Here is a 55751-nt window from a genome sequence, read left to right on the forward strand (position 1 = left end):
TTCCGCCCGCTGATTTCACAGGCAATCCTCGCGCCTCTCAGTTCTCGACGTATTTAGCGCGTTTTCACACAGCCTGGGTCGATTTCTGCCCTTCACGAACGGCAGAAATCGGCTGTGGGTTCAACCGGTCGATGCAACAGATTGGCTAAATCGTTCAGCGGGCGTTTCGTAGTTCAGTGTTTTCCGAGGACGGCTGTTCAGCTGCCTTGCCACTTCATTGAGCGTGGCTTGTGAGTGCTCCGCCAGGTCGGTCCCTTTCGGGAAGTACTGCCTTAACAACCCGTTGGTGTTCTCATTCGATCCCCGTTGCCAGGGACGATGAGGGTCGCAGAAGTAGACCTTGATGTCGGTAGCCACCGTAAAACGCTTATGGTCAGCCATCTCTTTGTCGCGATCCCACGTCAGCGATTGGTAGAGTTCCTCGGGGAGTTCGCGGGCGTTTTCGATCAGGGCGCTGATGACCGTCTCGGTATCCTTACCGGCCAACTTCACCAGCATTACGTAACGGGTATGACGCTCCACAAGAGTGGCAATCTGGCTGTTCCTGCTACCGCACAGCAGGTCACCTTCCCAGTGACCAGGCACCGCCCGATCCTGAGCCGCGGCCGGGCGTTCGCGGATCGATACTGCGTCTGTGATTCGACCGTGATTTTCTTTCTTCTGCGTGTGATGGCGCGAACGACGCATGGCTCGCGTTCGCCGTAAATGCTCAAGCAACTCTTTCTTCAGAGCCCCGCGAGCCTGTATGAAGAGGGTGCGATAGATCGTCTCGTGTGACACCTGATAGCTCGTATCGTCCGGGTAGGTGCGCTTCAGCCAGCCGGCAATTTGTTCCGGTGACCACTGCACTTGAAGCTTGTCTGCAACAATTTGCGCCACCGCTCGGTTCTCAACAAGCTTGCAGATCTTGGGTCGATGGGCGCGATCCCAGGCAGCCTGATCAGCTCGATTAGCCCGGTAACCTCCTTGGCCACCGTTGCGTCTGATCTCACGACTGATCGTAGAGGCTGCTCGCCCTAGCAGCGCGGCTATGGAACGGATCGAGTTACCTGCCACCACTGCACGCGAAATCTCTTCGCGTTCAGCCAACGTCAGCGCCAATCTGGACCTGCGACGTAGAGCGGGTCTGATACCGCCTGTTTCCGCCAGGATGTGCTGTATCGATGAGTGGTTTCGATCAAATAGTTGGGCGATGTGCTGGAGAGAGTCGCCTTTTTGCCAGTGATCCCACATCAGTTTTTTCTGGCTTTCGGTGTAATAGATCCGAGGTCTCTGCTTCATCTGCAACACTCCTTCTGCTTACACAGAATTTAGTTGTGTTGCATCGACCGGTTGAATCCACAGCTGAAAGCGGTCCTTCGATGAACGTCCGGTCTTGGCCAGTTCCCTTCGATACCGGCCATTTATCGCTGCCGACCGGATCTCTGGCGAAGTATAAGAAGCCGCCCCCGGCAGCCCAATCCTCAGAGCGACCTGCCTAAGCGCCATACCTCTAACTTCGCAACCCCCTCAAAGCAACCGTTCAATGGCAGAATCTCCTCAACTTGATCGTTTTGGAGAACACCATGCTTCGTGCGTTTGAACGAAGGCTCGACCCTTTTCCTCCTGACGAGGTACCACCGCCACCCGACGGTCTGGCTCGCTTCCTGTGGGCCTGTACGCGGGGTGCTCGCGGTTACATTCTGGTGTTTGCGCTGCTCAGTGCCGGTGTGTCGATTTACGAAGCCTGGTTGTTTTCCTTCCTCGGGCAGGTCGTGGACCTGCTCTCGACCTGGCAGGCAGGCGGTGAAGCGGCTGCGCAGGAAAGTCGCGTGTTGTGGGGCATGGGCATCATCATGGTGGCCAGTGTCGGGCTGGTGGCGTTGCGCACCATGGTGCAGCATCAGATATTGGCGATTAACTTGCCGTTGCGGCTGCGCTGGGACTTCCATCGCTTGATGCTGCGGCAAAGCCTTTCGTTTTTTTCCGATGAGTTTTCCGGCCGGGTCACTACCAAGGTGATGCAGACGGCGCTAGCGGTGCGCGACATGCTATTCACCCTTATCGAGATCGCGCCCGGGATCGGGGTGTATTTCATCGCGATCATCGCACTGGCCGGCGGCTTCGCCCTGAAACTGATGCTGCCTTTCATTGCCTGGGTCGTGTTGTTCGGGCTGGCCATGTGGTACTTCGTGCCCCGCCTGGGGAAAGTCGGGCAGGAACAGGCCAATGCGCGGTCGATGATGACCGGGCGTATCTCAGACGCCTACACGAACATCACGACGGTGAAGCTGTTCTCCCACTCCAATCGTGAAGCGCATTTCGCGCGTGCAGCGATGGAGGATTTCAAACAAACCGGCTTTCGTCAGATGCGCCTGGTAAGCCAGTTCGAGATCGTCAACCAGGCATTGGTGGTGGCGTTGATCATGGCGGCGGGGGGGTATGCCCTGTGGCTATGGCACCAGGGTGAGGTCGGCGCAGGAGCCGTGGCGGCAATCACCGCCATGGCGTTGCGTATCAATGGCATGTCGCACTGGATCATGTGGCAAATGACCTCGCTGTTCGAGAGCATCGGCACCGTGCAGGATGGCATGGCAACCTTTACCCGGGGCCCAAAGGTGCAGGATGCGCCGGACGCGGGCGTGCTCGTGACCTCCGGCGGCGCGGTCACCTTCGATAAGGTGAGCTTCAACTACAATGGCGAACGTCAGGTGCTCGATGGCCTGAGCCTGCACATCCGTCCGGGCGAAAAGATCGGTCTGGTTGGCCGCTCTGGCGCCGGCAAATCCACGCTTATCAACTTGCTGCTGCGCTTTTATGACGTCGACAGCGGGGAGATTCGCATCGACGGCCAGAACATCGCAAAAGTGACGCAAGACAGCCTGCGCGGCTCCATCGGTATGGTCACGCAGGATACCTCCCTGCTGCACCGTTCCATTCGTGACAACATCGCCTACGGCCGCCCCGATGCGACCGACGCGCAAATCCGCAGCGCCGCGGCCAATGCCCAGGCCGACGAGTTCATCAGCCAACTGAGCGACCGGCAAGGCCATACCGGTTACGACACCCTTGTGGGTGAGCGCGGCATCAAGCTGTCGGGCGGCCAGCGCCAACGCGTCGCGATTGCCCGGGTGATGCTCAAGAATGCCCCGATCCTGCTTCTTGACGAGGCCACCAGCGCGCTGGACTCGGAAGTCGAAGTGGCCATACAGGAAAGCCTCGATGAAATGATGCAGGGTAAGACGGTGATCGCCATCGCTCATCGACTGTCCACCATTGCGGCCATGGACCGGCTCATCGTCATGGACAACGGACGCATCATCGAGCAGGGCACCCACACCGAATTGCTCGGGAAGAACGGGATTTATGCGCGGCTGTGGCAGCATCAAAGCGGCGGGTTTCTGGGTGAGGATCAGGGAGTGGTCGAGGCTATGGATCAGGTGTGAGCGTGAAGAGGGCGCAGCCGGGGGCGATAGGGGCGGGCTACGACCATTGCCACTCGGCGACGGCTGCTGTCGGCCCAAAGTGGGCAGATCGGTCCTGACTCGGACCGGTCTGTCGATGGCGGTTAGAAACACCAGTCCTCAGCATATACGACGCGACAGAATGGTCCCGCCAGAGTCGCATTGTGATGAGCAACAATCTCTTCAGCCTTCAGCGCAGGGGTGCTGTTGCAGGTGTGGCCATCGGCGATCAGCACTGCATCGAATCCAAAATCCCGTGCAGCGCGGCAGGTGCTATCGACGCAGTATTGGGTCTTCATTCCGGTAATGACCACGCCCTGAGCGCCACAAGCTCGTAGCTGATCGGCCAGAGCAGTCTTGGTGAAGGCGTTGGGTCGGCTTTTCTCGAAGATCACTTCGTCACCCTGTAGCTCCAGTTCCTGCACCAGTTGCGTCAACGGACTTCCGGACTCGATAGGCGAACCAGGTGGACCAATATGGCGTGCGAGAAAAATCGGCGCACCTGCACGCCGGGCTTTACTCAACAGGTTATTCAACGTGTCTAGCAGAGCTTCGCCAGCCCATGGTTTTTCCGGACCATGAAACAACCCAACCTGCATATCGAGAATCAACAGTGCATACATAGTGCTTTTCCTTGCGTTTGGACCAGCGACACAAGGGCAAAAGAAAAGGCCCTATCCATCACTGGCGGGCCTTTGAAGTTCGTGTGTTATTGGCTCACGTCACCTCTCACGACCCGCCTCTGGCGGTCGTGGTAGTCGTGGTCAAGGCAATTCGTGGCTGATTCATAACGCTGACAGTAGCTGCACGGCACCGGGTTGGCAAATGAGCGCATGAAGGTGAGGACTGATTCACCATCGTTAAGGTTCGCTTTTGGCCGATAGCCGTCCGTTACGAAGCGCAGCTATCGGCCCTGGATCGAAAACGCGGTCAGCACAACGACTTCTGGTAATAGAGCCGGGTATGTCCTGGTGGATAGTCTGCCAGGCGTCCGAATTCGGAGTAACCCAGTTTTCGATAAAAACCGGGAGCCTGAAAGCTGAAGGTCTCCAGCCAGATACCAATGCAGTGTTTTTTCTGCGCGACTTCTTCAGCCATGCGCATTAGCCGTTCTCCGATACCCTGACCGCGCATTGACTCGGGAACGCTGACAAGATCGATGAGCAGCCATCGATAAGAGATCTTGCCGTACAGCCCACCCATAACTTCGTTACTGTCAGCGTCTCGTAGCAACAGAGCAAAAGTTTCATAGGCGTCGTCGCCACCGTTGGCCAGGTTATGGGCCAGCAATGGGGTCAAAATGCCTAGTCGCTCTGCTTCAGTCGCATTTTCCGAAAGCTGGATTTCTACAGACATGGCGCTCTCCCTGAGCAGTGAGTAACGGGGTCAACAAGGTATGATTCTTAGGTCCTGCGCGTAGAGCAATACTCCACAATGAGTTGAGTGACCGCGGCCACAATCGCCTGATCCGCTTCAGGAGCGCTGAACAACCGAAACTGCGCATCCGGCAAATCTGGCAATCCTTGTTCCGTACCAAGAACCGCCAGTCCTTGCCCCAACTGGCTGACTGGCATGGGCGCTACCGCGAAGCCAGCAAGCGCTGCGGCTCGCAATCCGGCCGTGCTGCTGCACAACATCGCCGTTCGTTGGGCGATCCCCGCCCGAGCCAGTTGTGTCAGGGCCACCTCGCGATAAGGGCACGGCTCGGGGAACAGGGCCAGCGGCAACGGCGTCGGTAACTCGGTGACGGGCTGCGCCGACCAGGCCCACACCAGCGGTTCTTGCCATAGCAGCAGCCCCGTGTCGCTGGTTTCGCACAGAGAGCCGATGACCAGTTCCAGATGCCCTTGTTTCATCGAGGCCAGCAACGTGCCCGGAATGCCCACCTGCACGTCGATCTCCATCCCCGGGTACTGCGCCGCGAAATCCTGAAAAGTCCGCATTAGTCGCGATTCGACAAAGTCTTCGGATACCCCGATCCGCAGCCTCCCGTGAAACGGCGTGCGTGTCAGTTCTGCCCAGGCATCACGGTTCAGCGCGAGGATCGTGCGTGCATAAGCCACCAGGCGTTCGCCATCGGGCGTCAGTCGCTGGGAACGGGTGGTACGCCTCAACAGGGGTTTACCAATCTGTTCTTCCAGTCGTCGCACGTGCCCACTGACCGCGGACTGGGTCAGGTGCAGCTTCTCGGCTGCACGGCTGAAGCCTTCTTCATCGACGACTGTGACAAAAGTCTTGAGTAGCAGAGCATCGAACATAGTTTGATATGTGATTAATGGCTTGTTTATTTACGATTTATATTCCAAATAAAACTATGTTGCAATGTTTGCCGCCCCCCATCTCCCATTACCCGAGGCGTGCCATGACTACTCTTCTGCATATCGAATGTTCCCCGCGCAAACAGCGCTCGGCCTCCCTTGAAGTCGCCCGCAGCTTCATTGCGCGCTATCAGGAAAACATCCCGGACACCGAAATCATCACCCTCGACCTTTGGAGCATGGCGTTGCCGGAGTTCAATGATCAGGCCATGGAGGCCAAATACGCCGGACTCAATGGCACGCCCTTGACCCCGGTACAACAAGACGCCTGGAACACCTTGAAAGATCTGGCCGCGCATCTGCACAGCGCGGATGTGCTGGTGATGTCCGTACCACTGTGGAATTTCAGCATCCCGTACAAACTCAAGCACTTCATCGACCTGGTGTCGCAGAAAGACATCCTGTTCAGCTTCGACCCGGAGCGCGGTCTGGAAGGCATGCTGCACAACAAGACCGCTGTGGTGATGTATGCCCGCGGCCTGGATTTTTCGGCGCAGTCGATCACCCCGGCAGAGCGCTTCGACTTCCAGAAGCCCTACGTGGAAGCCTGGCTGAAATTTATCGGCGTGACGGATGTGCACTCGGTAATTGTAGAGAAAACCATCCTGGGGGAAGACGTTGACCTCGGCGCGCGTGAGGTCGCGACTCAGCAGGCCAGGAGATTGGCGGATCGTCTTGGTCGCTGAGGTTACAGAATCTTTCGCACGAAGAGGCCTGTTGGTCCCCCCAGTCACGGGGGCCAAGAGCAGTCATTGGACAGGGTGATGGCCCTGTACTAGCATCACCCAGAATGATGCCTATTTGAATTGAGTTGCCACGAACGCCTTTAGATGGATCGTTAGAAGTAGTAGGAGTAGTCCATGGACGAAAAAACTTTCTACGATAGTGGTAAATTAAAAGTCACTGGCGTGAGATCTGTCGTCAATGATCATATCTATACTTTATCGCCTGTAAACTCAACCTGATTGACCCCAGTAGCCATTGGCGCTTATTTGCTTGTCTACTCAAAAGCGGGGGGGCGGCGGTTCCCTCCTGCTCATCTCAGTCTCAGTAGTTCAGTTAATGATTGCTTTAATCAGGATGGGGTCACATGATGCTACTCATAATTACCTGCTCAATTGTTATTTCAATGATGTTTGGGGCGCTATTTTACATCGTAAGGCAACCATTAAACCCAAGAAAAACTTTGCAAAATAGTATTTATAGTGGTGTCGCATTTACTGCGCTGGTAAGGCTTGTTGCAACAACTAATAAAGTTAACTCATCTATTCTCGTGCTTGTTGCGGCGGCGATAGGGGTTGTTGTCTGTTTTTTTCTTGGTTGGTCTTTGATTGGTATAAGAAAAGAGAAAAAAGAAAGCGCTTGAGAAAAGCAGGAAAGGATTTATTTGGTGAGACTGGTGAGGAGGTTTTTGCTGGACAAACGAGCGCTGTTTCTGGATCGGCTGGATGTCCGTGGTGATGAACATGAAAATGGTTTTTTTGGTTTCTAAATTTTTAGCTGGGACTTCTGGTGTCTTACTGTTTTTTTATCGAAATAGCTTGTTTGTTCAATATGCGGGGGAGGGCACGAAAAATCAAGATGCGACACATCAAGTCCTGATCAATAATCACGGGGCTTATTCATATATAACCTCGACGCAATCTGACCATCTTCGTATGTTGATTTTGGCAGCGGCTGCTTTATTTGCAGTAGCGATCGCCATCGATCTTTTACAAAAGAAATACCGTCGTTAAATTACAGAGGAAATGGGGCGCAGCCCCCCACCAGCGCTATAGTTGCGTATCCTGCACCGTAGGCTATTCAACGCCCAACGGGATATTCAAACCCAGCTTCACGGTGCTCATCGAAACAAGGGTTTTGAAGCGTTTGACGTTATTGTTCTCAAAGAGCAACTCGCGGGTCAGGTCGTTGTACTGCTGCATGCTCCTGACCGCGAGGATCAGCACGAAGTCCCACTCGCCCGCGACGTAGTAACACTGCTGCACTTGCGGACGCGCGGCAAAGCTTTTGCACAGTACTTTGATCGACGGCACGCTGCGTCCGGATTCGATCTGCGCCAGCATCGCCCGACTCACGCCGCATTGCCGGGCCAGAGCGTCGAGGGACAAATGGCGCTTGCCCCGCAGCCGTTGCAGGTTCTGCGCGACCCGCTCGCAGATCGGGTCTTCTGAATGGCTGTGTCAAAGCCCTCGACTGCTCCTGATCAACTCATAGGCCCGACGCACCAGCGGGTTCACGGTGTTGGGCCGAATCCACAAGTGGTAGGTCACGTCCGGCAGCCTTGGCAGGCCATCGTTTTCGCCGAGCACGCGCATGTCCGGGCCGAGCATTTCCATGCTTCTGGGCGTGACGCCCAGCCCGGCACGCGTTGCGGCCTTGATGCCGATCAGGTTCGACGCCAGGTACGCCTGGCGCCATGGAATGTTGGCGCGCTCCAGCGCCTCCAGGGCGTAGCGACGATAGATACTCGGTTCATCCACCAGAATCAGCGGCAAGGGTTCTTCGGGCGTATGAATGTACTGTGCCGAGCAGATCCACCACACCGGCGAAGTGCGCAAGGCGAAGCCTTCGAGCGTCGGGTCTTCACGGGTGGAGATCACCATGTCGACCTTGCCTCGGTGCAGGTCGTCCATCAGAAACGGGCTGCGGCCGACATCGATCTCCAGGCGCAAGCGCGGGGCCGAGCGGGCGATGTGGCTGAGGATCGGCGGCAGGATGGTGTCGGCGATGTCATGGGGCGAGCCAATCCGCAGCACACCGCTCAAGTTGCTTTCGCGCAGGGAGTTCAGCGCATCATCGTTGAGCGAGAGCATCTGCCGCGCATGACGCAACAACTGCAAACCGGCTTCAGTCAGTTGCTTCTGACGCCCGCGCTTCTCGAACAGACTCACCCCCACTTGTTGTTCCAGGCGTTGCATGTGCTGGGTGACCGACGATTGTGTGCGGGCCAGTTGCGCGCCGGCCTCGGCAAAACTGTGGTGATCGACCACGGCAATGAAGGTGCGCAGTAATTCGAGATCGAGGGTGGGTGAGGTCGGCATGGCCATTTCCGGGGCTGTTTTTATATCAAGGCTGTAAACATAAACATTACATTTGTTTATGTGTTTTTGGCGATATTTTAGTGTTCAGGTCTGGAGTGTCAGTAATTGCTGGCGTCTTGAAGGTTGTTACTTGGAGTAAACACAGCAAGTTATAACGATATTAGATATTTGAATTTCCGTTACTTCAGGACTGTACCTAGGATGCCGCCTCATCAGGTCGGGGAACGCCGATCATCCATGAGGGGAAATCCATGTTGCTTGAGCGCTCACCTGTAAAACGATGGTTGCCTGTGATGCTGGGCGCCTTGATCTCATTGGCTACCAGTGCCGGGGCTCAGGCTGATGCCACGCTGGACAAGATCCAGCAACGCCATGTGCTGACGGTGGGAGTCGTACTGTCCGGCGGCCCCTTCGGCGGTATCGATCCGGGTACTCAGAAACCTCGGGGCTTGAACGTCGACCTCGCTCAGGAACTGGGTCGGCAGTTGGGCGCCGAGGTGCAATTGGTGCCGGTATTGCCCGCCAACCGCGTGCAGTTTTTGCAGCAGGGCAAAGTGGATTTGTTGATCGCCAACATGGAATGGACCGCCGAGCGCGGTGAGATCCTCGGTTTTGTGCCGACGCCGTTCTACCGTGTCGGCGGTACCGCGGCGCTACTCAAGGACAGCAAGATCAGCCGTTGGGAAGACCTCAAGGGCCAGTCCGTCTGCACCTCCCAGGGCAGCAGCTACATCAAGCCGCTCACCGAGTTGGGCGTGGAGATCAAGGCGTTCAAGAGCTCGTCGGAATCCTTGCTCGCGCTGCGTGGCAACAACTGCGTCGCGGCAGTGCATGACGCCACGCTGATCAACCCGTTGATCGCCGACAACGCCGAATGGCAGGGCTATCGCGCGCTCAGCCCGGAGCTCAACCCGGCCCCTTCAGTGATCTGGACCCGACCTGGCGAACGCGATACCCAGGCCCGGCTCGACCCCATCGTCAAGGAACTGCACCGCAGCGGCTGGCTGATCGACGCCCAGACCCGTAACCGCATCACGCCCGCGTCACCGGCCTTGGTGGAGTTGCAGAAACAGTTCCAGGCCAACGGCGCCTGAGCGGTTCACCTTATCGTTTTCAACAGGCAGTCGAAGAACTCGGCGGTCGCTCAAGGAATCACCGGATGGAACTGTTCGTCCACTGGGCCGCCGGATTCGGCCTGAACTACGGCTTTCTGCTGGACGCTTATCAGCGCGGAACCCTGGAGAAGGGCGCGCTGACCACGGTGCTGCTGTGCCTGTTCACCATCGTCGGCAGCCTGCTCGCGGGGGGCGGTTTGGCGGCGATGCTGACCTCGGGCAAACCCTGGCTGGCAAAACCTGCGCGGGTGTTTGTCGAAGTCACCCGCAACACGCCGACGCTGGTGCAGCTGTATTGCGCATTTCTGGTGCTGAACATGCTGCTGACCCAGGCCGTTGGCGCGGCCAACCCGCTGACGCCGTTCGCCTGGGTGGTGATCGTGATTTCGCTGCACAAGGGCGCGTTTCATGCCGAAGCCCTGCGTGCCGGGATCGAAGCGGTGCCGGCGGTGACGATGGAGGCAGCCAGTTCGCTGGCGTTCAGCCGCCGCCAGTTGTTGTGGAATGTGCAACTGCCACTGGCCTTGCGTTTCGCCTTGCCGTCGCTGATCAACAACCTGATCGACCTGGTAAAAATGACCGCTGTCGCCTCGGCCATTGCCGTCGGCGACATCACCTACGCGGCGATCATGATCTGGACCCAGAGCGATAACGTGCTGGAGCTGATGATTCTGATCCTGACGTTTTTCGGCCTGTTGAGTTTTACCGTCAATTGTGTGGGGCGCCTGCTCGAAGCGCGCTTGAGGATGCCCGGCTATGGTCATTGAATCGTCCGTCACTGCGCCGCTGGCCTGGCCGCGTCGGCATGTCGGCAAATTGCTGCTGTTGGCGGGGGCCGTGTTCTGGCTGGTGTATTTCGCGCCGCACAGCCCGGTACTCAAGGCTTTGCTGCAATGGTCGCCGGCCTTGGTCGTCGGGTTTGGCCAGAACATTCTGATCAGTCTGGTGGCGATCGGGCTGGGCTCGTTGCTGGGGTTGTTGGTCGGTGCCCTGACGTTGTCGCCGTTGTGGCTGTTGCGCTTGCCGGCGCGGATCTGGGTGCAGATTTTTCGCAACGCGCCGTGGCTGGTGCTGATCTATTTCACCACCTATGTGTTCCCGTTCGAGATCCGCATCGGCAGCACTTATGTCTCGTTCCCGGACTGGGTCAAGGTCACGATTGGCCTGGCGTTGCCGGCGAGCGCCAACGTAGCGGAGATCTTCCGGGGTGCGGTCGCCTCGATCCCCAGTACCCAGTGGGAAGCGGCGCGATCCCTGGCCTTCACTCGCGGGCAGATTTTTAGTTCGATCATTCTGCCGCAGTGCTTCAAGCGCATGTTGCCGCCGTGGATGAATCTCTACGCGGTGATCACCATGGGCACCGCACTGGCGTCTTTGGTGGGCGTGCATGACGTGATCGACACCGCGCAAATCGCCAGCAACACGGTGAACCTCACCGGCTTCACCGTGGTGATTTACCTGAGCCTGCTGGTGCTGTTCTTTGCTTACTGCTACCCGATTTCCCGATTCACCCAACGCCTGGAGCGACGTTATGCCTTCTACTGAAACCGTCGCCGAACCCTTGGTCAGCCTGCGCGACCTGCACCTGTCATTTGGCAGCAACCCGGTGCTCAAGGGCATAGACCTCGACGTGCACCGCGGCCAGGCCGTCTCGATCATCGGCCCGTCCGGCTCCGGCAAGTCGACGATCCTGCGCTGCATCACCGGTTTGTTGCAGCCCCAGCGCGGGAGCATCCGCGTCGGCGCCACCGAGGTTCACACCCTGGCCCAGGAAACCCAGCGCATCGAGTTGCGCAAGCGTGTGGGGTTTGTATTCCAGCAGTACAACCTGTTTCCGCATTTGTCGGTGCTGGAGAACCTGGTAATCGCCCCGCGCAAAGTGCTCGGGCGCAACCGCGCCGAGGCCGAGAAAGATGCCCGCACCTTGCTGGCCAAGGTGTGCATGGAGCACAAGGCCGATGCTTATCCGGGGCAACTCTCCGGCGGTCAGCAACAGCGGGTGGCAATTGCCCGGGCGTTGGCGATGCGCCCGGAGCTGATTCTGTTCGATGAGGTGACTTCTGCCCTCGACCCGGAAACCGTTGGTGAGGTGCTGACGGTGATTCGCGAACTCACGGAAGAGGGCATGACCTGCGTGCTGGTGACCCACGAAATGCGTTTTGCCGAAGAGATCAGCGACATCGTCTACTTCACCGAAAACGGCGTGATCGTCGAACGCGGCAGTGCCGAGCAGATCTTCCAGAACCCCACCAGCGAGCGGACCCGGGAGTTTCTGCGTCACGCCCTGGGCGATCCGGGACGCCGTCCCCGTGTCGCCAACGATCCGTATCTGTTGAGTAACCTGAGCCGCTACAGCCTGTCCGTCTAATACCGAGGAGTCTGTTCATGAGTACCGATAGCCGTGCCGCCGTCATCGAGGATTTCCTCAAGAAAATCCGCGTCATCCATCAGCGTGGCGTCGACCGCGCCGCGTTGACGGAGATCGTCGCCTTGCTCGAAACCCTGGCCGAGCGCCGTGATCTGTTCAATTTCGACGCGTTCCCGGCGCCCGTGCCGGGGCAGGGCAGCACCGCGTTCCGCTACCGCCTCAACGACGATGGCGACACGCCGACGCTGTACCTCAACTCATTGCTGCCGGGTAAAAGTACGATCCCGCACAACCACGAAACCTGGGCGATCATCAGCGCCATCGAAGGTCAGGAAATCAATTACGTCTACACCCGTGATGACGAGGGCCGCGAACCTGGGTTCACCACGTTGCACCTGGAAAAGGAAGTGATCGTGCAACCCGGCACGTCGATCTCGTTTCTCGGTGAAGACCTGCATGGCATCCGTGTCGAAGGTGGGCAGCCGACCCTGCATTTCCACCTGTATGGTTTGCCGCTGGAATCGCTCAACGGCCGTTACGGGGTCGAGGCCGACGGGCGCATTCTCAATTACAACGCCTCGCAAATGGCGCCGTCGATCAAGGCCTACGCATGATTGATCTTGCCGGGAAATCGCGGCCAACGAGTGCTCGGGCCCTGATACCAGGCATTTAAGCGATAGGCCGAGCAATGAATAACCTGTGGCGAGGGAGCTTGCTCCCGCTGGGCCGCGAAGCGGCCCCAAACAAAGGACTGCTACGCAGTCCGACGGGAGCAAGCTCCCTCGCCACAGGTTCAGTGCCACGCATAGCTGACCGGATTTGGTCGCAGGCCCTTCAACAATATTCATTTTTTATCTTTCAAAGCGGGACTCTCATGAGCCAGACCGTAACCCCAGGGCAACTGCAGCAATGGCTGTTCGACGGGCAGGAAATTGCCCTGTTTGATGTGCGTGAGCATGGCCAATATGGCGAGGCCCACCTGTTTCACGGGGTGAACCTGCCCTACAGTCGCCTGGAGCTGGAGGTCCGACGCCTGGCGCCGAATCCTCAGGTGCGGCTGGTGATCTATGACCAGAACGGCGGGGACATCGCGGTGCGTTCTGCTCGGCGTTTGCAGGCGCTGGGGTACAGCCGCGTGCATATTCTCGACGGCGGTGCCGATGCCTGGCAGGCGGCAGGCCTGCAACTGTTCGCGGGTGTGCATGTGCCGTCCAAAGCCTTTGGCGAGTTGGTGGAAGAGGCCAGTGATACGCCGCATGTCACCGCCAGGCAGCTGGCTGAATGGCAAGCCCGGGGCGAACCGCTGGTGGTGCTGGACGGTCGGCCGTTCGACGAATACCGCAAGATGACCATCCCCGGTTCTGTCTGCTGCCCGAACGGCGAGCTGGGCTATCGCGTACAGGATCTGGTGCCGGACGACAGCACGCCGATTGTGGTCAATTGTGCCGGTCGAACCCGCAGCATTATTGGCGCCCAGACCCTGATCAATCTGGGATTGAAGAACCCGGTCTACGCCTTGGAAAACGGTACGCAGGGCTGGTACCTGGAAGATTTCCGGCTGGAACATGGCAGCACCCGCCGCTATGCCGATGAGGTGTCATCGAAGACCTTGCCGCAACAACGCCTCGCCGCGGCACAACTGGCCGCACGGGCCGGGGTAAACACCGTTACGGCGGCGCAGGTCGATCAGTGGGCCGGGGAGGCCGCACGCAGTTTGTTTCTGTGCGATGTGCGCACTGCCGAGGAGTTTGTCGCCGGCAGTTTGCCCGGTGCGCAACACACGCCGGGCGGGCAGTTGATTCAGTCTACCGACCTGTATATCGGCGTACGTCAGGCGCGGTTGGTGCTGTTCGACAGCGATGGCATACGGGCGCCGATCGTTGCCAGTTGGCTTCGGCAGTTGGGGCATGAAGCTTATGTGCTGGAGGGTGGGGCGAGTAGCGGTCTGGCATTGCCCGCGCTTGAAGTATCCGTTCACGAAACATTGCCCGTGACCACCGCGCAGGCCCTGGCCGATGAGTTGAAGGATGACGCGGTGGCATTGATTGACCTGCGCCCGAGCATGACCTTCCGCAAAGGTCATATCGCCGGCTCACGTTGGTCGATCCGTTCGTTGCTGGCAAGTGAAGTGGCCGGTGAACCGCGACCCCTGGTGTTGCTGGCCGATGACCCGCAGCTGGCGGCGTTCGCGGCGCTGGAATTGCCCGATGTTCAGCGTGCACAAACCCGGCTGTTGAGCGGCGGTGTTGACGCCTGGCGCGAGGCGGGTTTTGCGTTGCAAGAGGATGCCAACACGCCGCCCGATCACCAGTGCATCGATTTTCTGTTCTTTACCCATGATCGCCACGCCGGTAACAAGGACGCGGCGCGTCAGTACCTGGCCTGGGAAATCGGTCTGTTGGCGCAAATGAGCGCAGACGAAATCGCCAGCCTGAAACCGCTGCGTGCGCCCTCTCAAGCGACTCGTGATGCGCGGGTGCGTACCCGTCTGGTGCAGGCGGCGCGTACCGAAAAGGGCAGTGGCAGTCGAGGTGTCAACGTGCCCGTCACTCGTTTGAGCACGGTGCTGTTCGACAACCTGGCGCAGATGCGCGATGCCCGTGCTCGCCGTGACCGGGAGCGGGTGCTGAGCTATGGCGCTCGGGGCAATCCGACCGCTTTTGCCTTGGAAGACCTGGTGACGGAGCTGGAAGGCGGTTATCGCACCCGCTTGTTTGGCACCGGGCTGGCGGCGGTGGCGCAGACGTTCCTGGCCTACCTGCGGCCCGGCGATCATGTGCTGATCACCGACGCGGTGTATGCGCCCGTGCGGCGTCTGGCCCGCGAACTGCTTGAGCCGTTCGGCATTCAGGTCAGCTACTTCGCGCCTGACGGCAGCGGGCTACAAACTCAACTGCAAGCGCAACTGCAAGCCAACACCAAAATGGTCTACACCGAAGTACCCGGTTCGCTGCTGTATGAACTCTGCGACCTGCCGGCCATCGCCGCACTGTGCAAATCGCGGGGCATTCTGTTGGCCGTCGATAACACCTGGGGCTCGGGCTACCTGTACCGACCGCTGACTCTGGGCGCGGACATCTCGATCATGGCGTTGACCAAGTACCTGTGCGGCCACAGCGATGTGGTCATGGGCAGCGTCTGTACCCGGCAAGAAGTCTGGCAGCCGCTGGCGTCCATGAGCGACACCTTTGGCAGCGCCGTCAGCCCCGACGATGCCTGGCTGGTGCTGCGCGGCGCCCGAACCCTGGCGCCACGCCTGGAGGTGCACGAACGCCAGGCCCTGGAAATCGCTCATTGGCTACAAGCGCAACCGCAGGTGAAACGGGTGTTCCATCCGGCGCTGGCCGATCATCCCCACCATGCACTGTGGCGACGGGACTTCACGGGCAGCAACGGCTTACTGTCCTTCGAACTGCGTGATGCCGACGCTACGTATGTAGAGCGCTTCATCGATGCGTTGCAGGTGTTCGGTCTGGGCGCGTCCTGGGGCGGCTATGAAAGCCTGGTCACCGTCGCCGACACCCAGGATCGCAACAGTGCGGCAGATCGCGCATTGAACCCGGTGCTGCGGTTGCACATTGGCCTGGAAGATGTCGACGCGTTGATTGAGGATTTGCAACGCGGGTTCGCTGCGATAGCGGACTAGGACTTGCGCAACAGGAGCAACGCCAGCGCCGCAGCCGCCAGCACCGCCCCGGCGATGAAAGTGCTGGCGGAGCCCGAGGTTTCCCATAGCGCGCCAGCCAGTACGCTGGCGATCAACAGACACACGCCGCTGATCAGATTGAACAGGCCGAACGCCGTGCCCCTGAGATGTTCGGGGGCGGTGTCGGCGATCAGCGTCGCGAGAATGCCCTGGCTGAAACCCATGTGCAGGCCCCACAGGGCTACGCCCGCCAGCATGGTCATGATCGAATCCGCTTGCGCCAGCAGCAGGTCCGCCAGGATCAGCAGCCCCATGCCGACACACAGCAACTTGGTGCGGCTGATCCGGTCGGACAACCAGCCGGCAGGGTAGGCCGACACCGCATACAGCAGCGACATGACCACCATCACCATCGGCACCCAAGTGACGGTCAGGCCTGTCTGCTGCGCTTTCAAGACCAGAAAGGCCTCGCTGAAACGGGCCAGCGTGAAGAGCCCGCCGACGATCACCACCCACCAGTAACCCCGGGAAAACTCCCGCAGTACCTTCCAGTGGATAGGCGAGCGAAAGGTGCGTTTCCCGGCGACATCGGTAGGTTCTTTGACGCCACCGACAATCAACGCCACCGATATCACCGCCGGGATCACCGCAAACCACAACACCAGATGGATCTGCCCGAGCCACAGCATCAGCACGATCGCCAGAGCCGGACCCAGAATCGCCCCCACGGTGTCCATCGACTGGCGTAAGCCGAAGCAGGCACCACGGATTTCGGCGGGGGCGACATCGGCGACCAGCGCATCGCGCGGCGCGCCACGAATGCCTTTGCCGATGCGATCCAGAAAGCGCGCGGTAAATACCACATCAACCGAGTGCGCGAGGGGAAACAGCGGCTTCGACAACGCCGCCAGACCGTAGCCCATCAACAGCAGGCCTTTACGCCGACCGATAAAGTCGCTGATGGCGCCGGAGAATATCTTGACCACCATCGCGGTCGCCTCGGCGATGCCCTCGATCACCCCAACGGTCAAGGCGCTGGCGCCCAAGGTGGTGACCAGAAACACCGGCAGCAGGCTGTGCACCAGCTCGGAAGACAGGTCCATGAACAGGCTGACAAAGCCCAGGGCCCAGACTGTTCGCGGAATGCGCAGTGGCGTGGATTGGGCGTTGGCGAGGTTTTTGTTCACATCGAGTCCTCATCTGAACACCGGGCGCTGGTGGGCTGTCGCAGCCTGCGTTTGTTTGATTGTGGGCCAAAAGTCTGTCGATGTATCGCGAGGCCGTGCTTGCACCGTGCGATATGTTTTTCACCCAGCTGTCATTGTAAGCAACGATTCCTCTGGCTAGACTCCGGTCCATGAAACGTTATTTGCGGTGTTGTCTCATATTCCTGATGTGCTTCGCGCTTCCGCTGAGTGGAATGGCGGGTATTCAGGCGCCCACGGAACCTTGCCCGATGAAAACCACGGGCATGGCGATGATGGGCGACATGGACAAAGACTGCTGCCAGGACATGAGCACCCCGTCCGAGCACGGCAAAGCCTGTAAGCCCGGTCAGGAGTGCAAGACCGGTGGCATGCTGCAAGTCAGCATCGCTAAACCTCCAGTCACCTTGTTCAACCCCGTCGTAACCACGTTTTTTGTAGACGCACTGCCAGTCCAAACCCCGTCCGGGGTATGGCGACCCCCTCGCGCCTGATTCCTGTTCCACGCTGAGCCCCGTTCCGCCTTCGCGGGATGGCGTTGCTGTGCGCCTTTGAAAGCGCGCAGTGGATCATCACAGGAATTGTGAACATGAACTCCATGTGCTTTCGCACAGGGTGGCCGCTGGCGGCTGCCCTGGCGGCAAGCGTGCTGGCCTTGCCGTGCGCTGCTGCCCCATTGACTCTCGACGAAGCCCTGCGGCTGGCTGACGACAACGCGCCGTCCCTCACAGCCCAGGCTGAAAAACTCCAGGCGGCCAGAAGCGCTGCCATTCCTGCCGGCGAGTTGCCCGACCCCAAGCTGGTGCTGGGGGTACAGAATTTTCCGGTGGGCGGTCCCGATCGCGGGACGCTGGATCACGATTTCATGACCATGCAAACGGTCGGTGTGATGCAGGAAATGCCCAATGGTGACAAGCGTCGGGCGCGCACTGAAGTTGCCGAGGCCGCGGTTGAACTGGCCGCTGCGCAAGGGCGTGTCGAGCGCCTGAATGTACGGCAGGCCACGGCGCTGGCCTGGATCGGCAGCTATTCGGTGGAGCTGAAACAGACTCTGTTCCAGGCGTTTTACCGCGAGAATCGGTTGTTGGCCGACACCGTTCGTGCACAGATCGCCAGCGGTCGGGCTCAGCCTGCCGATGCGGTGACACCGAAGCAGGAAGCGGCGCAACTGGAAGAGCAACAAGACCAATTACTGCTGCAACGCGCGCAAGCCCGCGCGGCACTCAAGCGCTGGATTGGTTCTGCCGCCAACGAACAACCGGTCGGAAACTGGCCGCAATGGCCCATCGATACGTCGGGTTACGTCCACAAGCTTGAGCATCACCCCTCATTGGCGGCGTTTGCGCCAATGACCCGTGAGGCGCAGGCCAAAGTCCGTGAAGCCGAGGCTGACAAACGGTCCGACTGGAGTTGGGAAGTCGATTATCAGCGGCGCGGCCGGGAATTTGGCGACATGGTCAGCGTGCAATTCACCTTCGATCTGCCGCTGTTCCCCGACACCCGGCAGAACCCGAAGATCGCGGCGAAGCGTGCTGAGCTGAATCAACTGGAGGCCGAACGCGAAGCCCTGACCCGTGAGCACACCCAGCAACTGGAAGAACAACTGGCCGACTATCAACGGCTCGACCGTGCTGTGCGGCGTTATCAGGAGAGCCTGTTGCCGCTGGCCAAAGAAAAGGTCGAGTTGCTCATGGCCAGTTACCGGGCGGGTAAAAGTGACTTGTCGGCCGTCGTCGCCGCCCGGCGTGAATTAATCGACGCCCGCCTGAAACAGATCGATGTCAACGAACAGAAAGCGCTGACCAGTGCTCGGCTGTATTTCGCTTACGGGGAGGCGGGTCAATGAGCATTCAGCGTTTCAAAGGTGTTCTGTGGGTCGCTGGCGCACTGGCGCTGGGCGGTGTCGGCGGGTACTGGCTTGCCCATAAAGCGGAGCCCGCTGTTCAAGGCTCGATGACTCAGGATGAGCGCAAGGCCTTGTATTGGTACGACCCGATGTACCCGCAGCAAAAGTTCGACAAGCCCGGCAAGTCGCCTTTCATGGACATGGAACTGGTGCCGCGCTACGCCGACGCTGCCCAGGATGCAGCCACCGTACAGATCGACGCGAGCGTGACGCAGAACCTGGGCGTTCGTCTGGCTACCGTGACCCGTGGCGTCCAGGCTTCCAGCCTCGAAGCGGCGGGCGTGCTGACCTACAACGAACGGGATGTCGCGGTGATCCAGGCACGCACGCCGGGTTTTGTCGAACGGGTGTATGCCCGTGCGCCGGGCGATGTACTCAAGGCCGGCGCGCCATTGGCGGACATTTTGGTGCCTGAATGGGCCGCGGCCCAGGAAGAGTTCCTGGCACTCAAAAACGTGGGCGATGCCGGCCTGTTGGCGGCGGCCCGTCAACGCCTGCGTCTGACCGGAATACCGGCGGCGTTGATCGCTCAGGTTGAGCGCAGCGGCAAGGTGCAGGCAAACCAGACCATCACCACCCCCATTGCCGGCGTGTTGCAGGAGTTGAACGTACGTGCCGGCATGACCCTGGCCGTCGGCGAAACGCTGGCCAGGGTCAACGGCCTTGATCGTGTGTGGCTGGCAGTGGCTGTACCGGAATCGGCAGCCGGGGCAGTCGAGGTCGGTCAGACGGTAGAGGCAAGGCTGGCGACGTTCCCGGACGCAATCCTTCAGGGTACGGTCAGTGCGATCCTGCCGCAAACCAGCGCGGACAGCCGAACCGTCAGCGTGCGGGTTGAATTGCCCAATCCTGACGGCCGCTTGCGCCCGGGCCTCACGGTGCAGGTGCGGTTGAATCGGTCGACTGAGCAAAGCGTGTTGTGGGTGCCGAGTGAGGCATTGATTCGCACTGGGCGACGCGTGTTGGTGATGCTTGCCGAAGACGGCGGGCGCTATCGCCCGGTAGAGGTGCGGGCAGGTCAGGAAAACGATGGGCAAACAGCGGTTCTGAACGGTCTGGAGGAGGGGCAGCAGGTGGTGAGTTCGGGCCAGTTCTTGCTCGACTCGGAGGCCAGTCTCAAAGGGCTGACTGTTCAGCCCCTGGAACAAACCGGAGCCCAGCCATGATTGCCGCGCTGATTCGCTGGTCCGTGGCCAATCGTTTCCTGGTGCTGCTGGCGACCTTGTTTGTCACGGCCTGGGGCGTCTGGTCAGTTCAAAGTACCCCTATCGATGCACTGCCGGATCTCTCCGATGTTCAAGTGATCATCCGTACACCCTATGCAGGCCAGGCGCCGCAGATTGTCGAGAACCAGGTGACCTATCCATTGGCAACCACCATGTTGTCGGTACCCGGTGCGAAGACGGTTCGCGGCTATTCCTTTTTCGGCGACAGCTTTGTCTACGTGTTGTTCGAGGATGGAACCGATTTGTATTGGGCGCGCTCGCGGGTGCTGGAGTACCTGAGCCAGGTCCAGAGTCGCCTGCCGGCCAGCGCCAAACCGGCATTGGGGCCGGATGCCACCGGGGTTGGCTGGATCTATCAGTACGCCCTGGTGGATCGCAGCGGTGGGCATGACCTCGCACAACTGCGCGCCCTGCAGGACTGGTTCCTCAAGTTTGAACTCAAGACGCTGCCCAACGTTGCCGAAGTGGCCACCGTGGGCGGGATGGTCAAGCAATATCAGGTTCAGCTCGATCCGCTGAAAATGGCCAGCCTGGGGATCACGCAGGCCCAGGTCACCGAGGCGATCGGCAAGGCCAATCAGGAAACCGGCGGTGCTGTGCTGGAGATGGCTGAAACCGAATTTATCGTGCGCGCTTCGGGTTATCTGAAGACCCTCGATGACTTCCGTGCCATCCCCCTCAAGCTCGGTGTGGGCAGCGTGCCCGTCACCCTTGGCGATGTGGCGACGATTCAACTGGGGCCGGAGATGCGTCGTGGTATCACTGAGCTCGACGGCGAAGGCGAGACCGTGGGCGGCGTGGTGATTTTGCGCAGCGGCAAGAATGCTCGCGAAACCATTGCGGCGGTCAAAACGAAGCTCGATGAATTGAAACGCAGCTTGCCGCCCGGTGTGGAGATTGTCACCACCTACGACCGCAGCAAGTTGATCGATCGAGCCGTGGAGAACCTCAGCCACAAGTTGATCGAGGAGTTCATCGTCGTCGCGCTGGTCTGCGGGATTTTCCTGTGGCATCTACGCTCGGCACTGGTGGCAATCATCTCTTTGCCGATTGGGGTGTTGATTGCGTTTATCGTCATGCGTCATCAGGGGATAAACGCCAACATCATGTCCCTGGGCGGGATCGCGATTGCCATCGGTGCCATGGTCGATGCCGCGGTGGTGATGATCGAGAACGCCCACAAGAAGATCGAGGCCTGGCACGTCACTCATCCGTCGGAAGAACTCAAAGGTGAACGTCACTGGCAAGTGATGGTCGACGCGGCGGTGGAGGTAGGGCCGGCGCTGTTCTTTTGCCTGTTGATCATCACGCTGTCGTTTATTCCGGTGTTTACTCTGGAGGCTCAGGAAGGGCGTTTGTTCGGGCCACTGGCGTTCACCAAAACCTACGCCATGGCTGCAGCGGCGGGGCTGTCGGTGACTCTGGTGCCGGTGTTGATGGGCTACTGGATTCGCGGGCGGATCCCTGACGAACGACAGAACCCGCTGAATCGCTGGTTGATCAGGCTCTATCAACCGTTGCTGGACGCTGTGCTGCGCGGACCGAAAATCACCCTGTTGGTCGCGTTGCTGATCTTTGTCAGCGCGTTGTGGCCGATGTCTCGCTTAGGGGGCGAGTTCCTGCCGCCGCTGGATGAAGGTGATCTGCTTTACATGCCCTCGGCGTTGCCGGGATTGTCTGCACAGAAAGCGGCGCAGTTGCTCCAGCAGACGGATCGGCTGATCAAAACCGTGCCGGAAGTCGAACACGTTTTCGGCAAGGCCGGCCGTGCCGAAACCGCCACCGACCCGGCACCGCTGGAGATGTTCGAAACCACCATTGCGTTTAAGCCACATGAACAATGGCGCCCAGGAATGACCCAGGAAAAACTGGTGGAAGAACTGGATCGAGTGGTGCGTGTCCCGGGGCTGACCAATATCTGGATTCCGCCGATTCGCAATCGCATCGATATGCTTGCCACCGGTATCAAAAGCCCAATCGGAATCAAGGTTTCCGGTAGCGATCTGGCACAAATCGACATGGCCACGCAGGGTGTCGAGCGCGCCGCCAAAAGCGTACCGGGCGTCAGTTCCGCGCTGGCCGAACGTTTGACTGGCGGGCGTTATATCGATGTGGACATTGACCGTAAGGCTGCCGCTCGTTATGGACTCAACATTGCCGATGTGCAATCGATCGTGGCCGGTGCCATTGGCGGTGAAAACGTTGGGGAAACCATCGAGGGGCGCGCGCGTTTTCCGATCAATGTCCGTTATCCCCGCGAGTGGCGCGATTCTCTCGGTGCTCTGGAGCAACTGCCGATCTACACGCCGCTGGGAGGCCAGATCACTCTCGGCACGGTGGCCAAGGTCAAGGTGACGGATGGCCCGCCGATGCTCAAGAGTGAAAACGCCCGACCCTCCGGCTGGGTGTACATCGACGTACGTGGGCGGGATATTGCCTCAGTGGTCGCCGACCTGCGTCGGGTGGTCAATGAGCAGGTCAAATTGCAACCCGGCATGAGCCTCAGCTATTCCGGGCAGTTCGAGTTCCTCGAACGGGCCAACGCGCGACTCAAGCTGGTAGTGCCTGCCACGCTGCTGATTATCTTTGTGCTGCTTTACCTGACGTTCGCGCGTTTCGACGAAGCCTTGCTGATTATGGCGACACTGCCTTTCGCCCTTGCGGGCGGGGCGTGGTTTCTCTATTGGCTCGGCTTCAATCTGTCGGTGGCCACGGGCGTCGGCTTCATTGCGCTGGCCGGTGTGTCCGCCGAGTTTGGCGTGATCATGCTGCTCTATCTGAAGAACGCCTGGGCCGAACGTGAAGACGCTGGCGATCGCACTGACCTCGGGCTGGTCGCCGCGATTCGCGAGGGGGCGGTGCAGCGCGTGCGACCCAAGGCCATGACGGTGGCGGTGATCATTGCCGGTCTGTTACCGATCCTGCTGGGCGGCGGCACCGGCAGTGAGGTCATGAGTCGCATCGCCGCGCCGATGGTCGGCGGAATGATCACTGCGCCCCTGCTTTCTCTGTTTGTCATCCCGGCGGCGTATCGCTTGATGCGCCGCCGTCAGCTCCAGCTTGAACCCAACCACACTCAAGGAAAAATCCAATGAAACTGACTCTGATCGCAACGGCAAGCACCTTGGTCGCGCTTGCTTTTCCTGCCCACGCAGCGCAGATGCCGGGTATGAACATGGACGATATGAACATGGGCGGTACACCGACGAAGCAGCAGGCACCAGCGGCTAAAGCGACGGGAACGGTCAAAGCCATCGACAATACGAAACACACGCTGACCATTGCTCATGGTGCTGTGCCGGCAGTGCAATGGCCGCCGATGACCATGGGGTTTCGGGCCACAGAGGAGCAACTGGCCTCGGTGAAGGTCGGGGATCAGGTGAACTTCGAATTTCAGCTTGAGGGCGCGACCGCTACGATCACATCGATTGAAACCGTGAAATAGCGCTCAGCGCTCCCGGCGGTACGAATGCGATTCGGCCGCCGGGCCCTCTGGTTCAAAGGTTCTGGCTGAGAAAGAGTAACGTATTGCCATGCGCCTCGACCGCCGCCCGCTGGTTGTAGCTGTCACGGTGCGAGCAGTTGAAGCCATGCTCGGCCCCCGGATACACCTCGATATCGACGTCGTCGTTGAACTCGAAACGCTCGGCGATTTGCTTCACGGCATCGATGGGGATGTGGCTGTCCTGTTCGCCAAAGTGCATCAGCAGCGGCACCTTGATTTCACCGGCCCGATACAGTTGGTTCTGAATGCCGCCGCCGTAGTAGGCGATTGCCACATCGACGAAACCGTTGGCCGCGGTGTTGTACGACAGCATGCCACCGAAGCAGAAACCGATGGAGGCGATCCTGCCGTCAAGCCCGGTATGTGTCTTCAGAGTGTCGATGGCCAGTTTGATGTCGGCCTGGGCCTTGGTGATGTCGGTGGCGTTCATCAATTCGACAGCGCGTTTCCAGCCGGCTTCGTCGTAGCCCAGTTCGATACGGTGGCCGTGGCGCCAGAACAGATCCGGCGCTATGACCAGATAGCCATCGGCGGCGTATTGCTCGGCAACCGAGCGAATGTGTTCGTTGACCCCGAAGATTTCCTGAATCAGTACGATCCCCGGCCCTTTACGGGTGTGGGGGATGGCCAGGTAAGCGCCGAAGCTGCCTTCGGGGCTGCTGATTTCGATCCATTGGCTGGTTACGCTCATGATGGCTCCTTTGCATAAGTTGGATGGGGTATCGAGACGCTGGCGCCTCAGCGGTGACTGCGCCGCCAGAATAGTCGAGCCAACAACGCGTCCATGCTGAGTTTGCCGGCCCCCGAGAACAACAACGGCATGAGGGCTACGAGGTAGATCAACGGCAGTTTGAAGTTGCCGTGGCCCTTGTTGCTGATGGCATAACCCTGGGCAAGTTCACTCAATGTAGACCAATCAGCCGGCCAGTGGACGGCAGCGGTCGCGACGACCGTGACCACCACGAGAATAATCGCCGAGAGCCGTGTCCCGAGGCCTGCCAGCAGGGTGAGGGCGCAGATCAGCTCGGCCCACATCGCCAGTTCCCAGTTCAGCGTGGCGGGAACGTGGTTGAAGGGAAACGGGAAGCGGTCCTGGATGTCCGCGAACCAGTTCTGGCCGTTCCATTTTTCCAGGCCAGACTCGAAAAACTCCCAGGCCAGAAACAGCCGCAGGGTGAGGGGCGCGATCCAGTTGCCGACGCGGTCGAGGTTCAGGTGCAGGCCTTTGACGGCTGATGAGAGAGAGGTGTTCATGGTTTGAGCTCCGAGGGATTCATTGTGGGAGCGGACTGTGGCGAGGGGGCTTGCCCCCGTTTGAGTGGGTAGCACTCACAAGATCTTTGATGCATCAGAGATTTTGGGGCTGCTTCGCAACCCAACGGGGCGGTGCGGCGTTCCGACAAGCCCCCTCGCCACAAAAGCCCGATCCCACGGGGGATTGGTGGTGTTGAGGTTTTATTCGGTCAATAGCGTGTTTCTGGCGGACCGTTTGTACTTCTGCGCAATCTTGCCCAGCAGCCGAATGACAATTGCTGAAAATATCAGGCCGAACGGCAGGACGTACCAGGCGCTCAGGGGGATGCGTTTGAAGTTGGAAAAGGCGAACACCGCCGCGATCACCCACATGCCGCAGGTGTGCAGGGTTTTCCAGGCTTTGGGGCCGATCAGGCGCGCCGTGGTTTTGAATGAGGTCAATGCCATCAACAGAATGAACAGGTAACCGACCGAACCCGGAATATTGCCGACCGTGGTGCGACCGGGCCAGAACTCGGGGTTCAGTTGGCCGTAGCTGTAGATCAGAACGGCGTGGACCAGATGGGAAAACGCGAAGGCCAGGCCGATGAAACGTCGTTCACGCACCAGCGATCGGCTGAAAGGCGAGGGCACCAGCACCGCCAGGGCCGATGCAGTGAACGCGGCGAGAAACAGCGCAAACGAAGTGCGTGCGGTGGCGCGAATGGTGCTGCGGCTGGCTTCCACCAGATCGGGGTTGAGCAGCAGAATCAGGCCGGTCATCAACAGCACCAGCATGGCCAGCAGGCCAAACAGCGACCAGCCATGGTAACGGGGGACTTGGGTCATCATGACATCACTCCTGAGCAAGGGCCGACCCGGTTTACCGGTGGTCAGCGGACGACAGAAGTGTTGCAATCAGCTGTATTGGCGATATGTCTGAAAGGCCGCCCGGTGCAAGTTGGTGTATCCCGGGCCGCGACAGATACATTCGCGTACAAAACTGTGATTCAGCGCCGTCCAGCGGCGTCTAGCGACAGTGTCCCCGCAATCCCATGGGGCGAGACTTCGGAACCCGGCATGCAAGCGCTGTTGAACGAGATCCTTGACGCAGTCCGACCGTTGATCGGTCAGGGCAAAGTGGCTGACTACATTCCCGCCCTCGGCGAGGTACCGGGCAATCAATTGGGCATTGCCGTCTATGGCAATGACGGCGAGTTGTTTTGCGCGGGGGACGCCGACACGCCGTTCTCGGTGCAGAGTATTTCCAAGGTGTTCAGCCTGGTGCAGGCCATCGAACACTCCGGCGAAGCGATATGGGAACGCCTGGGCCACGAGCCGTCGGGCCAGCCGTTCAACTCGCTGGTGCAGTTGGAATTCGAGCGCGGGCGCCCGCGCAATCCCTTCATCAATGCCGGTGCGCTGGTGATCTGCGACATCAATCAATCGCGCTTTGCAGCGCCGGCATTGTCGATGCGCGATTTTGTCCGGCGCTTGTCCGGCAACCCGAACATCATGGTGGACGGCAAGGTCGCCGAATCCGAATACCAGCACCGCGCGCGTAACGCGGCCATGGCGTATCTGATGCAGTCGTTCGGCAACTTCCATAACGATGTCGAGGCGGTGCTGCGCAGCTACTTCAGCCATTGCGCGCTGCGCATGAGTTGCGTGGACCTGGCCCGGGCGTTCTGCTTCCTGGCCAACGACGGTTTCTGCAAACACAGCGGCGCACAGATCCTCAGCGCCCGCCAGACCCAACAAGTCAACTCGATCATGGCCACCAGCGGGCTGTACGACGAAGCGGGCAACTTTGCCTATCGCGTCGGTCTGCCGGGCAAGAGCGGCGTGGGCGGGGGCATCGTCGCGGTGGTGCCGGGGCAATTCACGGTGTGCGTCTGGTCACCGGAATTGAACGCCGCCGGTAACTCGCTCGCTGGCATGGCGGCGCTGGAGTTGTTGAGTCAGCGGATTGGCTGGTCGGTGTTCTGATGGCGCTCCTTGACTTGCACCGGGTGGTCGCTAACGTGAAGTAGATCTTTTGACTGCTCACCCGATCGGGTGGAGGCGCGGGTGAATCCATGATGAAGTTCGGTTCCGCGCTTCTCGTCTTCAATGAGGCGGACGCTCATTTGCGCGACGGGTTGTCTGCCGTGGTGCAGGTCGGTAATACCCTGTGGGTCGCCAATGATGAATCCTTGAGCCTTGAACGTTTCACCCGGCGCGAGTGCGCCAGCCCGGGCCAATTTCTGTTTGATCAGCAGAAGCGGTTCCCGTTGGCATCCCTGTTGACGCTGCCGGTCATGCCGGACGTTGGCAAAGAAGACGTTGAAGCAGACCTGGAGGGCATGAGCTACGACCGCGACACAGGGTATCTCTGGATCGTGGGCTCTCACAGCCTGAAACGGAAAAAGCCCGATAGCACCAAGTCCCTGAAGAAAAACGCCGAACGTCTGGCCATTGTCAGCCGTGATGGCAATCGTTTTCTCCTGGCCCGGATTCCGCTGGTCGAAGAAAACGGGACGTTCACTTTGGTGAAGAGCACCACCAGCGATGATCGAGTCGCCGCTCAATTGGCCGGCAATCAACTGGGTAACGAATTGCTCGATGAACTCAAGGACGACGAACATGTCGGGGTATTCCTGCACATTCCCAGCAAGGACAACGGGTTCGATACCGAAGGCCTCGAGGTCAATGGCAAGCGTGTTTTTATCGGGTTGCGAGGGCCTGTGCTGCGGGGATGGGCAATCATTCTGGAGGTCGAACCCGAAGACCATCCCAAGCTTGCTCACACACTGAGGCTGAAGAAAATCGGGCCGGGTGGGCGAAAGTATCGAAAGCATTTTTTCCAGCTGAATGGACTCGGCGTCAGGGACTTATGCCTCGATGGTGACGATATGTTGATCCTGGCTGGACCGACGATGGACCTCGACGGGCCCGTCACTGTATTTCGATGGCGCGACGGCGCCAGGCCAGCAGATGAAGGTTTCGTTTTCAGCGAACAATTGACGTCGGTCCTGGAGGTTCCTTACGGGCAAGGAGAAGATAAAGGCTGCGATCATGCCGAAGGGATGACCTTTATCGGCACCGAAGGCGTAGAAGAGCCATTGTTGCTGGTGGTTTATGACGTGAATTCGGACAAGCGTAAACAGGGTAGCAATGGACTGGAGCAGGACGTATTTCGACTTGCTAAAAAGTAACCGCCACCGCGTCCCGGTGAATGACGCTCCACGGATTTTCCTATACATTTTCCGACCGCCCCCCTGCATGGTGAAACCGCTTCATGTCTCTTGCGCTCGAACGTCTAGTCGCTGGCACGCCGATCCCATTTGCCGGTAATCGTGTCACGGTCGTCAGCCCCGAACTGGCGGCGCGCTTTCAGCCCGGCGACCATCTGCTGGTGGAGCAGGTCAGCGGCGAGTTGTTGCTGATCCCGGTGGCGGACCAGCAAGCGGCAGCCGTCGCCATCGAGCGCGCCGAAGCGGCGTTTGCCGCGATGTCCAGCGTTTCGGATCACGCCATCAGCGAGTTCTTCGATCGCTTCGCGCAACGCCTGGAAACCCCGGAATGCTGGGCCTTGATTGCAGCCGCCAACCTGGCCGACATCGAGCGGGCCAAGGCGCGCGGGCGTTCCACCACAAGATTGCTGGCCGATGAGCGCATGCGCCGCGACATGATTGCCGGCCTGCGGGCCTGGCGCGATGCGCCGGCCACCCGCGGTCAAGTCGTGAGCTGCGTCGAGCACGACGGCTGGAAAGTCGAGCAGGTGGTTTCGCCGCTGGGCATCGTCGCTTTTGTGTTCGAAGGCCGGCCGAATGTCTTCGCCGACGCCGCCGGTGTATTGCGCACTGGCAACACCGCGGTGCTGCGTATTGGTAGCGACGCGTTGGGCACCGCTCAGGCCATCGTCACCCATGCACTGAATCCGGCACTGGCCGATGCCGGGTTGCCGAGCGGTGCGGTGTCGCTGGTCGAAAGCGTCAATCACGCTGCTGGTTGGGCGATGTTCGCCGACCGGCGCCTGTCGCTGGCCGTGGCCCGTGGTTCGGGGCATGCGGTCAGCCAGTTGGGCAGCATCGCGCAACAGGCCGGCACCGCCGTCAGCCTGCATGGCACCGGTGGCGCCTGGCTGATCGCGAATAAAGATGCCGATGCCCAGCGCTTCGCCGCCGTGGTGCGCAATTCGCTGGACCGCAAAGTCTGCAACACCTTGAACGTTTGCCTGATCCACCGCGACCGAGCAGCCGAACTGGTGCCGCTGTTTCTCGATGCACTGCAACAGGCTGGCACCGCGCGGGGCCAGGGCTGCAAACTGCACATCGTCGAGGGCAGCGAGCAGCATTTGCCGAGCGATTGGCGCACCGCGAGCGTCGAGGTGTACCGCGCCGAAGGCTATCAGACCGAAGCACAGGCCGAACCGCTGCCCGAGGACCAATTGGGCCGCGAGTGGGAATGGGAAGAAACCCCGGAAGTCAGCCTGAAGATCGTCGACGATCTGGATCAGGCCATTGCCTTGTTCAACCGCTACAGCCCGCAATTCACCGTGTCGCTGATCAGTGAGGATGCCCAGGCGCAGGCGCGGTTCTACAACGCGGTCAACGCGCCTTTTGTCGGCAACGGGATCACCCGCTGGGTCGACGGACAGTACGCGCTGAACAAGCCGGAACTGGGGCTTTCGAACTGGGAGAGCGGTCGCCTGTTTGCGCGCAGCGCGATTCTCTCGGGTGATGGCGTGTTCACGATCCGCAGCCGCATGACCCAGACGAGCCTGTCAGTCAAACGCTGAGAGCGGTAAGTAAAGCTGCTCCCAGAGGATTTTCATCGCTCATCAGGAGCCGCCGGCCGCAGGCAACGGCACGCACTATACTTATTGTGTGTCCGTGCCCGCGCGGGGACGGACAGCGCATCTGATTACGTGTGAGAGGATTGCGCCATGAAACTTCATGACTTCCAACATTACTCCCATGGTCTGGAAACGGTCGTTCACGACACGTGGATTACCACCCGGGTGAAGTCGGCCCTGGCCTTGGCCGATACCACTCTTGGCCTGAATGTCCATGTCAAAACCCATGCGGGTGCGGTGGCATTGAGCGGTCGCGTCAATACCCATAGACAGTGTGAGCACGCTGTTGCTCTGGCCCGTTCGGTTCCTGGTGTCGTCAACATCGATGCCAGCGAATTGCTCACTCATGTGTTCACCCCAGGCAGTTTTCCAGAAGCGCCCAACGCTGAAGACACACCTGAACGTCGGCCACAATCGTCAGCCAAGACGGACGACAAATAACCAGGGCGACCGTGTGAGTGTCACATTCCCGGCCGGGAAACGAGGACGGGCGCAGTAGCGCGCCTGTCCACTTTGTAACGCTGCGCCAAGCCTGGTGCAGCTTGTGCGGTCGACACCTTCAGGCGGCTTCGACCGTTTTGCCGTGCACGGCGCAAGTGCCGGGGTGTTCGGCCAGCGACTCGAAGCTGTGACTGCCGGCATCCAGGGCATCGACCGAGCCGGTTTCGATGTCATAGACCCAGCCATGCAGGTTCAACAGGCCTTTTTCCAGGGCCAGGCGCACGCTCGGGTGGGTCTGGATATTCGCCAGTTGGGCGATGACGTTTTCCCGCACCATCGAACTGACCTTGGCCGCGTCGCTGGCATGAGGGCGGGCTTCGTTGATCACCTTGGCCGACTCGGCGTGCTGCAACCAGCCGCTGACGGCGGGCAGGTGATCCATGCATTTGCACTGGGAAATGGCGGTCATGGCGCCACAGTCCGAATGCCCGCAGATCACGATGTCCGTCACGCCCAATACCGCGACCGCATATTCCACCGTGGCCGACACGCCGCCCGGATGCGGGCTGTAAGAGGGCACGATATTGCCGGCGTTGCGCACCACGAACAGTTCGCCGGGCTCTTGCTGGGTCAGCAGTTCCGGTACCACGCGGCTGTCGGAACAGGTGATGAACAAGGTGCCGGGATGCTGGGTGGTGGCCAGGTGTTTGAACAGGTCGGTACGTTGCGGAAACGCTTCTTTCTGAAACTTCAATAAACCTTCGATGAGCGCTTTCATGGCGGACTTCCTTGCAATGAATGAGGGGGCGTAGCAGCCTCGCAGGCTCGGCAGCTGCTACGGGGTATCGCTTGCTAAAGGTGGCCAGTTGCTTAGAACGGACGCAGCGGCAGGAACTTGCCGTCCAGGGTAATCACGGCGCGGGAGCCGCCTTCCGGGTCTTCGACCTTTTTCAGGTCCAGCTTGAAGTTGATCGCGCTGATGATGCCGTCGCCGAACTGCTCGTGAACCAGGGCTTTGAGCGTGGTGCCGTAGATCTGGATCATTTCGTAGAAACGGTAGATGGTCGGGTCGGTCGGAACACCCGACAGGCTGCCGCGCAGCGGGATGATTTGCAGGCGGGCCACGGAGTCGGCGTCCAGCTCGAGTTTTTCGCCGATTACTCTGGCGGCGGCTTCCGGCAGTGGATGCTGGCCGAGCAGGGCGGCGGTGACGTAGGCCAGACCCAGGCCGGTGCCGTCAGTCAGATCCTGCCAGGACAGATTCTTGCGCGCCTTGGCATCGAGGATCGAAGTGGTCAGGGCCAGACTAGTGTCCTGGTAAGCGTGGGACTGTTGCATGGTGTGACTCCTATCGGTTGTGGCTGGAAAGTGGAGCCATCTTCGGTTGATTGATCCATAGCGTCCAAGATCGATATACAATGCTTTGCATAAGTCCTTCCTATAGATGATGAGCCCCATGCTGCTCCGACATTTGCGCTACCTGCTGGCGGTCGCCGACCACGGCGGCTTCACCCGCGCTGCGGAGGCGTTGCACGTCTCCCAACCGACACTGTCCCAGCAGATCCGGCAACTGGAGGAAACCCTGGGTGTCAGCCTGTTCGACCGCACCTCGCGCACGGTCAAAGCGACCGACGCGGGGCAGGCCTATATCGAATGCGCCCGGCGGGTGCTGGTGGAACTGGAAGCGGGCAAACGCGCGCTGCATGATGTGAAGGACTTGTCTCGCGGCACCTTGCGACTGGCCATGACGCCAACGTTCATGGCGTATCTGGTGGGGCCGCTGGTGCGCGATTACGCGGCGAAGTTTCCGAACATCCATCTGCAGATTTTCGAGTTGTCGATGGATGACATCGAGGCGGGGTTGCTCGATGACTCGCTGGACATTGCCATTGCCTTCACCCCGGTGAGGAGCCCGGATATCGAGTGCGTGCCGGCGTTTGTCGAGACTCTGGGTGTGGTGGTCGGGCACCGTCATCCGTTGTACGAACGGCAGATCCCGCTATCGCCCAAGGAGATGGCGCAATTGGAATTCGCGTTGCTGACGCCGGACTTCATCACCCGATCCTCAGTCGACGAGTATTTTCGGCAGCAGAACATCACGCCCAAGGTGGCGATCGAGGTGAATTCGGTGAGTACGTTGCTGGAGGTCATTCGCCACACGCCGATGGCCACCATCCTCCCGGAGCCCATCGCCACGGCGGAACGGGCATTGCGCCGAATTGAATTACAGGGCGAGGCACCCCGGCGCGACGCGGCATTGCTGCGCAGGAAGAACAACTATCACAGTGCCGCGTCTGTGGCGTTCGCGAACCTGGTGATGGCCGGCAGCACCAGCGTGTGAATCAATCATCCACCGACTGGCAGATGCCATTGCCGCCTTTCTTGCTGGTATAGGTCACGGCTACCGTGTCGTCATCCGCGATGCTGATCGAGATCGTCACATCCGGCCCCTTGGCCTCGAAAAGGCGATCATTGATCATTTTGGTCTGGGCTTCTTTGCTGTTGATCATCACCGGACCATCCTGGTCGGCGTGGACCATGATTTTCCCGGGACAGTCCACATCGAAGGCGGGAATGCCGGGGAGACTGTTCGCATGGGCTGCACTCGCCAATGCCAGTAGCATGAATGTCAGGGTTGTTTTCATCGCAGACCTCCAGCGGATAAACCGATGTCCAGCGCACTGTTAACCATAGCCCTGTTCTTTTGACCCGGTGCAAAGTCAGAGGTGCAGACGGTGACGAATAAAAAAGGCCCCGCTCGATAAAACGAGCGGGGCCTTCTTGTGTTTGGGAGAGATCAGTACAACCGATCAATCACCCGAACTTCATTCTGGTTCTGCAGCGAGGCCCACGCCTGTGTCAGCGTTTGCAGCACATTACCGATGAAGTCCTTGTCGGCCGCGGCTTTCTTGCCGACATAGCCCTGGCCGCGACGGTACATCTTCATGCGGGCCAGCAGGTTCTGGTTGTTCCTGTCGAACTCTTCTTCGTGGGCATGGGGCGACAGGCAGTCGATATGGACCTGGCCCGATTTGCTGATCCACAGAATATGGCTGTCATGGCTGTCTTTTTGCGCAGCGAACAAACGAGCCAGTTCATCGATAGTAGGTTGATTGTTCAGATTCATTGTAAGCCCCTTGACCATTTGGTGATCTTTCAAAGTTGATTCGCTAATACAGGTAGCCCATCGGTTAGTTGATCCCTGGCACCGAAACCAGGACGTCAGCGGTCGACCGTCAATACGACGGGGTCGCGCATCTGTTGCATGTAGTCGTGTTGAATAACTGCTACGCAATAGCGTCACAACGAAGAGAAGCAGCGAAAACCTGGAGGCCACTGCCGACGTTTTCAGGGTCGGCCACAAGCTTCATGAGGATTGATCGCTAGCGTTTCTCGCCCTTGTACTGGACGTTCAGGCCAGGTCAGCTTCTTCAATCTGCCTTGTGGGCAGCGTGTATCCGGGAAAAACAGCTCGGCGGTCAGACGAACTTGCTCAAACGTGTTGCCTGTACTCCCGATCGGGGAGACGTCTGCATCATGCAAGGGCAAATCGGAGGCGTCAACGGTTTTGTAGTGATTATTTTTGTTCACTACATATTGTCGGACAAAGTGGTTTTGGAATTAGAAAGTCAGCGTGGCCACCGTTTGGAATCTTCGGCAGCGCTTACCCCGGCCCCGTAGGCGTTGCCGAGGGCTGCGATCTTTCAAAGCGGTAAACGGTGCATGGATAACCGTCGATCGGCAGCTGATGCACGGTGAATGCTCCGCCCGTGAGATCGGGCATCACCCTGGCCCAGAACAGCCGCGCAGGCTGGTTGGCATCGATGTGGAAAATCTGCCATTGACCGGGGAAGCGGCTCAAGAGGGCAGAGACGACAAACTTCGCGACACCTTGGCCACGAAAGCGTCGACTGATAAAAAAGTAGCCGATGTTGTACTCGGCGCCGACGATATGGGTTTCGTTATCCACGGTCACGAACCCTGCCAGCTCGCTGTCGACCTTGATCAGAAACGGCCGGGTTGCCGGGTTGCGCCAGTAGTCCAGTCTGGGCTGGATGTTGAAGAAACCATGTTCCCCGAGCTTCAGCGGCAGCCATTCGCTGAAATCGTACATGTAGAACTGCATCAGGTTTTCGATGGTTTCCAGTTCGTCGCGCTGGGCGGCGTGCAGTTCTATCGAGGGCTGGCTCCTGATTGTCGTCATGGTCGTACCTTCCGTGTCTTAACTGACATTGAAGAACACTAGACCATTTCGATTCGCTGCCCTCAAACCTTGCCCGCCGGTTTCGCCGCGCGCTTGGTTCCAGTCGAAGGCTTGCGTTTGGCGGGTTTGCGTTTGTTTTTCCACGGTGTGGCGCCACGCCCGGCCGGGCTTGCCGGCCCGCTGATGGTCAGGTTCAGGCCGGCGCAACGCGCCACTTGCTTGCTCATCCACGCGGCCTGTTTGGTGACGAATTCTTCCAGGCTCATTTCACCGCTCTGCACCATGTCCAGCGCCTGTTCCCAGATTGCCGTGGTGCCGGGGTCGGCAATCGCTCGCGGCACCGCATCGATCAGGCTGAAAGCCGCCGGCGTCGCGGCCAGGGCCTTGCCGTTCTTGATCAGATAACCACGATCCAATAGGCCCTGGATGATCGAGGCGCGTGTGGCTTCGGTGCCGATGCCGGTGGTGTCCTTGAGCTTTTGCTTGAGCAGCGGATCTTCCACCAGTTTGGCAACGTTCTTCATTGCCTTGATCAGATCGCCTTCGGTGAATGGCTTGGGCGGCTGGGTCCAGAGGTCCTTGAGCTTCACGTCGGCCACCGCGCAGTCACGCCCTTCGGCCAGTGTCGGCAGTGTTTGCGGTGCCGGTGCTTCGCGGCCCTTGGCGGGCGCGAGGGCTTCGGGCAGGGCGCGTTTCCAGCCGGGCTCGACAATCTGCTTGCCCACGGCACGCAAGGCTTCACCGGCGCATTCGAAGTCGGCCTGGGTGCGGTCGTATTCATGATTGGGCAGGAACTGCGCCAGGTAACGCGCACGAATCAGGGTGTAGACCGCCCGTTGCTTGCCCACCAGTCGATCGAGATTCTTCGCCGCGGCGGTCGGAATGATGCCGTGGTGCGCGCTGACCTTGGCATCGTTCCAGGCCCGCGATCGGCGTTGCGGCTCCAGATAATCGTGCAAGGCGTTCAGGGCCGGATCGGCTTGCCGGAGCGCCGCCAGAATACCCGGCGCTTCGCTGTGCTGACTCAGGGGCAGGTAGCCGCAGTCGCTGCGCGGGTAGGTGATGACTTTATGGGTTTCATACAGGGCCTGGGCGATATCGAGGGTTTCCTGGGCGCCGAGCCCGAGTTTTTTCGAGCAGACTTCCTGCAAAGTACCCAGGTCGAACGGCAGCGGCGCGACTTCGCGCATGCGCTCGGTACGTAGCTTGATCACCCGAGCGCTCGCCGCATTGCCAATGGCCGCAGCCGCCTGCTGGGCCAGCGCCTGGTTCAGGCAGCGATCCTGATCGTCACAAGCATCGGACGCCGCGCGCCACTGGGCAGTGAACGCAGTGCCATCGTGCAGCAGTTGCACGTCGATGGCCCAGTAGGCCACCGGGACGAAATCGGCAATGCTGCGGTCGCGATCCACCACCAGGCGCAAAGTCGGCGTCTGCACCCGACCGACCGGCAACACGCCCTGATAGCCGGACTGACGCCCCAGCAGGGTGAACAGCCGACTCATGTTCATCCCGATCAACCAGTCGGCCCGGGAGCGCCCCAACGCCGAATGATAGAGGCTGAACGTCTCGGCCCCCGGCTTGAGCGCCGCCAGCGCCTTGCGGATCGATGCATCGTCCAGGGCCGACAACCACAGCCGCTGGATCGGCCCGCGATAACGGCAATGTTCCACCAGTTCCCGGGCGATCATCTCGCCCTCACGGTCGGCGTCGGTGGCAATCACCAGTTCACTGGCCTCGCCGAGCAGGCGTTTGACTGCCTTGTACTGGCTGGCCGTGCGCGGCTTGACGGTCATTTTCCATTTTTCGGGAATGATCGGCAGATCCGCCAGCACCCAGCGCTTGTAACGCGCGTCGTAGGCATCCGGCGGCGCGGTTTCCAGCAGGTGGCCGATGCACCAGGTCACTGTGACGTCCGTTCCCAGCCAGCAGCCGTCGCCCCGACGCCTGGCGCCGAGCACGGCCGCGATGTCTTTGGCCTGGGAAGGTTTTTCACAGAGGTACAGCCGCATAAGCACCATCATCGATCAGTGTTCGAGAGGTGCACAGAATGGCGGGTGATGAGCGATGGAGCAATCTTTATCTGTATGGATGTACAGCTTGAGCTGTTGCGTTTGATGACAGCGGTCAATCCAGCGACTGAAGCACGCTCCGTTCGGCTGCGAAGTACTCGCGATACCAGAACATGGGGTATACCTGTTGGGGCGCGGAAACCGCACAACAGCAACAGAGGAACCTACTTCATGAAAGTCCCAGGTGCCGGTAGTCCCATCTCCATCGTCCCCCAACCCGGCTGCGTGGTGGTGAAGTTCCATGGCATTCAAGTGGCGTCGTCCACTCGGGCGCTGGTCATGCATGAGACCAATTATCCTCCGGTGTACTACATCCCGCGGGAGGACATCGCCGAACAGTATTTCGCCCGCACCGACCACACCAGCTATTGCCCGTACAAGGGCGATGCAAGCTATTACAGCCTGCAGATCCCCGGGCATGAAGGTGCCAATGCGGTATGGAGTTATGAGCACCCCAAGGTGTCGGTTGCGCAGATTGGCGGGTATGTGGCGTTCTATCCTGACGAAGTGACGTTTGAGGTGCTCAAGACCTGATGTACAGAAAACATTTTGTGGCGAGGGGGCTTGCACCCTCGCCACAAACTAACCTCCCGTTAGCGCTCAGTTTTTATCGAGGTCCACGTTTTTCGTCTCGCGCAAACACATCATCCCCACCACCAGGCTCACCGCGGTAATCACCACCGGGTACCACAGCCCGTAGAAAATATCCCCGGTGTACACCACCAGGGCAAACGACACCGTCGGCAGGAACCCACCAAACCAGCCGTTGCCGATGTGATAGGGCAGGGACATCGAGGTGTAGCGAATGCGGGTCGGGAACAGTTCGACCATCAGCGCCGCCAGCGGGCCGTAGCACATGGCGGAGATGATGATCAGCGCGACGATCAACACCACGATCATCGGTTTATTGATCAGCTGGATGTCGGCTTTTGACGGATACCCGGCCAGGGTCACTGCGCCGCGCAGGGCCGCTTCGTCAAAGCCGTCGAGCTTCACGTCACCGACGCTCACCTGCACACCGCTGCCGGTCGGGGCCGCTTCGCTGCTGTAGGGCAGGCCCTGTTTGACCAGGAAGGTTTTGACCTTGTCGCACGGGCTATCAAATTTCGCCTTGCCCACCGGGTCGAACTGGAAGGTGCAGGTGGCCGGGTCGGCCAGCACGGTGATAGGTGCCTGACGGCTGGCCTGGTCGATGGCCGGGTTGGCGTAGTGGGCGATGGACTTGAAGATCGGAAAGTACAGTGCAGTCGCCAGCAGCAGGCCGATCATCAGCACGGGTTTGCGTCCGACCTTGTCCGACAGCCAGCCAAAAAAGATGAAGAACGGCGCGCCAATGATCACGCTGACAATCAGCAGGCTGTTGGCCAGGGCCGGGTCCATTTTCAGGAACTGCGTGAGGAAGAACAGCACGTAGAACTGCGCGGCATAGAAGGTCACCGCTTGCCCGGCGTTGATGCTGAACAGGGCGATCAGCACCACTTTAAGGTTTTCCCATTTGCCGAAGGAGTCGCGCAGCGGCGACTTGCAGAGTTTGCCTTCCTCTTTCATTTTCACGAACGCAGGCGACTCGTGCAGGCTCAGGCGAATCCAGGTGGAAATGCCCAGCAGCACGATCGAAAACAGAAACGGAATGCGCCAGCCCCAGACTTCGAACTGGTCGCCGGTGAAGTAACGGCAGCCCAGCACCACCAGCAGCGACAGCAGCAAGCCGAGGGTGGCGGTGGATTGAATCCAGCTGGTGTGGAAGCCGCGTTTGCCGATCGGTGCGTGTTCGGCGACGTAAGTGGCAGCGCCGCCGTACTCACCACCCAGCGCCAGCCCCTGGAGCATGCGCAGCACCACGAGGATGATCGGCGCGGCGATGCCGATGCTCGCGTAAGTCGGCAGCAAACCGACGCAGAAAGTCGCCAGACCCATGAGGACGATGGTCGCGAGGAACGTGTATTTACGCCCGATCATGTCCCCCAACCGTCCGAACACCAACGCACCGAACGGGCGCACGATGAAGCCGGCGGCGAAGGCCATCAGCGCGAAGATGAACGCCGTGGTGTCGTTGACCCCGGCGAAGAACTGTTTGCTGATCACCGCCGCGAGGGCGCCGTAGAGGAAAAAGTCGTACCACTCGAACACCGTCCCCAGGGACGAGGCGAAGATGACTTTCTGGGTTTCCTGACTGGTGCCCGCGCTGCGGACGGCTTCCAGGGGCTGAACATGTTCTGACATATCGGTATCCCTCACAGTGATTGTTTTTGTTGTTCCACTGTCGACGCCAGCCTTGTGGGCGGGTGCCGCGTTTATCCATAAAGCGGGGTGTACGTCGATCTTTGTAGGAGCGAAGCTTGCTCGCGAAGGCGTCAGACCTGACACACCGCGTCATCGTTCTTCGCGGGCAAGCCTCGCTCCTACAGTGGGCTTCTGCGGGTTGAGGCTCCTTGTGTCTGGACTGAGGATCAGTTGCGCGGCTTTCTCGGCGATCATCAATGTCGGCGAGCAGGTGTTGCCCGAGGTGATGCGCGGCATGATCGAGGCGTCGGCGATGCGCAGGCCGGGGATGCCATGAACGCGCAGCTCAGCGTCGACTACCGCGTCCGCGTCGTTGCCCATCCGGCAGGTGCCCACCGGGTGGAAAATGGTGGTGCCGATTCGGGCGGCGGCTTCGTGCAATTGCTCTTCGCTCTGCAAGCTGTCGCCGGGCAGGTATTCCACCGGTTTGAACGCTTGCAGGGCGGGGGCGCGAACGATGCGGCGGGTCAGGCGGATCGCGTCGGCCGCCACTCGCAAGTCTTCGGGATGGCTCAAGTAGTTGGGCTGAATCAGCGGCGCTTCCCGCGGGTCGGCGGAGCGAATGTCTATGCGCCCACGGCTTTGCGGGCGCAGATCGCAGACCGACGCGGTGAAGGCGGGGAAGGCGTGCAGCGGTTCGCCAAAGCGCTCCAGCGACAGGGGTTGCACGTGGTATTCGAGGTTCGCCGAGGTCTGCTCCGGCCCCGAACGGGCGAAGGCGCCGAGTTGGCTTGGGGCCATGGACAATGGGCCGCTGCGGTCATACAGATAACGCAGGCCCATGCCCATCTTGCCCCACAGCGTGCCGGAGATCTGGTTCAGGGTGCGGGCGTTTTCCAGTTTGTAGATCAGCCGCAGTTGCAGGTGATCCTGCAGGTTGCCGCCCACGCCGGGCAGTTCATGGGCAACGCCGATGCCGAGTTGTTGCAGCAGCGGGCGAGGGCCGATGCCGGAACGCTGGAGGATGCCGGGTGAACCGACGGAGCCGGCACACAGGATGATTTCCTTACGCGCCTTGAAGGTTTTCGCCTTATCTTGCCAACGGGCGCTGATCGCCGAGGCACGGCCGTTTTCCAGCAGCACGCGGTCGACTTCAACATCAGTCAGCACCGTGAGGTTGGTGCGGTGACGGACCGGTTTGAGAAACGCCTTGGCCGCGTTCCAGCGCACCCCGGCTTTCTGGTTGACCTGGAAATAGCCGCAGCCTTCGTTGTCGCCCTGGTTGAAGTCATCGATGCTGGCAATGCCGCTTTGTTCGGCAGCAGTGCGGAAGGCATCGAGAATCGGCCACGACAGGCGTTGCCGCTCGATCCGCCATTCGCCGGCGGCGCCGTGAAACTCCGAATCGCCGGCAAAATGGTTTTCGCTTTGTTTGAACAGCGGCAGCACGTCTTGCCAGCCCCACCCAGGATTACCCTCGGCCGCCCAGCCATCGTAGTCGCCAGCCTGGCCGCGCATGTAGATCATGCCGTTGATCGAGGAACAGCCGCCGAGTACCTTGCCGCGCGGGTAGCTCAGGGCGCGGCCTTGCAGGCCCGGTTGCGACTCGGTCTTGAAACACCAGTCGGTGCGCGGGTTGCCGATGCAGAACAGGTAACCCACGGGGATGTGAATCCACGGATAGTTGTCGCGGCCGCCGGCTTCGAGCAGCAACACGCGGTGTTGCGGGTTGGCTGACAGTCGATTGGCCAGCAAACACCCGGCCGGCCCGGCGCCGACCACGATGTAGTCGTATTCATCAAGGGAAGTCTGCATCCCTGACCTCGTATTGTTGTTCTTGTTGTCGGTCATCCTAGTTGTTAGCTTTCGTTAAAAGAATGTTAGTTTTTGCGCAGCCGCTGTGCGTTTTTAAATAGCGTGGTTAACGGCATCGCCTCAAGGATGGTTCATGTTCGACTGGAATGACCTGCGGTTTTTTCTCGAATTGCAGCGCAGCGGCCGCTTGCTGACCGCCGCCCGCCGCTTGAACACCACCCACGCCACCGTGGCCCGGCACATCGAGGCCATCGAAAAAAGCCTCGGCACCGCGCTGTTCGTCCAGCATGCCCAGGGCTACGAATTGACCCCGGCCGGCGAAGCGCTGCTCAAGCATGCCGAGGCCATGGAAAACGTCGCGTTGCTGGCCCAGGAAGAAATCACCCAATCCACCGCGCCGCTGGGCAAGATCCGCGTCGGGGTAACGGAGGGGCTGGGCATCATGTTCCTCGCCAGCCGCATGAACGGCTTGTTCGAACGCTATCCGGGGCTGGAAGTGGAACTGGTGGCGGTGCCGCGCTTCGTCAGCATCCTCAACCGTGAAGCGGAGATCAGCATTCACCTGGAACGCCCGGCCGCCGACATGCTGGTCACCCGCAAACTCACCGACTATCGACTGGCGCTCTACGCCAGCCAAGCCTATCTGGACCGCTCGCCACCGCTGCGCAGCCGCGAAGACCTCGGCCGCCACGCGTGGATCGGCTACGTCGACGACTTGTTATTCAGCCAGGAACTGATGTTCCTCAACAGCTTCTGCCGCAATCCACAGGTGGTGTTTCACAGCACCAGCGTCATCGCCCAACAACAGGCCGCACGCTCGGGCCTGGGGATCGCCGTGCTGCCGTGCTACATGGCCAGCGCCGATCCTGAACTGGTGCCGTTGCTGCCGGACGAAAGCATCCAGCGCAGTTATTGGATCAGTACGCGGCGCGAGCTGCACAAATCGGTGCGGCTGCGGGTGTTGTGGGATTACGTGGTGGAGTTGTGTGAGCGTGAGCAGGCTCTGCTGCGAGGCTCCATTCCTTTGTAGGAACGAGCGGTGCGGCGATCCGACTTGCCTGCGAAGGCGTCAGGTCTGGCACACCGCGTTATCGTTCTTCGCGGGCTAGCCTCGCTCGGGTAATGGAATCTTGAGTCAGTGAGAAACCTGTGGCGAGGGAGCTTGCTCCCGCTTGAGTGCGTAGCACTCACAAAAATCGGCGATTGTTCAGATTTTGGGGCCGCTACGTAGCCCAGCGGGAGCAAGCTCCCTCGCCACAGAGTGTTCAATGGTGCTGGTCAACAGGAATGGACAGCGTCGCCCGCAACCCACCTTCTGGCGGATTGACCAGGGTAATCCGCCCACCCAGCTGGGTCGCGATGGTGTTGACGATGGCCAGCCCCAGGCCCGCGCCGCCGGTGTTTCCACGGCTGTAAAAGCGTTCGAACAATCGTGCGCGATCCGCTTCGTCGATGCCCGGTCCCTGGTCCTGGACGCTCAAGTTGTAGAACCCGTCATCCTGGCTCAATTGCACGGTGATGACGCCATGCTCCGGCGAAAAATTCGCTGCGTTGGTGACCAGGTTGTTCAGGGCGATGTCGATGGTGCCGGCGTCGGCGAGGACTTTGAAAGGTCGGTCCTCGGCGTCGAAAGCCAGTTCCAGGTTCCTGCTCAGCAGCCAGGGTGTGAGCTGGGCCAGGCTGGCGCGCACGGTTTCACTCAGGTCGATGCTGTGCAGCACCGGCGTCACGGCCTTGGGTTCGAGACGCGCCATGGTCAGCAATTGATTGACCAGACGGCTGGCGCGGTCGACCCCGGCAATCAGAAACGCCAGGGACTCACGACGCTCCTGTTCCGTGCCGGCTTCCAGCAGGTTTTGCGCATGCACCCGCAACACGGCCAGTGGCGTACGTAATTCGTGGGCGGCGTCGGCGATGAAGCGCCGCTCACGGCCAAGCACCTCTTGAATTTGCGCGAGCATCCGATTGAGCGCCGCTTGCATCGGTTCCAGTTCGCTGGGCAACGGGGTCAGTTGCAACGGCTCCAGAGAACCGCTGTGCCGTGCCCGCAACGTTACCGCCATATCGGCCAGGGGTTTGAGCCCCCAGCCAATGGCCAGCCAGACCATGGCCGCCAGCATCAGGCTGCCCAGCACATTGGGCCACAGGGTGTGACGCACGATCCGGTCGACCAGGTCTGCACGCACGTCGTCCCGTTCACCGACCCAGATGCGCAGGTCATTCTCTTTGTCTTCGAGCACGAACACCCGCCAATGACGGCTGCTCAAATCCACCACATCGCTGAAACCATGTGTCGTCGGCGGCACGGTGAAGGAGGGGGCGCTGGCGGTGTGCACCAGCACTTCGCCTTTGCTATTCCACACCTGAAAGGCAATTTTGCCTTCATAGGGGTGACCATCAACGCCCGGCACCGCTTCACTCAAGGCCTTGTTGAACGCTTGATACAGTTCGGCGTGTTCATGGCTGGCCAGCGGCATGCGCATCACACCCTGCAGCAGCCGGGCGTTCTGCGCCAGTTGGGCGTCGTAGACTTCGGCGATTTCGTGATTGCTGTCGTGCAGGTTGAACACGCTGAGGATTGCCAACCCCGTCAGCATCAGGCCGATGATCAGCGTCAGGGTTCGACGCCGGATCGAAGTCATCGACGCTCCTCCACCAGATAACCCACCCCACGAATGGTGCGGATCAGGTCGGTGGAGAACTTCTTGCGCAAGTGATGGATGTGCACTTCCAGGGTGTTGCTTTCGGCTTCTTCGTTCCAGCCGTAAAGCAGTTGCATCAGGTGATCGCGGGTCATGACCCGGCCCGGAGGCGAGAGCAATTCATGGAGCAGTTGATATTCCTTGGGCGTCAGCGCCACCGGTTCGCCCTGATAGCTGACTTGCTGGGTGCCGGGGTTCAGGCAGATGCCAGCGTGTTCGATCAGCACTTGCGCGCGACCGGCACTGCGGCGCAACAAAGCTCGCAGGCGAGCCTTGAGTTCGGCCAGATCGAAGGGTTTAACCAGGTAATCGTCGGCGCCGGCATCCAGCCCGGCGATGCGGTCTTCAGTGGCATCCCGGGAGGTGAGGATCAGCACCGGCAGGTTCGAGCCGCTGTCACGCAAGCGGCGCAGCACTTCCAAACCGTCCATGCGCGGCAGGCCGAGGTCGAGCACGGCCACATCGAAGGTTTCGCTGAGCAGTGAATGCAAGGCGTTGCTGCCGTCCTGCAGCCAGTCGACGGTGTAACCCTCACGGCCCAGGGCCTGATGAATGCCCTCGCCAAGGGCTACGTCATCCTCGATCAGTAATAAGCGCACACGGGACTCCTGTCAGTCGAGTTTCTTGTTCACATCACCCAGTAATGCTTCGATCTCTTTGCGACGCCCGGCGTCGGCGCTTTCCCGGCCAGGACGGGGCGCGGCGTGCAGGGCTTTTTGCAGTGCATCCCGAGCTTCACCATAGCGCTTTTGACGGTAAAGGTGATCACCCCAGAAGTACAGGCTGTCGATGCCGGTCGGGTTCAGGTCCAAGGCCTGCTTCAACAGTTTTTCGGCCTTGTCGGCGTCGCCGAAACCGATAGGCCAGCCGGGCACCCGATCATACAGCGCCGCGAGGCTGGTGTAGGCCGAGCCTTGCAGGGCCTTGGGATCGATGGCCAGGGCTTTTTCCAGATCGACTTTGGCGGCCTTGGCCTTGCTCAGGGCACCGAGGCCACCCTGGGCGCCGGCCCAACTGCTGGTGACGATGCCGGACCAGATCCACGCTTCGGCCAGGGACTGGCGTTCCCGGGTGAACGCCGAGGCCTGGGCTGCGAGTTTTTCGAAGGCGGCGCTGCGCTGTTCGGCAGGCAATTCGTACTGGATGTGCGCCCAGCTTTGTTGGATGGCATTGAGGCGCTGCTGATCGGCGGCGTCCAGTGCCCAGACGCTTTGGCTCAGTACCCCGAACAGCAAGCAGGCGAGAATTTTCTTCATGGTTTGAGGCTCTCCTTATCGGGCTTCTGACTCAGGCGACGGATCAGCGGCAATTGCTTGCGCAAGCCACGGTCCACCAGATGCGGCAACAGACTGTTCAGGCGCACGAAAAAGCGTTCCGGCCAGCCCAGGTACAAGTCGCGACGGTCACCGGCAATGGCGTGGATGACCGCCGAGGCAACGGTTTGCGGGTCGTCGACATTGGCTTTGAGCGCATCGTTCAGCGCTTGGGCCGCCGCGCTGTTCATGCTGGTATGGGTTGCCCGGGGAGCGACATAGAGCACGTTGATCCGGGTATCGGCCAGTTCCCGGCGCAGGGCTTCGGAGAAACCGCGCAGGGCAAACTTGGTGGCGCAATAGCTGGCGTAACCGGGGTAGCCGATGGAGCCGTAGGTCGAACCGACGTTCACCACCATGGCACTCTCGGCCTGCCTGAGCAGCGGCAGCAACAGCCTGGTCAGGCTGATCGGCGCGCCGACGTTCACCGCGAGCATGGCGTTGATCTCGCTGTCATCGAGCTGTTCGAGCATGGCGAAGTGATTGACGCCCGCGGCATTGATCAGCAGGTTGATGCCGCCGATGGCCTCGGCCGCCGCCAGCACTTTGCGCCGGTCGTCGGGCAGGGTCAGGTCCGCCCCGACCCAGCGCAACTGCTCCGGGTAGCGCTCGAGCAAGGGCTCCAGCGACTCTCGATGCCGGGCCACGGCCAATACGTGTGCACCACTGGCACACAGGGTGCCAGCGATGGCCAGGCCGATGCCGCCACTGGCGCCGGTCAATACCACGCGTGCCTCAGACGGGCGCATGCAGATTCTCCCCATCGCGCGGCAGGCCACGGAACATGTCGGTGTAGAGCGTGTACACGACCTTCGAGGTATGAATCACCGCAGCCTGGTCGGCCGGGTCTTCGAGCAGGTTCATCAAGCGGCGGTAGGTCTGCATGTGTTCGATATCCAGTGAGCCGTGGGAGCTCAGGTAGCTGAAGGCGGTCTCCGGCAGCGCCAGGCGTTCGCGGATGCTGCCGGCCGCGTGGGTGGCCAGGGCGATGCTGGTGCCTTCCAGCACGTTGACCATGCCAAACAGGCCCACCGGGTTGTCCCGGGCAATCAGGTCGTAAAGAAAGCTGACCATCAACTCGATCGGCAGCGATGGACGACCGTCACGGACGGCTTCTTTGTCGCCGCCACAGGCTGCGATGTCGTCGAGCACCCACTGTTCATGGCCGTATTCGTCCTCGATGTACTCGCACACCGCTTTGCGCAGCCATTCCAGACGCTGCGGCAGACGTGCGCCGCACGCCATCATCAACGGCACGGTATGGCGCACATGGTAGTAGGCCTGGGTGAGGAAGGCGCGGTAGCTGTCCAGGCTCACGTTGCCCTCAAGGGCATCGCGGATGATCGGCAGATTGAACAGCTCGTGGCGTTCTTGATAGGTGGCTTCTTGCAGCGTGTCGAAAAAACTCATGGTGCAGATACCTCGGGGAAAACGGATTCAGTGAGCAGCGCCCGGTAACGCTCGACAATGGCATCGCGGCGCGGTCGGCCATTGGCGGTCAGCAGGCCGTTGGCGGGGGTGAAGGGTTGATCGAGACGGGTCCAGTGATGAACCTGGGCGTAATCGGGCAAGGCCTCATTGGCCTGGGCCACGGCGGTGGCCAGCTCTTCATCGGTGCAGTCCGGTCGATGGGGCCAGAGCAGGGCGTGGTTGCTCGGCATCGCTTCGCCGTAGACGAACGCCTGAGCGATGTGGCGACGCTGGGTGAGTTCGGCCTCGACCCATTCCGGGTTGACGTTGCGGCCGAAACTGGTGATGAACTGATGTTTCTTGCGCCCGTTGAGGTAGAGAAAGCCTTCCGGGTCGAACTCGCCGAGATCGCCGGTCGGCCACCATTCATCGTGGTAGGGTGCTTGCCCCAGATAGCCGAGCAGGATCGAGCCCTTGACCAGCACTTCGCCGTCGTCGGCCAGGCGAATTTCTACATGGGGCAGGGGCCGGCCGACGCTGCCGGGGCGGTGTGCTCCGGGGCGATTGAGGCACACCACCGACGCACATTCTGACAACCCGTAACCTTCATACACCGGCATGCCGATGCGTTGGGCACGATGCAGCAGTTCTTCGGAAACCCGCGCACCGCCCACGGCGGCAAAACGCAACGATTGGGAGTTGAACGCTTTTTGCTCGGCGGCGCTGAGCAGCATCAGCAGCAACTGTGGCACCAGGATCAAGCTCTCGGGCGCGCGGGAGGCCAGACACCCCAACAAGCGCGGCACATCGACACCGCTGGCCCCCTGAATGCCCAGGGTTTTCTGGCTCGGCACGCTGAGGGTCGCGCCGGCATACAGCGCAGCATAACAGCCGAGGTTTTCCAGCAGGATCGCCAGGGGCAGCAGTGCCAAGTGATGTCGCGGATGGGTGGGCTTGCTCGCCTGATCCAGTTCACGGGCCACTCGCAAAACGCTTTCGGCGCTCAGGCATACACCTTTGGGTGTGCCGGTGGTGCCGGAAGTGAAGGTGAGTTTGGCGGTGCCTTCGGGGATTAGGTTCGGGCCGCTGAAGGAACGACGCCAGAATTCGCCTGTGTGTTCATAGCCGGCCCCTTGCAGTTCGGCGTCCAGTTCCGGCTCGGCAATCACCCGTTCGGCCTGGCTCTGTTGCAGGCAATGAATGCGTTGTGCCGGGCTGAAGAAGGGCGGCAACGTCAGGCAGGTCAGGCCTTCGAACAGGATGGCCAGGTCCCAGAGCATCGCCTCGGTACCGTTGTCCAGAGCCAGCGCGACCACTTTGACGTGCTCATCACGAAGACGCTGTTGGCGATCCGTGACCTCGGCGTACAGCGTGGCGTAGTCGAGTTTCAACTGATCGCCCCACAGAGCGACGGCGTTGCCTTTGTGTTCGGCGTGATGGCGCAGGGTTTGTTTGAAACGCTCCATTTCAGGCGACATGGCTGGACTCCTCAAGGGAGGTTGGCAGCCCCAGGCGATTGAACAGGCCGATGTTGCGCAAATGAATGAAGCCGGCGCGGATGTTGCCGACATGCACCCATGGCTGGCTCTCGTAATAACTGCCCCAGTGGTGACGGTCGTCGCCCAACCGCTCGGGATCGGCGGCGCAGAGCGTCACCGGCTTCAAACCCAGGCGATGAAAACTGTTTACCAGCCCGATGTTGCCGGTGAACGCCACCCATTCCAGCCCGCCCATGGCCAACAGATAGGTGATGGCGACGATGCTCAGCCGCGCGCTACCGGTATCGCTGGCTGCGAGGTTACCGACCTCGACAATCCCGGCCCGGTCCACCGGTTGGCCGGCAGCGGCGCTGATCAGCGGATCGATCGCCTCGTCCAGGTAACGCTCCAGAAACAAGGGTTCGGCACTGGCCAGTCGTAAGCCGGCCACCGCACACAGCGTGTCGGACTCATCGCTCAGGCCGAACAGTTGTGGCATGAAATGGCGGATATCGGCGCCATGGGCCTTGCGAAAACGCTGCTGGATAAAAGCTTCGAAGACGGGTCGCTGGGCATCGTCTGGCAAGGCCCTGACCAGACTCATCTGCGAGGTTTCGGCTTGACCGAAGTGCAGGGGCAGAGGGATGTTCCAGTCAAAATCGTGCATGGGCAAGAACGCCTCCCCGAGTCAGTTGGGGGGGAGTATCAAAGGCGATTCTTAACGAAGTCTGAAGGTTATCTTCAGATTGTCTTAAGACTGGACAGGCAGGGTGGCGCCGGTCGGTTCGACGAAACCGGATCCAGGCTGCACGAAATGAGTCGGCAGCCGCCACCGATCTTCAAGAGGCTCTGTATGACCCGAGATTCAGCAGTACACCGGTATGGAAAACTCTCGATCACCTTGCACTGGCTGATGTTGGCGCTGTTCGTCGGCGTTTATGGCTGCATCGAGATCAAAGGGCTACTGCCCCGTGGAAGTGATTTGAGGGGCCTTTTTCTGGGGCTTCACGGCTTATTCGGATTGAGCATTTTTGCGTTGGTCTGGGTCCGCCTGCTCGGGCGCCTCACCCCCCGGCCACCGATTACCCCGGCTCTGTCAACCTGGCAGACCGGCGTCTCGCACCTCATGCACCTGGCGCTGTATGTGCTGATGATTGCAACACCGCTATTGGCCTGGTTGATGCTGGCCGCCGGCGGCAAGCCAATGCCGTATTTCGATTTCTTCCTGCCGGCGCCGGTGGCGGTTGATCCCGTGCTGGCCAAGCAATTCAAGCATTGGCATGAGTGGCTCGGCAGTGCCGGTTACTGGCTGATCGGTTTGCACGCGGCGGCGGGGTTGGTCCATCACTACTGGGTTCGCGACAACACGCTCACGCGCATGCTGCCCAAGGGCTTTGGTGCGGGTGTCAACGAGCGTCAGCGATAAGTTTCCCTGGACGTTCGGGCTGCCTCGAACACTGCGTTATCGTTCATCGCGAGCTTGCTCGCGATGAAGTCATCACTGTCACCTCAAACCTTGCCCGCTTGCTCTTCCAGCTGATCCGATTCAAACAACTTCGCCAGTTCCGCCCGCGCTTCCTGCGCCGTCTGCATCACCTTGGCCGCATCGTCATACACCGCGTGCTGAGCCTCCAGCACCTGTTCGTCGTGATGGGTAAAGCGCTTGATCCGCGCATCCGCCTGGGCTTGGGTCAGCCCCAGTCCAACGAGGGTGCGCCGGGTCATTTCCAGGCTGGAGTAATAGGTTTCCCGCACCGCCTGCGCCCCGACATCCACCAAGCGGTGCACATGCTGACGGTTACGGGCACGGGCGATGATTTTGATGTGCGGATACAGCTTGTGCACCACCTCGGCCGTCTTGATGTTGGTGTCCGGATCATCGGTGGCGATCACAAAGAACTCCGCTTGCTCGACCTTGGCCGCGCTGAGGATTTCCGGGCGCATCGGGTCGCCGTAGAACACCGGCACGCCGCCGAAGCTGCGGGACAGTTCGATGGTTTCCACCGAGGTGTCGAGGGCGATGAACTTGATGTTCTGCGCCCGCAGAATCCGCGCCACGATCTGACCCATGCGGCCCATGCCCGCGATGACCACGCGGGGCGTGTCGGCGTCGATTTCGCGGAACTTCTGCGGCACCTCCACCGGTTGCACCTTGGGTTTGACCAGTCTTGCGCAGGCCAGCAGCAACAGCGGCGTCAGCGCCATCGACAGGGTGATGGTCAGCACCAGCAAGTCGTACAGGCGCGGTTCGAACAAGCCCTGGTCCCGACCGATCTTGAACACCACGAAGGCAAACTCACCACCGGCCGCCAGCACGATCCCCAAACGAATCGCATTGACCTTGCCCAAGCCCCCGGCCAGTCGACCGACCACAAACAGCAGCGGCAGCTTGATGGCGATCAGCAGCAGGGTCAGCCCCAGCACCACGACCGGCGCACTGAGCAGCAGACTCAAGTTGGCACCCATGCCGACGCTGATGAAAAACAGCCCCAGCAGCAGGCCCTTGAACGGTTCGATCTGCGCTTCCAGTTCGTGACGGTATTCGGAGTCCGCCAGCAGCAAACCGGCGAGGAACGCGCCGAGTGCCATGGACACGCCCACCAGATCCATCAGCCACGCCGTACCGATCACCACCAGCAATGCGGTGGCGGTGGACACCTCCGGCAGACCGGTCTTGGCCACCACGCGAAACACCGGGCGCAACAGATAACGCCCGCCGATCACCACCACCGCGATGCTGCCCAGCACCCGCAAGCCATGGTTCAAATCTTCGGCCGCGCTGCTGGTGTGATCACCGCCGGCCAGCAACGGCACCATCGCGATCAACGGGATCGCGGCGATGTCCTGGAACAGCAAAATCGCGAACGCCAACCGCCCATGGGGGCTGGTCAGCTCCTTGCGCTCGGCCAGGCTTTGCAAGCCAAACGCGGTGGACGACAACGCCAGGCCGAGGCCCAACACGATGGCACTGTTCAGGGACTGGCCGAACACGAACAATGCCAGCACACCAATCACCGAACCGGTCAGCAGCACCTGTGCCAGGCCCACGCCGAACACCGATTTGCGCATCACCCACAAACGTCGCGGCGACAGCTCGAGGCCGATGATGAACAGCAACAACACCACCCCGAGTTCGGAGATGTGGCTGACGCTTTGTGGATTACCGATCAAACCCAGCACCGACGGCCCGATGATCACCCCGGCAAACAGATAGCCGAGCACCGCCCCCAATTGCAGGCGCTTGGCCAAGGGAACGGCGAGCACCGCCGCGAACAAAAAGACGACAGCGGCTTGTAACAGGTTGCCTTCATGGGGCATGTGAAACTCCAAAAACTCGATACGGCGGGGGCGATAAGGATAAAGGCTGGAGCCGGATGCGTCAGCCATGAACGAAAATGTTTGGGCCTCGCGATGGCAATTTTGTAGGCACCCAAGATGTCGTTACATTTAGCATCAATTAGTGACATTCATAGGATAAGCTGATCAAACTGTTCGTTCCCGAGTGCGCACCATGACCATCAACTTCGACCTTAACGATCTGCAAGCCTTTCGCGCCGTGGTGGAGCAGGGCAGCTTTCGTAAGGCTGCGGACACCGTACGCATCTCCCAACCAGCCCTCAGCCGGCGGATCGAAAAGCTCGAAGACGCTCTGGGCGTGAAATTGTTCGAACGCACGACTCGCCGGGTCAGCCTGACTCAGGCCGGGCGTGGTTTCATGCCCAGCGTCGAACGCCTGCTGGATGACCTGGACGTGGCGCTACTGGGTATCAGCGAAGTCGCCTCGACCCGGCTCGGGCATGTCACCGTCGCCTGTGTGCCGTCGGCGGCGTACTACTTCATGCCGCGTGTGATCGCCCACTACCATCGGCAATTTCCGCGGATCAAGGTCAAGGTGCTCGACTCCAGTGCTCACGAGGTATTGAGTGCCGTGGTCAACGGTGAAGCGGACTTTGGCCTGAGCTTCATGGGCACCCTGGAAGCCGAAGTCGAATTCGAGCCGCTGGTGCAGGAAGGTTATGTGGTGGCGTGCAGACGAGATCACCCCCTTGCAGGACGCAGCAGCGTGACATGGGATGAGTTTTATCAGCAGGATTACATCTCGCTGGACAAGACTTCGGGCAATCGCTTTTTGCTGGATCAAGCGCTGGCTGGCGTGGTGCCGCAGCGGCCGAGCATCTGCGAAACCCGTCATGTGACGACCATGATCGGTCTGGTGGAGGCCGGGTTGGGCGTGGCTGCCGTGCCGTTGATGGCGATGCCGGCGGCGGACCACCCGATTCTGACGCGGGTACCGTTGACCGATCCGCAGGTGATGCGCAATGTCGGGTTGATCAAGCGCCGGGGTCGTACGTTAACCCCGGCGGCATTGGCGTTGGAGCGTCTTGTAGTGGAAATGAAAGTCCAGCAACCTTCGGTCAGTGGCTGACTGAGTCCAGCCCCGTCGCTTTTACGTCCGGCTGGGCTGCGCTGGAGGCCAGGTACGCAAGCAGCGCCTTGGCCTCGGCCGGGTGTTGCGCATTGACCGGAATACCGGCGGCGAAACGGGTGACCGATTGCACCGATTCCGGAATTTTCGCCACAAAACTTACCCCAGGCACTGGTAGCAATTCGCTGACCTGCTGGAAGCCCAGTTGATAATCGCCGGTGGCAACCACCGAGCCCACCGGGATTTTCGGGATCATCTTCGATTTGGGTTTGAGCTGGTTTTCGATGCCCAGACGCTTGAACAGTTGATCCTCGATATACACGCCGCTGGCACTGTCGGAGTAGGCGACTGACTTGGCGTCGAGCAGGGTTTTTTTCAGGCCTTCCACCGAGCTGATGTCCGGCTTCGGCGCACCTTCACGCACCACCATGCCGATCCGCGAATCCGCCAGTTCGACCCGTGAAGCGGGATCGACTTTGCCTTGCTTGATCAGGTCGTCGAGGGCATAGCCGACCATGATGACCACGTCGGCTTTCTCACCGCGGGCCAGACGATTGGGAATCGCTTCCGGGGCCTTTCCCATGGATGGACCGAGGGCGGTGTCCAGGGTGTTGCCGCTAGACTCGGCGAATTTCGGACCGAGGATTTTGTAGGCCGCCGTGAAACCACCGGAGGTCATTACACGGATTTCTTCAGCCTGGGCGATCGAACTCAGACCGAGACTGGCCACCAGGGCCAGGGCGGTAAAGTTGAAAAACCTTTTCATCAAGTAGCTCTCGCAGTTAGAGGTTGGGTGGTTCACGACACGGCCGGTTGCAGGCGGCCAGAGGCACGGCGATAGAGAAACAGCGTCGCGCACAGGGCACAGAACGCGGCGAAACTCATCCAGTAACCGGGTGCGGCCTTATCGCCGGTGTACTGGATCAGGAAGGTCGATATGGCCGGTGTGAAACCGCCGAACACCGCCGTCGCCAGGCTATAAGCCAAAGAGAAACCTGCGACCCGAACCTCGACCGGCATGATTTCCGTCAGTGCGGCGATCATTGCGCCGTTGTACAAGCCATAAATGAACGACAGCCACAGCAGCACCAACAGCATGTTGATGAAACTCGGTGCTTGCACCAGATAGGTCAGCGCTGGGTAGGCCGTGGCTAACGTCAGCAACGCCATGGCGATCAGTACCGGGCGACGACCGATGCGATCTGAAAGCGCGCCGCCAATCGGCAACCAGAAAAAATTCGAAACGCCCACCAGCAAGGTCACCAACAGCGCATCGGAGGTATTCAGGTGCAGCACGGTTTTGCCGAAGGTCGGCGCGTACACGGTGATCAGATAGAACGCGGTAGTGGTCAGGGCGACCATCATCATCCCGGCGAACACGATGACCCAGTTCTGTCCCAGGGTGCGGAACACGTCGCCCATGCTTGGCCGGTGTTTACGGGCGGTGAACTCTTCGGTTTCTTCCAGGTTACGGCGCAGGAAGAAGATGAAAGGCACGATCATGCAGCCGACGAAAAACGGAATCCGCCATCCCCAATCGGCAATCATCGTCGGCGCCATCCATTGGTTCAGACCATAGCCCAAAGCCGCCGCGACGATGATCGCCACTTGCTGGCTCGCGGATTGCCAACTGGTGAAGAAACCTTTGTTGCCGGGAGTGGCGATCTCCGCGAGGTACACCGATACACCGCCCAGTTCCGCACCGGCCGAGAAGCCTTGCAGCAATCGGCCGATCAGCACGATGGCCGGGGCGAACAGCCCGATGGTTTCGTATCCGGGCACCAGCACAATCAGAATCGTACCGCTGGCCATGATCGACAGGGTGACGATCAGCCCTTTGCGGCGCCCCACATCATCGATGTATGCGCCCAGTATCACGGCGCCCAACGGACGCATCAGGAAGCCGGCGCCGAACACCGCGAACGTCATCATCAGGGACGCAAACTCGCTGCTGGCAGGGAAAAATACGGCAGCGATCTGCGTGGCATAGAAGCCGAAAAGGAAGAAATCGAATTGCTCGAGGAAGTTGCCCGAGGTCACTCGGAAAATCGCACTGGTCCGGGAGCGACCGGAATGGATTGATGCTGTCATTGACGTGTACTCCACCGCTTTTATGACGTGCACTGCCTGGACGCGGTGCACGGTTCTTATTGGGGTGGATAGTGGAGCAGGGACATCGATATGTTAATTGCATAGTTGGTATGTATTGATGCATGAAGCGGATCAATGCTGCCGACCCAGAGACGCGGCGTTTACCCAAGGCTATTCGCTGTGTACGCGTATCGGGCTGATGTTCCCCAACCGATACTGATTATTCCCGCTGCGCTTGGCCTCATACATCGCCAGGTCGGCAATGTGAATCAACCGGTCCATGCTCGGCGCATGGTCCGGGAACACCGCAACCCCAAGGCTGCTGCCGATGTGGCGCTGGTCGTTGCCGATGGTCACCGGCGGTGCGAGTTCGATGAAGATTTTCTGGCAGATGCTGCGGGCTTCGTCTTGCAGGCTGTTGCCTTGGGGAAGGCCTTGGAGGATGACCACGAACTCGTCGCCACCGATCCGGGCGACGGTGTCGGTTGAACGCAGGATCTTCTTCAGGCGTGTCGCGGTGGTGATCAGCACGCGGTCGCCGGCGGCATGGCCATAGTGGTCGTTGATCGCCTTGAAACCATTGAGGTCGACAAATACCAGTGCCACCCGCGTGGCGCTGAGGCGGGCGTGTTCCAGGGCAGCGGACAGGCGCTCTTCGAGTACCAGGCGATTGGGCAGGCCGGTCAGCGGGTCGTAATGGGCCAGGTGTTGCAGGTAGCTGGCGGAGGCTTTTTCCTCGGTGATGTCGCGGACCACGCCCATCATCTTGATCGTTGCGTCATGCTCATTCTTGACCACATTGCCGGTCTCCCGCAGCCAGCGGATGCTGCCGTCCGGCCAGACCACGCGGTATTCCTCGTCGTGGTTTTCGCCGGTTTCCAGGCAACGCAATTCACCGGCGCGGACCTTGACCCGGTCGTCCGGGTGCACACAGGAACAGAACAGGGCGTAGGAGGGCGTCACCTCGCCGATCTTGAATCCGAACATCCCGTAGATTGCATCCGACCAATAGAGTTTGTCGGTATCAACCTCCCAGTCCCAGGTGCCGATGCGGGCGAAGTATTGGCTGCGTTTGAAGCGCTCGGCGTCGCCTTCCTGGTGGATACTTTGTCCCTCGGTGAGGCTATCGATCAGCGCACGGCACTCGGCCAACTGCTTTTGCAGCGATCGATCGCGCCAAATCAGCGCGACGATCAGGGCAAGGGTCAGCGAGCCGATGGTGACGTCGGTCCAGAGCTGACTCATTGAGGAATTGCGCTCATGGCGTATCGAACCGTGGGGAAGGTGGCGGGTATATTAGTTCACGACCACTGCCGGATACAGAGCGAAACGGTTGCCAACGGCCCGCATTTCTGGGAAAACGGCGCCCATCAAGCCCGTTCGGGCAAGCGCACAGATAGAGTGAATGTAATGAAAGATGAGTTGCAGGTAATCGACCTTGAAGTGGGCGACGGCAAAGTCGCCGTCAAAGGCGCGCTGATCACCACCCAATATCGTGGGTGGCTGGAAGACGGCACTGAGTTCGACTCCTCCTACAGCCGGGGCAAGCCTTTCCAATGCGTGATTGGCACCGGGCGGGTAATCAAGGGCTGGGACCAGGGAATCATGGGCATGCAGGTCGGCGGTAAGCGCAAGCTGCTGGTGCCGGCGCACCTGGCCTACGGCGAGCGCTCGATGGGGGCGATTACGCCGAATTCGAATCTGATTTTCGAGATTGAATTGCTGGA

54 protein-coding genes (1 of these 54 running past the window's edge) are annotated in these 55751 nt (G+C 60.1%); 25 read left to right on the forward strand and 29 right to left on the reverse strand.

What is annotated here, in order from left to right:
* Nucleotides 1-120: 120 nt before the first annotated feature.
* Entirely contained in the window at nucleotides 121-1281 is a 1161-nt protein-coding gene (locus tag AC07V0_RS24920) for an IS30 family transposase (RefSeq protein ID WP_495020000.1), read from the reverse strand.
* A gap of 284 nt (nucleotides 1282-1565) precedes the next feature.
* Between AC07V0_RS24920 and AC07V0_RS24925 the strand changes: the two genes are divergently transcribed.
* Nucleotides 1566-3425: an ABC transporter ATP-binding protein gene (locus AC07V0_RS24925; protein ID WP_495020001.1), complete on the forward strand. Its 1860-nt coding sequence runs from the start codon at nucleotides 1566-1568 to the stop codon at nucleotides 3423-3425.
* Between the two features lie 122 nt (nucleotides 3426-3547).
* Here AC07V0_RS24925 and AC07V0_RS24930 read toward each other — a convergent pair whose 3' ends face one another.
* From AC07V0_RS24930 to AC07V0_RS24940, 3 genes are all read right to left on the reverse strand, one after another.
* Nucleotides 3548-4066, reverse strand: a complete 519-nt coding sequence (locus tag AC07V0_RS24930; protein WP_105345673.1) for a cysteine hydrolase family protein — start codon at nucleotides 4064-4066, stop codon at nucleotides 3548-3550.
* 307 nt (nucleotides 4067-4373) lie between these two features.
* Nucleotides 4374-4799: a GNAT family N-acetyltransferase gene (locus AC07V0_RS24935; protein ID WP_495020002.1), complete on the reverse strand. Its 426-nt coding sequence runs from the start codon at nucleotides 4797-4799 to the stop codon at nucleotides 4374-4376.
* 47 nt (nucleotides 4800-4846) lie between these two features.
* On the reverse strand, nucleotides 4847-5701 hold the full coding sequence (locus AC07V0_RS24940; protein WP_495020003.1) for a LysR substrate-binding domain-containing protein: 855 nt from the start codon (nucleotides 5699-5701) through the stop codon (nucleotides 4847-4849).
* A 104-nt stretch (nucleotides 5702-5805) separates the two neighbouring features.
* On the opposite strand from AC07V0_RS24940, the gene AC07V0_RS24945 reads away from it, so the two are divergent.
* From AC07V0_RS24945 to AC07V0_RS24955, 3 genes are all read left to right on the forward strand, one after another.
* Nucleotides 5806-6447, forward strand: coding sequence for an FMN-dependent NADH-azoreductase (locus tag AC07V0_RS24945; protein ID WP_495020004.1), 642 nt, complete (start codon nucleotides 5806-5808; stop codon nucleotides 6445-6447).
* Nucleotides 6448-6851: 404 nt separating this feature from the next.
* Nucleotides 6852-7127, forward strand: a complete 276-nt coding sequence (locus AC07V0_RS24950) for a hypothetical protein (protein WP_495020005.1) — start codon at nucleotides 6852-6854, stop codon at nucleotides 7125-7127.
* 82 nt (nucleotides 7128-7209) lie between these two features.
* Nucleotides 7210-7497, forward strand: coding sequence for a hypothetical protein (locus AC07V0_RS24955; RefSeq protein WP_495020006.1), 288 nt, complete (start codon nucleotides 7210-7212; stop codon nucleotides 7495-7497).
* 63 nt (nucleotides 7498-7560) lie between these two features.
* On the opposite strand, the gene AC07V0_RS24960 is transcribed toward AC07V0_RS24955, so the two are convergent.
* Together AC07V0_RS24960 and AC07V0_RS24965 are read right to left on the reverse strand one after the other, a co-directional pair.
* On the reverse strand, nucleotides 7561-7923 hold the full coding sequence (locus AC07V0_RS24960; RefSeq protein WP_495020043.1) for an Lrp/AsnC ligand binding domain-containing protein: 363 nt from the start codon (nucleotides 7921-7923) through the stop codon (nucleotides 7561-7563).
* A 21-nt stretch (nucleotides 7924-7944) separates the two neighbouring features.
* Nucleotides 7945-8805 (reverse strand): LysR substrate-binding domain-containing protein, encoded by an 861-nt coding sequence (locus tag AC07V0_RS24965; RefSeq protein WP_018929776.1) that lies wholly within the window; start codon nucleotides 8803-8805, stop codon nucleotides 7945-7947.
* A 251-nt stretch (nucleotides 8806-9056) separates the two neighbouring features.
* Here AC07V0_RS24965 and AC07V0_RS24970 point away from each other — a divergent pair, with 251 nt between their 5' ends.
* The 6 genes from AC07V0_RS24970 (at nucleotide 9057) to metC (ending at nucleotide 15934) form a co-directional block, all read left to right on the forward strand.
* Entirely contained in the window at nucleotides 9057-9899 is an 843-nt protein-coding gene (locus AC07V0_RS24970) for a transporter substrate-binding domain-containing protein (RefSeq protein ID WP_495020007.1), read from the forward strand.
* A gap of 65 nt (nucleotides 9900-9964) precedes the next feature.
* On the forward strand, nucleotides 9965-10687 hold the full coding sequence (locus AC07V0_RS24975; protein ID WP_495020008.1) for an amino acid ABC transporter permease: 723 nt from the start codon (nucleotides 9965-9967) through the stop codon (nucleotides 10685-10687).
* Nucleotides 10677-11465: an amino acid ABC transporter permease gene (locus tag AC07V0_RS24980; RefSeq protein ID WP_495020009.1), complete on the forward strand. Its 789-nt coding sequence runs from the start codon at nucleotides 10677-10679 to the stop codon at nucleotides 11463-11465. Before AC07V0_RS24975 ends, AC07V0_RS24980 begins: the two co-directional genes overlap by 11 nt.
* Nucleotides 11452-12288: an amino acid ABC transporter ATP-binding protein gene (locus AC07V0_RS24985; RefSeq protein WP_495020010.1), complete on the forward strand. Its 837-nt coding sequence runs from the start codon at nucleotides 11452-11454 to the stop codon at nucleotides 12286-12288. The genes AC07V0_RS24980 and AC07V0_RS24985 overlap by 14 nt, the downstream gene beginning before the upstream one ends.
* 17 nt (nucleotides 12289-12305) lie before the next feature.
* Nucleotides 12306-12902 (forward strand): cysteine dioxygenase family protein, encoded by a 597-nt coding sequence (locus tag AC07V0_RS24990; RefSeq protein WP_495020011.1) that lies wholly within the window; start codon nucleotides 12306-12308, stop codon nucleotides 12900-12902.
* Nucleotides 12903-13162: 260 nt separating this feature from the next.
* Nucleotides 13163-15934, forward strand: coding sequence for a cystathionine beta-lyase (gene metC / locus AC07V0_RS24995; RefSeq protein ID WP_495020012.1), 2772 nt, complete (start codon nucleotides 13163-13165; stop codon nucleotides 15932-15934).
* Here metC and AC07V0_RS25000 read toward each other — a convergent pair.
* A complete protein-coding gene (locus AC07V0_RS25000) occupies nucleotides 15931-17121 on the reverse strand; it encodes an MFS transporter (protein ID WP_495020013.1) in 1191 nt (396 codons plus the stop codon). The two genes, metC and AC07V0_RS25000, sit on opposite strands and share 4 nt — an antisense overlap.
* A gap of 170 nt (nucleotides 17122-17291) precedes the next feature.
* Here AC07V0_RS25000 and AC07V0_RS25005 point away from each other — a divergent pair, with 170 nt between their 5' ends.
* The 5 genes from AC07V0_RS25005 to AC07V0_RS25025 all read left to right on the forward strand — a co-directional run bounded on the left by AC07V0_RS25005 (nucleotide 17292) and on the right by AC07V0_RS25025 (nucleotide 23716).
* Complete coding sequence (locus tag AC07V0_RS25005; protein WP_495020014.1) at nucleotides 17292-17633, forward strand: hypothetical protein; 342 nt, start codon at nucleotides 17292-17294, stop codon at nucleotides 17631-17633.
* Between the two features lie 95 nt (nucleotides 17634-17728).
* The gene (locus AC07V0_RS25010; protein ID WP_495020015.1) at nucleotides 17729-18985 is read left to right on the forward strand and encodes a TolC family protein; all 1257 of its coding nucleotides are present in this window, start codon (nucleotides 17729-17731) and stop codon (nucleotides 18983-18985) included.
* Nucleotides 18982-20211, forward strand: a complete 1230-nt coding sequence (locus AC07V0_RS25015) for an efflux RND transporter periplasmic adaptor subunit (protein WP_495020016.1) — start codon at nucleotides 18982-18984, stop codon at nucleotides 20209-20211. The genes AC07V0_RS25010 and AC07V0_RS25015 overlap by 4 nt, the downstream gene beginning before the upstream one ends.
* Nucleotides 20208-23366 carry an efflux RND transporter permease subunit gene (locus AC07V0_RS25020; protein WP_495020017.1) on the forward strand — a complete coding sequence of 1053 codons (3159 nt, stop codon included), beginning with the start codon at nucleotides 20208-20210 and terminating at the stop codon, nucleotides 23364-23366. The genes AC07V0_RS25015 and AC07V0_RS25020 overlap by 4 nt, the downstream gene beginning before the upstream one ends.
* Entirely contained in the window at nucleotides 23363-23716 is a 354-nt protein-coding gene (locus AC07V0_RS25025; protein ID WP_495020018.1) for a copper-binding protein, read from the forward strand. Before AC07V0_RS25020 ends, AC07V0_RS25025 begins: the two co-directional genes overlap by 4 nt.
* 52 nt (nucleotides 23717-23768) lie before the next feature.
* Here AC07V0_RS25025 and AC07V0_RS25030 read toward each other — a convergent pair whose 3' ends face one another.
* From AC07V0_RS25030 to AC07V0_RS25040, 3 genes are all read right to left on the reverse strand, one after another.
* On the reverse strand, nucleotides 23769-24467 hold the full coding sequence (locus AC07V0_RS25030) for a dienelactone hydrolase family protein (protein ID WP_495020019.1): 699 nt from the start codon (nucleotides 24465-24467) through the stop codon (nucleotides 23769-23771).
* Between the two features lie 47 nt (nucleotides 24468-24514).
* Nucleotides 24515-25030: an HvfX family Cu-binding RiPP maturation protein gene (locus AC07V0_RS25035; protein WP_018929764.1), complete on the reverse strand. Its 516-nt coding sequence runs from the start codon at nucleotides 25028-25030 to the stop codon at nucleotides 24515-24517.
* A 201-nt stretch (nucleotides 25031-25231) separates the two neighbouring features.
* On the reverse strand, nucleotides 25232-25861 hold the full coding sequence (locus AC07V0_RS25040) for a ferric reductase-like transmembrane domain-containing protein (RefSeq protein ID WP_495020020.1): 630 nt from the start codon (nucleotides 25859-25861) through the stop codon (nucleotides 25232-25234).
* A gap of 228 nt (nucleotides 25862-26089) precedes the next feature.
* Between AC07V0_RS25040 and glsB the strand changes: the two genes are divergently transcribed.
* The 4 genes from glsB (at nucleotide 26090) to AC07V0_RS25060 (ending at nucleotide 30290) form a co-directional block, all read left to right on the forward strand.
* Nucleotides 26090-26998: a glutaminase B gene (gene glsB, locus AC07V0_RS25045; RefSeq protein WP_018929762.1), complete on the forward strand. Its 909-nt coding sequence runs from the start codon at nucleotides 26090-26092 to the stop codon at nucleotides 26996-26998.
* An 89-nt stretch (nucleotides 26999-27087) separates the two neighbouring features.
* Complete coding sequence (locus AC07V0_RS25050) at nucleotides 27088-28206, forward strand: DUF3616 domain-containing protein (protein ID WP_495020021.1); 1119 nt, start codon at nucleotides 27088-27090, stop codon at nucleotides 28204-28206.
* An 83-nt stretch (nucleotides 28207-28289) separates the two neighbouring features.
* Nucleotides 28290-29792: an aldehyde dehydrogenase family protein gene (locus tag AC07V0_RS25055; protein WP_495020022.1), complete on the forward strand. Its 1503-nt coding sequence runs from the start codon at nucleotides 28290-28292 to the stop codon at nucleotides 29790-29792.
* Nucleotides 29793-29939: 147 nt separating this feature from the next.
* The gene (locus AC07V0_RS25060) at nucleotides 29940-30290 is read left to right on the forward strand and encodes a BON domain-containing protein (RefSeq protein ID WP_081625598.1); all 351 of its coding nucleotides are present in this window, start codon (nucleotides 29940-29942) and stop codon (nucleotides 30288-30290) included.
* Nucleotides 30291-30408: 118 nt separating this feature from the next.
* Here the strand turns inward: AC07V0_RS25060 and AC07V0_RS25065 are convergent, their stop codons facing one another.
* Together AC07V0_RS25065 and cynS are read right to left on the reverse strand one after the other, a co-directional pair.
* On the reverse strand, nucleotides 30409-31068 hold the full coding sequence (locus AC07V0_RS25065; protein WP_495020023.1) for a carbonic anhydrase: 660 nt from the start codon (nucleotides 31066-31068) through the stop codon (nucleotides 30409-30411).
* Between the two features lie 92 nt (nucleotides 31069-31160).
* Entirely contained in the window at nucleotides 31161-31628 is a 468-nt protein-coding gene (gene cynS / locus AC07V0_RS25070; protein ID WP_018929757.1) for a cyanase, read from the reverse strand.
* Nucleotides 31629-31746: 118 nt separating this feature from the next.
* Between cynS and cynR the strand changes: the two genes are divergently transcribed.
* Nucleotides 31747-32631, forward strand: a complete 885-nt coding sequence (gene cynR, locus AC07V0_RS25075; protein ID WP_495020024.1) for a transcriptional regulator CynR — start codon at nucleotides 31747-31749, stop codon at nucleotides 32629-32631.
* Between the two features lies 1 nt (nucleotide 32632).
* On the opposite strand, the gene AC07V0_RS25080 is transcribed toward cynR, so the two are convergent.
* The 4 genes from AC07V0_RS25080 to AC07V0_RS25095 all read right to left on the reverse strand — a co-directional run bounded on the left by AC07V0_RS25080 (nucleotide 32633) and on the right by AC07V0_RS25095 (nucleotide 36506).
* A complete protein-coding gene (locus AC07V0_RS25080; RefSeq protein WP_018929755.1) occupies nucleotides 32633-32935 on the reverse strand; it encodes a hypothetical protein in 303 nt (100 codons plus the stop codon).
* Between the two features lie 152 nt (nucleotides 32936-33087).
* Nucleotides 33088-33417, reverse strand: coding sequence for a hypothetical protein (locus AC07V0_RS25085; RefSeq protein WP_495020025.1), 330 nt, complete (start codon nucleotides 33415-33417; stop codon nucleotides 33088-33090).
* A 537-nt stretch (nucleotides 33418-33954) separates the two neighbouring features.
* Entirely contained in the window at nucleotides 33955-34494 is a 540-nt protein-coding gene (locus AC07V0_RS25090) for a GNAT family N-acetyltransferase (protein WP_495020026.1), read from the reverse strand.
* 62 nt (nucleotides 34495-34556) lie between these two features.
* On the reverse strand, nucleotides 34557-36506 hold the full coding sequence (locus AC07V0_RS25095; RefSeq protein WP_495020044.1) for a DNA topoisomerase III: 1950 nt from the start codon (nucleotides 36504-36506) through the stop codon (nucleotides 34557-34559).
* 231 nt (nucleotides 36507-36737) lie between these two features.
* Between AC07V0_RS25095 and AC07V0_RS25100 the strand changes: the two genes are divergently transcribed.
* A complete protein-coding gene (locus tag AC07V0_RS25100) occupies nucleotides 36738-37100 on the forward strand; it encodes a DUF427 domain-containing protein (RefSeq protein ID WP_018929751.1) in 363 nt (120 codons plus the stop codon).
* Between the two features lie 66 nt (nucleotides 37101-37166).
* On the opposite strand, the gene AC07V0_RS25105 is transcribed toward AC07V0_RS25100, so the two are convergent.
* Both AC07V0_RS25105 and AC07V0_RS25110 read right to left on the reverse strand, forming a co-directional pair.
* Nucleotides 37167-38789, reverse strand: coding sequence for an MFS transporter (locus AC07V0_RS25105; protein ID WP_495020027.1), 1623 nt, complete (start codon nucleotides 38787-38789; stop codon nucleotides 37167-37169).
* Between the two features lie 150 nt (nucleotides 38790-38939).
* Complete coding sequence (locus AC07V0_RS25110; RefSeq protein WP_495020028.1) at nucleotides 38940-40604, reverse strand: GMC family oxidoreductase; 1665 nt, start codon at nucleotides 40602-40604, stop codon at nucleotides 38940-38942.
* 133 nt (nucleotides 40605-40737) lie between these two features.
* Between AC07V0_RS25110 and AC07V0_RS25115 the strand changes: the two genes are divergently transcribed.
* Nucleotides 40738-41634 carry a LysR family transcriptional regulator gene (locus AC07V0_RS25115; protein ID WP_018929748.1) on the forward strand — a complete coding sequence of 299 codons (897 nt, stop codon included), beginning with the start codon at nucleotides 40738-40740 and terminating at the stop codon, nucleotides 41632-41634.
* 235 nt (nucleotides 41635-41869) lie between these two features.
* Here AC07V0_RS25115 and AC07V0_RS25120 read toward each other — a convergent pair whose 3' ends face one another.
* From AC07V0_RS25120 to AC07V0_RS25150, 7 genes are read right to left on the reverse strand one after another with little or no spacing between them, the layout of a single operon-like run.
* Nucleotides 41870-43246: a sensor histidine kinase gene (locus AC07V0_RS25120; protein ID WP_495020029.1), complete on the reverse strand. Its 1377-nt coding sequence runs from the start codon at nucleotides 43244-43246 to the stop codon at nucleotides 41870-41872.
* Nucleotides 43243-43905, reverse strand: coding sequence for a response regulator (locus AC07V0_RS25125; RefSeq protein ID WP_018929746.1), 663 nt, complete (start codon nucleotides 43903-43905; stop codon nucleotides 43243-43245). Before AC07V0_RS25125 ends, AC07V0_RS25120 begins: the two co-directional genes overlap by 4 nt.
* Before the next feature lie 12 nt (nucleotides 43906-43917).
* Entirely contained in the window at nucleotides 43918-44562 is a 645-nt protein-coding gene (locus tag AC07V0_RS25130) for a tetratricopeptide repeat protein (protein ID WP_018929745.1), read from the reverse strand.
* Nucleotides 44559-45368, reverse strand: a complete 810-nt coding sequence (locus AC07V0_RS25135; RefSeq protein WP_018929744.1) for an SDR family oxidoreductase — start codon at nucleotides 45366-45368, stop codon at nucleotides 44559-44561. The genes AC07V0_RS25130 and AC07V0_RS25135 overlap by 4 nt, the downstream gene beginning before the upstream one ends.
* The gene (locus AC07V0_RS25140) at nucleotides 45355-46029 is read right to left on the reverse strand and encodes an iron-containing redox enzyme family protein (RefSeq protein WP_495020030.1); all 675 of its coding nucleotides are present in this window, start codon (nucleotides 46027-46029) and stop codon (nucleotides 45355-45357) included. The genes AC07V0_RS25135 and AC07V0_RS25140 overlap by 14 nt, the downstream gene beginning before the upstream one ends.
* Nucleotides 46026-47507, reverse strand: coding sequence for an AMP-binding protein (locus AC07V0_RS25145; protein WP_495020031.1), 1482 nt, complete (start codon nucleotides 47505-47507; stop codon nucleotides 46026-46028). Before AC07V0_RS25145 ends, AC07V0_RS25140 begins: the two co-directional genes overlap by 4 nt.
* Nucleotides 47497-48174 carry a thermostable hemolysin gene (locus tag AC07V0_RS25150; protein ID WP_018929741.1) on the reverse strand — a complete coding sequence of 226 codons (678 nt, stop codon included), beginning with the start codon at nucleotides 48172-48174 and terminating at the stop codon, nucleotides 47497-47499. Before AC07V0_RS25150 ends, AC07V0_RS25145 begins: the two co-directional genes overlap by 11 nt.
* A 186-nt stretch (nucleotides 48175-48360) precedes the next feature.
* On the opposite strand from AC07V0_RS25150, the gene AC07V0_RS25155 reads away from it, so the two are divergent.
* The gene (locus AC07V0_RS25155) at nucleotides 48361-48933 is read left to right on the forward strand and encodes a cytochrome b (RefSeq protein ID WP_064618341.1); all 573 of its coding nucleotides are present in this window, start codon (nucleotides 48361-48363) and stop codon (nucleotides 48931-48933) included.
* Nucleotides 48934-49016: 83 nt separating this feature from the next.
* Here AC07V0_RS25155 and AC07V0_RS25160 read toward each other — a convergent pair whose 3' ends face one another.
* On the reverse strand, nucleotides 49017-50825 hold the full coding sequence (locus AC07V0_RS25160; protein ID WP_018929739.1) for a monovalent cation:proton antiporter-2 (CPA2) family protein: 1809 nt from the start codon (nucleotides 50823-50825) through the stop codon (nucleotides 49017-49019).
* 193 nt (nucleotides 50826-51018) lie between these two features.
* On the opposite strand from AC07V0_RS25160, the gene AC07V0_RS25165 reads away from it, so the two are divergent.
* Nucleotides 51019-51933: a LysR family transcriptional regulator gene (locus tag AC07V0_RS25165; protein ID WP_018929738.1), complete on the forward strand. Its 915-nt coding sequence runs from the start codon at nucleotides 51019-51021 to the stop codon at nucleotides 51931-51933.
* Here AC07V0_RS25165 and AC07V0_RS25170 read toward each other — a convergent pair.
* The 3 genes from AC07V0_RS25170 to AC07V0_RS25180 form a co-directional block, all read right to left on the reverse strand.
* Complete coding sequence (locus AC07V0_RS25170) at nucleotides 51923-52699, reverse strand: substrate-binding domain-containing protein (protein ID WP_019579429.1); 777 nt, start codon at nucleotides 52697-52699, stop codon at nucleotides 51923-51925. The two genes, AC07V0_RS25165 and AC07V0_RS25170, sit on opposite strands and share 11 nt — an antisense overlap.
* A gap of 32 nt (nucleotides 52700-52731) precedes the next feature.
* Nucleotides 52732-54024, reverse strand: a complete 1293-nt coding sequence (locus AC07V0_RS25175) for an MFS transporter (protein WP_018929736.1) — start codon at nucleotides 54022-54024, stop codon at nucleotides 52732-52734.
* A gap of 171 nt (nucleotides 54025-54195) precedes the next feature.
* A complete protein-coding gene (locus AC07V0_RS25180; RefSeq protein ID WP_018929735.1) occupies nucleotides 54196-55269 on the reverse strand; it encodes a sensor domain-containing diguanylate cyclase in 1074 nt (357 codons plus the stop codon).
* 165 nt (nucleotides 55270-55434) lie between these two features.
* Here AC07V0_RS25180 and AC07V0_RS25185 point away from each other — a divergent pair, with 165 nt between their 5' ends.
* Nucleotides 55435-55751, forward strand: the 5' portion of a protein-coding gene (locus tag AC07V0_RS25185) for an FKBP-type peptidyl-prolyl cis-trans isomerase (protein ID WP_495020045.1). Its footprint extends 22 nt past the window's final position; only the first 317 of its 339 coding nucleotides appear in the window; its start codon is at nucleotides 55435-55437; the stop codon falls past the right edge of the window.

It is taken from the genome of Pseudomonas sp. GW821-FHT01E10 (assembly GCF_059422365.1).

What these genes read in the sequence shown, in the direction of transcription:
- AC07V0_RS24920 (WP_495020000.1), bottom strand. Translation starts at nt 1,281, where the DNA reads ATGAAGCAGAGACCTCGGATCTATTACACCGAAAGCCAGAAAAAACTG.
- AC07V0_RS24925 (WP_495020001.1), top strand. Translation starts at nt 1,566, where the DNA reads ATGCTTCGTGCGTTTGAACGAAGGCTCGACCCTTTTCCTCCTGACGAG.
- AC07V0_RS24930 (WP_105345673.1), bottom strand. Translation starts at nt 4,066, where the DNA reads ATGTATGCACTGTTGATTCTCGATATGCAGGTTGGGTTGTTTCATGGT.
- AC07V0_RS24935 (WP_495020002.1), bottom strand. Translation starts at nt 4,799, where the DNA reads ATGTCTGTAGAAATCCAGCTTTCGGAAAATGCGACTGAAGCAGAGCGA.
- AC07V0_RS24940 (WP_495020003.1), bottom strand. Translation starts at nt 5,701, where the DNA reads ATGTTCGATGCTCTGCTACTCAAGACTTTTGTCACAGTCGTCGATGAA.
- AC07V0_RS24945 (WP_495020004.1), top strand. Translation starts at nt 5,806, where the DNA reads ATGACTACTCTTCTGCATATCGAATGTTCCCCGCGCAAACAGCGCTCG.
- AC07V0_RS24950 (WP_495020005.1), top strand. Translation starts at nt 6,852, where the DNA reads ATGATGCTACTCATAATTACCTGCTCAATTGTTATTTCAATGATGTTT.
- AC07V0_RS24955 (WP_495020006.1), top strand. Translation starts at nt 7,210, where the DNA reads ATGTCCGTGGTGATGAACATGAAAATGGTTTTTTTGGTTTCTAAATTT.
- AC07V0_RS24965 (WP_018929776.1), bottom strand. Translation starts at nt 8,805, where the DNA reads ATGCCGACCTCACCCACCCTCGATCTCGAATTACTGCGCACCTTCATT.
- AC07V0_RS24970 (WP_495020007.1), top strand. Translation starts at nt 9,057, where the DNA reads ATGTTGCTTGAGCGCTCACCTGTAAAACGATGGTTGCCTGTGATGCTG.
- AC07V0_RS24975 (WP_495020008.1), top strand. Translation starts at nt 9,965, where the DNA reads ATGGAACTGTTCGTCCACTGGGCCGCCGGATTCGGCCTGAACTACGGC.
- AC07V0_RS24980 (WP_495020009.1), top strand. Translation starts at nt 10,677, where the DNA reads ATGGTCATTGAATCGTCCGTCACTGCGCCGCTGGCCTGGCCGCGTCGG.
- AC07V0_RS24985 (WP_495020010.1), top strand. Translation starts at nt 11,452, where the DNA reads ATGCCTTCTACTGAAACCGTCGCCGAACCCTTGGTCAGCCTGCGCGAC.
- AC07V0_RS24990 (WP_495020011.1), top strand. Translation starts at nt 12,306, where the DNA reads ATGAGTACCGATAGCCGTGCCGCCGTCATCGAGGATTTCCTCAAGAAA.
- metC (WP_495020012.1), top strand. Translation starts at nt 13,163, where the DNA reads ATGAGCCAGACCGTAACCCCAGGGCAACTGCAGCAATGGCTGTTCGAC.
- AC07V0_RS25005 (WP_495020014.1), top strand. Translation starts at nt 17,292, where the DNA reads ATGAAACGTTATTTGCGGTGTTGTCTCATATTCCTGATGTGCTTCGCG.
- AC07V0_RS25010 (WP_495020015.1), top strand. Translation starts at nt 17,729, where the DNA reads ATGAACTCCATGTGCTTTCGCACAGGGTGGCCGCTGGCGGCTGCCCTG.
- AC07V0_RS25015 (WP_495020016.1), top strand. Translation starts at nt 18,982, where the DNA reads ATGAGCATTCAGCGTTTCAAAGGTGTTCTGTGGGTCGCTGGCGCACTG.
- AC07V0_RS25020 (WP_495020017.1), top strand. Translation starts at nt 20,208, where the DNA reads ATGATTGCCGCGCTGATTCGCTGGTCCGTGGCCAATCGTTTCCTGGTG.
- AC07V0_RS25025 (WP_495020018.1), top strand. Translation starts at nt 23,363, where the DNA reads ATGAAACTGACTCTGATCGCAACGGCAAGCACCTTGGTCGCGCTTGCT.
- AC07V0_RS25030 (WP_495020019.1), bottom strand. Translation starts at nt 24,467, where the DNA reads ATGAGCGTAACCAGCCAATGGATCGAAATCAGCAGCCCCGAAGGCAGC.
- AC07V0_RS25035 (WP_018929764.1), bottom strand. Translation starts at nt 25,030, where the DNA reads ATGAACACCTCTCTCTCATCAGCCGTCAAAGGCCTGCACCTGAACCTC.
- AC07V0_RS25040 (WP_495020020.1), bottom strand. Translation starts at nt 25,861, where the DNA reads ATGATGACCCAAGTCCCCCGTTACCATGGCTGGTCGCTGTTTGGCCTG.
- glsB (WP_018929762.1), top strand. Translation starts at nt 26,090, where the DNA reads ATGCAAGCGCTGTTGAACGAGATCCTTGACGCAGTCCGACCGTTGATC.
- AC07V0_RS25050 (WP_495020021.1), top strand. Translation starts at nt 27,088, where the DNA reads ATGATGAAGTTCGGTTCCGCGCTTCTCGTCTTCAATGAGGCGGACGCT.
- AC07V0_RS25055 (WP_495020022.1), top strand. Translation starts at nt 28,290, where the DNA reads ATGTCTCTTGCGCTCGAACGTCTAGTCGCTGGCACGCCGATCCCATTT.
- AC07V0_RS25060 (WP_081625598.1), top strand. Translation starts at nt 29,940, where the DNA reads ATGAAACTTCATGACTTCCAACATTACTCCCATGGTCTGGAAACGGTC.
- AC07V0_RS25065 (WP_495020023.1), bottom strand. Translation starts at nt 31,068, where the DNA reads ATGAAAGCGCTCATCGAAGGTTTATTGAAGTTTCAGAAAGAAGCGTTT.
- cynS (WP_018929757.1), bottom strand. Translation starts at nt 31,628, where the DNA reads ATGCAACAGTCCCACGCTTACCAGGACACTAGTCTGGCCCTGACCACT.
- cynR (WP_495020024.1), top strand. Translation starts at nt 31,747, where the DNA reads ATGCTGCTCCGACATTTGCGCTACCTGCTGGCGGTCGCCGACCACGGC.
- AC07V0_RS25080 (WP_018929755.1), bottom strand. Translation starts at nt 32,935, where the DNA reads ATGAAAACAACCCTGACATTCATGCTACTGGCATTGGCGAGTGCAGCC.
- AC07V0_RS25085 (WP_495020025.1), bottom strand. Translation starts at nt 33,417, where the DNA reads ATGAATCTGAACAATCAACCTACTATCGATGAACTGGCTCGTTTGTTC.
- AC07V0_RS25090 (WP_495020026.1), bottom strand. Translation starts at nt 34,494, where the DNA reads ATGACGACAATCAGGAGCCAGCCCTCGATAGAACTGCACGCCGCCCAG.
- AC07V0_RS25095 (WP_495020044.1), bottom strand. Translation starts at nt 36,506, where the DNA reads ATGCGGCTGTACCTCTGTGAAAAACCTTCCCAGGCCAAAGACATCGCG.
- AC07V0_RS25100 (WP_018929751.1), top strand. Translation starts at nt 36,738, where the DNA reads ATGAAAGTCCCAGGTGCCGGTAGTCCCATCTCCATCGTCCCCCAACCC.
- AC07V0_RS25105 (WP_495020027.1), bottom strand. Translation starts at nt 38,789, where the DNA reads ATGTCAGAACATGTTCAGCCCCTGGAAGCCGTCCGCAGCGCGGGCACC.
- AC07V0_RS25110 (WP_495020028.1), bottom strand. Translation starts at nt 40,604, where the DNA reads ATGCAGACTTCCCTTGATGAATACGACTACATCGTGGTCGGCGCCGGG.
- AC07V0_RS25115 (WP_018929748.1), top strand. Translation starts at nt 40,738, where the DNA reads ATGTTCGACTGGAATGACCTGCGGTTTTTTCTCGAATTGCAGCGCAGC.
- AC07V0_RS25120 (WP_495020029.1), bottom strand. Translation starts at nt 43,246, where the DNA reads ATGACTTCGATCCGGCGTCGAACCCTGACGCTGATCATCGGCCTGATG.
- AC07V0_RS25130 (WP_018929745.1), bottom strand. Translation starts at nt 44,562, where the DNA reads ATGAAGAAAATTCTCGCCTGCTTGCTGTTCGGGGTACTGAGCCAAAGC.
- AC07V0_RS25135 (WP_018929744.1), bottom strand. Translation starts at nt 45,368, where the DNA reads ATGCGCCCGTCTGAGGCACGCGTGGTATTGACCGGCGCCAGTGGCGGC.
- AC07V0_RS25140 (WP_495020030.1), bottom strand. Translation starts at nt 46,029, where the DNA reads ATGAGTTTTTTCGACACGCTGCAAGAAGCCACCTATCAAGAACGCCAC.
- AC07V0_RS25145 (WP_495020031.1), bottom strand. Translation starts at nt 47,507, where the DNA reads ATGTCGCCTGAAATGGAGCGTTTCAAACAAACCCTGCGCCATCACGCC.
- AC07V0_RS25150 (WP_018929741.1), bottom strand. Translation starts at nt 48,174, where the DNA reads ATGCACGATTTTGACTGGAACATCCCTCTGCCCCTGCACTTCGGTCAA.
- AC07V0_RS25155 (WP_064618341.1), top strand. Translation starts at nt 48,361, where the DNA reads ATGACCCGAGATTCAGCAGTACACCGGTATGGAAAACTCTCGATCACC.
- AC07V0_RS25160 (WP_018929739.1), bottom strand. Translation starts at nt 50,825, where the DNA reads ATGCCCCATGAAGGCAACCTGTTACAAGCCGCTGTCGTCTTTTTGTTC.
- AC07V0_RS25165 (WP_018929738.1), top strand. Translation starts at nt 51,019, where the DNA reads ATGACCATCAACTTCGACCTTAACGATCTGCAAGCCTTTCGCGCCGTG.
- AC07V0_RS25170 (WP_019579429.1), bottom strand. Translation starts at nt 52,699, where the DNA reads ATGAAAAGGTTTTTCAACTTTACCGCCCTGGCCCTGGTGGCCAGTCTC.
- AC07V0_RS25175 (WP_018929736.1), bottom strand. Translation starts at nt 54,024, where the DNA reads ATGACAGCATCAATCCATTCCGGTCGCTCCCGGACCAGTGCGATTTTC.
- AC07V0_RS25180 (WP_018929735.1), bottom strand. Translation starts at nt 55,269, where the DNA reads ATGAGTCAGCTCTGGACCGACGTCACCATCGGCTCGCTGACCCTTGCC.